The organism is Achromobacter sp. MYb9, from assembly GCF_002975275.1.
Taxonomy (GTDB): domain Bacteria; phylum Pseudomonadota; class Gammaproteobacteria; order Burkholderiales; family Burkholderiaceae_B; genus Achromobacter.
Map to the genome: position 1 here is coordinate 57,023 of NZ_PCOQ01000023.1, position 47,745 is coordinate 104,767.

The 47,745-nt window shown below is 66.0% G+C and carries 48 protein-coding genes, 1 tRNA gene and 1 riboswitch (1 of these 50 running past the window's edge); of the genes, 24 read left to right on the forward strand and 25 right to left on the reverse strand.

What is annotated here, in order from left to right; genetic code table 11:
• Both metW and CQ050_RS24900 read right to left on the reverse strand, forming a co-directional pair.
• On the reverse strand, window positions 1-11 hold the start of the coding sequence (gene metW / locus CQ050_RS24895) for a methionine biosynthesis protein MetW (protein ID WP_105559488.1). It extends 604 nt beyond the left edge of the window; the window shows 11 of its 615 coding nt (coding positions 1-11); it begins with the start codon at window positions 9-11; its stop codon lies off the left edge, out of view.
• A complete protein-coding gene (locus CQ050_RS24900; protein ID WP_199196925.1) occupies window positions 8-1,270 on the reverse strand; it encodes a homoserine O-acetyltransferase in 1,263 nt (420 codons plus the stop codon). The genes metW and CQ050_RS24900 overlap by 4 nt, the downstream gene beginning before the upstream one ends.
• A riboswitch (SAM riboswitch) is annotated at window positions 1,260-1,341 on the reverse strand. (Overlaps the previous gene by 11 nt.)
• A 135-nt stretch (window positions 1,342-1,476) precedes the next feature.
• On the opposite strand from CQ050_RS24900, the gene CQ050_RS24905 reads away from it, so the two are divergent.
• Entirely contained in the window at window positions 1,477-2,484 is a 1,008-nt protein-coding gene (locus tag CQ050_RS24905) for an Ldh family oxidoreductase (RefSeq protein ID WP_105559489.1), read from the forward strand.
• Between the two features lie 28 nt (window positions 2,485-2,512).
• Here CQ050_RS24905 and CQ050_RS24910 read toward each other — a convergent pair whose 3' ends face one another.
• Window positions 2,513-3,412, reverse strand: a complete 900-nt coding sequence (locus CQ050_RS24910; protein ID WP_105559490.1) for an AEC family transporter — start codon at window positions 3,410-3,412, stop codon at window positions 2,513-2,515.
• 277 nt (window positions 3,413-3,689) lie between these two features.
• Between CQ050_RS24910 and CQ050_RS31345 the strand changes: the two genes are divergently transcribed.
• Window positions 3,690-3,908 (forward strand): helix-turn-helix domain-containing protein, encoded by a 219-nt coding sequence (locus CQ050_RS31345; protein ID WP_310034162.1) that lies wholly within the window; start codon window positions 3,690-3,692, stop codon window positions 3,906-3,908.
• Here CQ050_RS31345 and CQ050_RS24920 read toward each other — a convergent pair.
• Window positions 3,898-4,455, reverse strand: coding sequence for a hypothetical protein (locus CQ050_RS24920; protein WP_105559492.1), 558 nt, complete (start codon window positions 4,453-4,455; stop codon window positions 3,898-3,900). The genes CQ050_RS31345 and CQ050_RS24920 overlap by 11 nt on opposite strands.
• A gap of 60 nt (window positions 4,456-4,515) precedes the next feature.
• Between CQ050_RS24920 and CQ050_RS24925 the strand changes: the two genes are divergently transcribed.
• The 3 genes from CQ050_RS24925 (at window position 4,516) to CQ050_RS24935 (ending at window position 7,615) form a co-directional block, all read left to right on the forward strand.
• Window positions 4,516-5,409 carry an alpha/beta hydrolase gene (locus CQ050_RS24925; protein ID WP_199196926.1) on the forward strand — a complete coding sequence of 298 codons (894 nt, stop codon included), beginning with the start codon at window positions 4,516-4,518 and terminating at the stop codon, window positions 5,407-5,409.
• 32 nt (window positions 5,410-5,441) lie between these two features.
• The gene (gene gshA, locus CQ050_RS24930) at window positions 5,442-7,013 is read left to right on the forward strand and encodes a glutamate--cysteine ligase (protein ID WP_105559494.1); all 1,572 of its coding nucleotides are present in this window, start codon (window positions 5,442-5,444) and stop codon (window positions 7,011-7,013) included.
• Window positions 7,014-7,093: 80 nt separating this feature from the next.
• Window positions 7,094-7,615 carry a lipocalin family protein gene (locus tag CQ050_RS24935; protein WP_105559495.1) on the forward strand — a complete coding sequence of 174 codons (522 nt, stop codon included), beginning with the start codon at window positions 7,094-7,096 and terminating at the stop codon, window positions 7,613-7,615.
• A 141-nt stretch (window positions 7,616-7,756) separates the two neighbouring features.
• Here CQ050_RS24935 and CQ050_RS24940 read toward each other — a convergent pair whose 3' ends face one another.
• The 12 genes from CQ050_RS24940 to CQ050_RS24995 form a co-directional block, all read right to left on the reverse strand.
• A complete protein-coding gene (locus CQ050_RS24940; protein ID WP_105559496.1) occupies window positions 7,757-8,701 on the reverse strand; it encodes a succinylglutamate desuccinylase/aspartoacylase family protein in 945 nt (314 codons plus the stop codon).
• 79 nt (window positions 8,702-8,780) lie between these two features.
• On the reverse strand, window positions 8,781-9,773 hold the full coding sequence (locus CQ050_RS24945; protein WP_105559497.1) for a tripartite tricarboxylate transporter substrate binding protein: 993 nt from the start codon (window positions 9,771-9,773) through the stop codon (window positions 8,781-8,783).
• A 145-nt stretch (window positions 9,774-9,918) separates the two neighbouring features.
• Window positions 9,919-10,833, reverse strand: coding sequence for a LysR family transcriptional regulator (locus CQ050_RS24950; protein ID WP_105559498.1), 915 nt, complete (start codon window positions 10,831-10,833; stop codon window positions 9,919-9,921).
• A 36-nt stretch (window positions 10,834-10,869) separates the two neighbouring features.
• On the reverse strand, window positions 10,870-11,754 hold the full coding sequence (locus CQ050_RS24955) for an alpha/beta hydrolase (RefSeq protein WP_105559499.1): 885 nt from the start codon (window positions 11,752-11,754) through the stop codon (window positions 10,870-10,872).
• Window positions 11,747-12,508: a GntR family transcriptional regulator gene (locus CQ050_RS24960; protein WP_105559536.1), complete on the reverse strand. Its 762-nt coding sequence runs from the start codon at window positions 12,506-12,508 to the stop codon at window positions 11,747-11,749. The genes CQ050_RS24955 and CQ050_RS24960 overlap by 8 nt, the downstream gene beginning before the upstream one ends.
• A 64-nt stretch (window positions 12,509-12,572) precedes the next feature.
• Entirely contained in the window at window positions 12,573-13,265 is a 693-nt protein-coding gene (locus CQ050_RS24965) for an ABC transporter ATP-binding protein (RefSeq protein WP_105559500.1), read from the reverse strand.
• The gene (locus tag CQ050_RS24970; RefSeq protein WP_105559501.1) at window positions 13,252-14,022 is read right to left on the reverse strand and encodes an ABC transporter ATP-binding protein; all 771 of its coding nucleotides are present in this window, start codon (window positions 14,020-14,022) and stop codon (window positions 13,252-13,254) included. Before CQ050_RS24970 ends, CQ050_RS24965 begins: the two co-directional genes overlap by 14 nt.
• Window positions 14,012-14,998: a branched-chain amino acid ABC transporter permease gene (locus CQ050_RS24975; RefSeq protein WP_105559502.1), complete on the reverse strand. Its 987-nt coding sequence runs from the start codon at window positions 14,996-14,998 to the stop codon at window positions 14,012-14,014. Before CQ050_RS24975 ends, CQ050_RS24970 begins: the two co-directional genes overlap by 11 nt.
• Window positions 14,995-15,909, reverse strand: coding sequence for a branched-chain amino acid ABC transporter permease (locus CQ050_RS24980; protein ID WP_105559503.1), 915 nt, complete (start codon window positions 15,907-15,909; stop codon window positions 14,995-14,997). Before CQ050_RS24980 ends, CQ050_RS24975 begins: the two co-directional genes overlap by 4 nt.
• On the reverse strand, window positions 15,906-17,099 hold the full coding sequence (locus CQ050_RS24985) for an ABC transporter substrate-binding protein (RefSeq protein ID WP_105559504.1): 1,194 nt from the start codon (window positions 17,097-17,099) through the stop codon (window positions 15,906-15,908). Before CQ050_RS24985 ends, CQ050_RS24980 begins: the two co-directional genes overlap by 4 nt.
• Window positions 17,100-17,157: 58 nt before the next feature.
• Window positions 17,158-18,069, reverse strand: coding sequence for a fumarylacetoacetate hydrolase family protein (locus tag CQ050_RS24990; protein ID WP_105559505.1), 912 nt, complete (start codon window positions 18,067-18,069; stop codon window positions 17,158-17,160).
• 89 nt (window positions 18,070-18,158) lie between these two features.
• A complete protein-coding gene (locus tag CQ050_RS24995; RefSeq protein ID WP_105559506.1) occupies window positions 18,159-19,283 on the reverse strand; it encodes a cupin domain-containing protein in 1,125 nt (374 codons plus the stop codon).
• A 197-nt stretch (window positions 19,284-19,480) separates the two neighbouring features.
• Between CQ050_RS24995 and CQ050_RS25000 the strand changes: the two genes are divergently transcribed.
• From CQ050_RS25000 to CQ050_RS25010, 3 genes are all read left to right on the forward strand, one after another.
• Window positions 19,481-19,726 carry a hypothetical protein gene (locus CQ050_RS25000; protein WP_105559507.1) on the forward strand — a complete coding sequence of 82 codons (246 nt, stop codon included), beginning with the start codon at window positions 19,481-19,483 and terminating at the stop codon, window positions 19,724-19,726.
• Window positions 19,727-19,861: 135 nt separating this feature from the next.
• Window positions 19,862-21,106 (forward strand): hypothetical protein, encoded by a 1,245-nt coding sequence (locus CQ050_RS25005; RefSeq protein WP_105559537.1) that lies wholly within the window; start codon window positions 19,862-19,864, stop codon window positions 21,104-21,106.
• 64 nt (window positions 21,107-21,170) lie between these two features.
• The gene (locus tag CQ050_RS25010) at window positions 21,171-21,536 is read left to right on the forward strand and encodes a DUF1294 domain-containing protein (RefSeq protein WP_105559508.1); all 366 of its coding nucleotides are present in this window, start codon (window positions 21,171-21,173) and stop codon (window positions 21,534-21,536) included.
• 64 nt (window positions 21,537-21,600) lie between these two features.
• Here the strand turns inward: CQ050_RS25010 and CQ050_RS25015 are convergent, their stop codons facing one another.
• Window positions 21,601-22,623: a YafY family protein gene (locus CQ050_RS25015; RefSeq protein ID WP_105559509.1), complete on the reverse strand. Its 1,023-nt coding sequence runs from the start codon at window positions 22,621-22,623 to the stop codon at window positions 21,601-21,603.
• Window positions 22,624-22,734: 111 nt separating this feature from the next.
• On the opposite strand from CQ050_RS25015, the gene CQ050_RS25020 reads away from it, so the two are divergent.
• A complete protein-coding gene (locus tag CQ050_RS25020) occupies window positions 22,735-23,343 on the forward strand; it encodes a glutathione S-transferase family protein (protein ID WP_105559510.1) in 609 nt (202 codons plus the stop codon).
• A 679-nt stretch (window positions 23,344-24,022) separates the two neighbouring features.
• Here the strand turns inward: CQ050_RS25020 and CQ050_RS25030 are convergent.
• The gene (locus tag CQ050_RS25030; RefSeq protein ID WP_105559512.1) at window positions 24,023-24,418 is read right to left on the reverse strand and encodes a type II toxin-antitoxin system VapC family toxin; all 396 of its coding nucleotides are present in this window, start codon (window positions 24,416-24,418) and stop codon (window positions 24,023-24,025) included.
• Window positions 24,415-24,654: a type II toxin-antitoxin system Phd/YefM family antitoxin gene (locus tag CQ050_RS25035; RefSeq protein WP_105559538.1), complete on the reverse strand. Its 240-nt coding sequence runs from the start codon at window positions 24,652-24,654 to the stop codon at window positions 24,415-24,417. The genes CQ050_RS25030 and CQ050_RS25035 overlap by 4 nt, the downstream gene beginning before the upstream one ends.
• Window positions 24,655-25,205: 551 nt before the next feature.
• Here CQ050_RS25035 and CQ050_RS25045 point away from each other — a divergent pair.
• Entirely contained in the window at window positions 25,206-25,634 is a 429-nt protein-coding gene (locus tag CQ050_RS25045) for a tyrosine-type recombinase/integrase (RefSeq protein WP_105559514.1), read from the forward strand.
• A gap of 91 nt (window positions 25,635-25,725) precedes the next feature.
• Here CQ050_RS25045 and CQ050_RS25050 read toward each other — a convergent pair.
• Window positions 25,726-25,800 (reverse strand) — tRNA-Arg (locus tag CQ050_RS25050).
• Between the two features lie 231 nt (window positions 25,801-26,031).
• Between CQ050_RS25050 and CQ050_RS25055 the strand changes: the two genes are divergently transcribed.
• Entirely contained in the window at window positions 26,032-26,937 is a 906-nt protein-coding gene (locus tag CQ050_RS25055) for a cytochrome c5 family protein (RefSeq protein WP_105559515.1), read from the forward strand.
• Window positions 26,938-27,019: 82 nt separating this feature from the next.
• Here CQ050_RS25055 and CQ050_RS25060 read toward each other — a convergent pair whose 3' ends face one another.
• The 4 genes from CQ050_RS25060 to CQ050_RS25075 form a co-directional block, all read right to left on the reverse strand.
• Complete coding sequence (locus CQ050_RS25060) at window positions 27,020-28,573, reverse strand: 3-hydroxyacyl-CoA dehydrogenase (protein WP_332007124.1); 1,554 nt, start codon at window positions 28,571-28,573, stop codon at window positions 27,020-27,022.
• A gap of 65 nt (window positions 28,574-28,638) precedes the next feature.
• A complete protein-coding gene (locus CQ050_RS25065) occupies window positions 28,639-29,868 on the reverse strand; it encodes a CaiB/BaiF CoA-transferase family protein (RefSeq protein WP_105559517.1) in 1,230 nt (409 codons plus the stop codon).
• Window positions 29,869-30,018: 150 nt separating this feature from the next.
• A complete protein-coding gene (locus CQ050_RS25070; protein ID WP_105559518.1) occupies window positions 30,019-31,167 on the reverse strand; it encodes an acyl-CoA dehydrogenase family protein in 1,149 nt (382 codons plus the stop codon).
• A gap of 95 nt (window positions 31,168-31,262) precedes the next feature.
• The gene (locus CQ050_RS25075) at window positions 31,263-31,886 is read right to left on the reverse strand and encodes a TetR/AcrR family transcriptional regulator (RefSeq protein ID WP_105559519.1); all 624 of its coding nucleotides are present in this window, start codon (window positions 31,884-31,886) and stop codon (window positions 31,263-31,265) included.
• 203 nt (window positions 31,887-32,089) lie between these two features.
• On the opposite strand from CQ050_RS25075, the gene CQ050_RS25080 reads away from it, so the two are divergent.
• Window positions 32,090-33,061, forward strand: coding sequence for a nitronate monooxygenase family protein (locus tag CQ050_RS25080; RefSeq protein WP_105559520.1), 972 nt, complete (start codon window positions 32,090-32,092; stop codon window positions 33,059-33,061).
• Complete coding sequence (locus tag CQ050_RS25085; RefSeq protein ID WP_105559521.1) at window positions 33,058-33,795, forward strand: enoyl-CoA hydratase-related protein; 738 nt, start codon at window positions 33,058-33,060, stop codon at window positions 33,793-33,795. Before CQ050_RS25080 ends, CQ050_RS25085 begins: the two co-directional genes overlap by 4 nt.
• Before the next feature lie 75 nt (window positions 33,796-33,870).
• Here the strand turns inward: CQ050_RS25085 and CQ050_RS25090 are convergent, their stop codons facing one another.
• The gene (locus CQ050_RS25090) at window positions 33,871-34,704 is read right to left on the reverse strand and encodes an enoyl-CoA hydratase/isomerase family protein (protein WP_105559522.1); all 834 of its coding nucleotides are present in this window, start codon (window positions 34,702-34,704) and stop codon (window positions 33,871-33,873) included.
• A 117-nt stretch (window positions 34,705-34,821) separates the two neighbouring features.
• Here CQ050_RS25090 and CQ050_RS25095 point away from each other — a divergent pair, with 117 nt between their 5' ends.
• The 11 genes from CQ050_RS25095 to CQ050_RS25145 all read left to right on the forward strand — a co-directional run bounded on the left by CQ050_RS25095 (window position 34,822) and on the right by CQ050_RS25145 (window position 46,881).
• Complete coding sequence (locus CQ050_RS25095) at window positions 34,822-35,682, forward strand: NAD(P)H-hydrate dehydratase (protein ID WP_105559523.1); 861 nt, start codon at window positions 34,822-34,824, stop codon at window positions 35,680-35,682.
• A 150-nt stretch (window positions 35,683-35,832) separates the two neighbouring features.
• A complete protein-coding gene (locus CQ050_RS25100; RefSeq protein ID WP_105559524.1) occupies window positions 35,833-36,066 on the forward strand; it encodes a hypothetical protein in 234 nt (77 codons plus the stop codon).
• A 401-nt stretch (window positions 36,067-36,467) separates the two neighbouring features.
• A complete protein-coding gene (locus tag CQ050_RS25105; RefSeq protein WP_105559525.1) occupies window positions 36,468-38,081 on the forward strand; it encodes an ABC transporter substrate-binding protein in 1,614 nt (537 codons plus the stop codon).
• Between the two features lie 93 nt (window positions 38,082-38,174).
• Window positions 38,175-39,146: a succinylglutamate desuccinylase/aspartoacylase family protein gene (locus tag CQ050_RS25110; RefSeq protein WP_199196927.1), complete on the forward strand. Its 972-nt coding sequence runs from the start codon at window positions 38,175-38,177 to the stop codon at window positions 39,144-39,146.
• A 91-nt stretch (window positions 39,147-39,237) separates the two neighbouring features.
• Window positions 39,238-40,869 (forward strand): ABC transporter substrate-binding protein, encoded by a 1,632-nt coding sequence (locus CQ050_RS25115; protein ID WP_105559527.1) that lies wholly within the window; start codon window positions 39,238-39,240, stop codon window positions 40,867-40,869.
• 45 nt (window positions 40,870-40,914) lie between these two features.
• Complete coding sequence (locus CQ050_RS25120; RefSeq protein WP_006227256.1) at window positions 40,915-41,892, forward strand: ABC transporter permease; 978 nt, start codon at window positions 40,915-40,917, stop codon at window positions 41,890-41,892.
• A 6-nt stretch (window positions 41,893-41,898) separates the two neighbouring features.
• On the forward strand, window positions 41,899-42,819 hold the full coding sequence (locus CQ050_RS25125) for an ABC transporter permease (protein WP_105559528.1): 921 nt from the start codon (window positions 41,899-41,901) through the stop codon (window positions 42,817-42,819).
• Window positions 42,816-43,799 (forward strand): ABC transporter ATP-binding protein, encoded by a 984-nt coding sequence (locus CQ050_RS25130; protein WP_105559529.1) that lies wholly within the window; start codon window positions 42,816-42,818, stop codon window positions 43,797-43,799. The genes CQ050_RS25125 and CQ050_RS25130 overlap by 4 nt, the downstream gene beginning before the upstream one ends.
• The gene (locus CQ050_RS25135; RefSeq protein WP_105559530.1) at window positions 43,796-44,806 is read left to right on the forward strand and encodes an ABC transporter ATP-binding protein; all 1,011 of its coding nucleotides are present in this window, start codon (window positions 43,796-43,798) and stop codon (window positions 44,804-44,806) included. The genes CQ050_RS25130 and CQ050_RS25135 overlap by 4 nt, the downstream gene beginning before the upstream one ends.
• Window positions 44,806-45,711, forward strand: a complete 906-nt coding sequence (locus CQ050_RS25140) for an alpha/beta hydrolase (protein WP_105559531.1) — start codon at window positions 44,806-44,808, stop codon at window positions 45,709-45,711. Before CQ050_RS25135 ends, CQ050_RS25140 begins: the two co-directional genes overlap by 1 nt.
• A gap of 39 nt (window positions 45,712-45,750) precedes the next feature.
• Entirely contained in the window at window positions 45,751-46,881 is a 1,131-nt protein-coding gene (locus CQ050_RS25145; RefSeq protein ID WP_105559539.1) for a M20 family metallopeptidase, read from the forward strand.
• Window positions 46,882-47,745: the final 864 nt, after the last annotated feature.

Here is a 47,745-nt window from a genome sequence, read left to right on the forward strand (position 1 = left end):
ACAGGGGTCATTCGGAGCGTCCTTCGGTCGGAGCGGCGGCGTCGCCAAGCCCAAGCTCGCGCGCGATCCGTTCGTAATAGCCGCGCACCACGGCATGGTAGCGCGCGTCTTCCAGCAGGAAGGCGTCGTGGCCGTGCGGCGCGTCGATTTCGGCGTAGGTGACGGGGCTGGCGTTCTTCAGCAGCGCGCGTACGATCTCGCGCGAGCGTTCAGGCGGAAAGCGCCAATCGGTCGAGAACGACACCAGCAGAAAATCGGCCTTGGCCGGCGCCAGCGCGCGTGCCAGGTCGCCGCCCGTCGTGCGGGCGGGATCGAAGTAATCCAGCGCGCGGGTAATCAGCAGATAGGTGTTGGCGTCGAAGTAGCGCGTGAACTTCTCGCCCTGGTAGCGCAGGTAAGACTCCACCTCGAATTCGACGTCGTAGCCATAGCGGTACGCGCCATCTTCCGCGGGCGCGCGTTGCGCACGGCCAAACTTCTCGGCCATGTCGTCGTCCGACAGGTAAGTGATGTGCCCGATCATGCGGGCCACCGACAGGCCGCGGCGCGGAACGGTGTCCTGCGCGTAGTAGTCGCCGCCGTGGAAATCCGGATCGGTGATGATGGCGCGGCGCGCCACTTCATTGAAGCCGATGTTCTGCGCCGACAGGCGCGGCGTGCTGGCGATCACCACGCAATGGGCCACGCGCTCGGGCAGCGTGATGGCCCAGCTGAGCGCCTGCATGCCGCCCAGCGATCCACCCATCACCGCCGCGAAGCGGTCGATGCCGAAGTGGTCGGCTACGCGAGCCTGCGCGCGCACCCAGTCTTCCACCGTCAGCACCGGGAACGCGGCGCCCCAGGGCTTGCCGGTGGCCGGGTTGATGCTGGCCGGCCCGGTCGAACCGAAGCACGAGCCCAGGTTGTTCACGCCGATCACGAAGAAGAGGTTGGTGTCCACCGGCTTGCCGGGGCCCACCATGTTGTCCCACCAGCCCAGGTCGCTGGGGTTGTCCGCCGCCTGCCCCGCCACGTGGTGCGAGGCATTGAGCGCATGGCAGATCAGGACCGCGTTGGTGCGCTGGGCGTTGAGCGTGCCGTAGGTTTCCACGGCAAGTTCGTAGGCAGCCAGCGACTGGCCGCTGAGCAATGGCAGCGGCTCATCGAAACGGATGAAGGTGGGTGCGACAAGACCGACGGAACCGGGATCAACGGTGTCGGAAGTCGTGACGGTTGCGGGAACGAACCCGCTGGCCGAATCACCGGCCAAATGTTGGGCAGGAGTGGTCATACGGACCTCTTTAGCTGGATTTATTGGAAGGCGCCCGCAAGCGGATCAGGCAAATCGGCGCCGAAATATGGGTCATGCAATGGGTACTGCGAAAAGAATTCTAGCACTGCTTGCGGCCGTGGCAGCAGCCCGCCCGCCGGTGGGACAATAGCCTTTACCGGCGGCGCCCCCTTCCCGACGCGGCGCGCCCCCCTGACGGAAAGGATATGGCTCACATCTATCTGGACGAACTTCAACACCTGGCGGCGGCTGGCCTGGCCGCCGCCGGCGCCAACCCGGCGATGGCGGACAGCACTGCCCGCGCGCTGGTCTTCGCTGAAAGCCAGGGCCTCAGTTCCCACGGGCTGTCTCGCGTGCCGTTCTACGCCGGCCACTTGCGCGCGGGCCGCGCCATCGGGTCGGCGGTGCCGCGCGTCGTGCACGAGCGCGGCGGCGCGGCCCTGATCGACGCGGGCTCGGGCCTGGCTTTCCCCGCCTGCGCCCTGGCGGTGGAGCAGGCCGCGACGCGTGCGCGCGAACACGGCATCGCCTTCATCGGCGTGGCCAACAGCCACCATTTCGGCGAAGCCGGCTATCACCTGGAAGCCTTGGCCGATGCCGGCCTGGTCGCGCTGGCGCTTAGCAATTCGCCAGCCGCCATGCCCGCCTGGGGCGGCAAACGGCCGCTTTTCGGCACCAACCCCATCGCTGCGGTCTTCCCGCGCCGCAACGGCGCGCGGCTGGTGATCGACCTGTCGCTGTCGCAAGTGGCGCGCGGCAAGCTGATGATCGCCGCGCGCGACAACCAGCCCATTCCGCTGGGCTGGGCGCTTGACGCAGCCGGCCAGCCCACCACCGACCCCAAGGCGGGGCTGGCGGGCAGCATGCTGCCTGCGGGCGGCGTTAAAGGCGCGATGCTGGCGCTGATCGTCGAACTGCTGGCCTGCGCCCTGACGGGCGCGCACTTTGGCTTCGAGACGGAATCGTTTTTCGTGGACGCGGGCGGCCCAGCCCGGCTGGGGCAGGCCTTCATGGCCATCGATCCCGGCGCGCTGGCTGGCAACAACGTCTATCTGGAACGCGTCGAAACGCTGGTCGATGCCATGTTGGAAGACGACGGCGTGCGCCTGCCCGGCGACCGCCGCCGCAAACTGCGCGACGAAGCGATCAAGCATGGCGTGGACATCCCGGACGCACTGATGGCGCAACTGCGGACCATGGCGGGCGTGGCCTGACGCCCTCCCGGGCACACCCGCCCGCGCCCTAGGCCCCGGCGCGGGTGAACCACAGCATCAGCGGCGCCAGCAGCAAGAACACCACCGTGGACACCAGCACCGCGCCCGCCGCAGTGTCGCCCAGCGGCGTATAGCGCTTGGCGTACATGTAGCTGACCACCGCGCAGGGCATGGCCATCTGCAGCGTCAACGCCCCCGCCAGAACGGGTTCCAGGTCCAGCGCCCAGACCACCACCAGCCCCGCCGCCAGACCCACCCCGAGCCGGATCGCCGCCACCTTGGCCCCGTCGCGCAGGCCGTTGGACGGGATCAGCGCCAGGGCGTGCCCCAGGCTTAACAGCATCAGCGGCACGGTCACGGCGCCCAGCATGCGCGCCGTCTCGATCAGCCATTCCGGCACGGGAATGTGCAGCACGCGCATCCCCACCGCCACCACCGAGGCCAGGAGAATGGGGCTTTTCCAGCTGCCCTTGGTGTTCACGCCGGGCAGCAGCCGCACGGCGACCGTGTGCATGACGAACGAGTTCACCGCAAAGAACGCCACCGCCACCGACAGGCCGGCATCGCCGAACGCCAATTGCGAAATCGGCAAGCCCAGGTTGCCGGCGTTGGGCAGGAAGGCGGTGGGCAGCAAGGTGCGCACGGGCAGTTTCCATACTTTCAGCAGCAGCCCGCCGACCACCGCGCACAGCAGCAGCGCCAGCAGGGTGGCTGCCGCCACATCGGCCAGCGCGCGGTCGTCCAGGTGGGTCGTGACGAACGTGTGGAACACCAGGGCCGGCGTCGTCACCGACGTCACCAGCGTGGTGATGAACGCGCCGCCGAAGGGAATGTCGCGCTTGCCCCAGAACACCCCGATGCCCACGCAGGACAGCAAGGGCAGCATCAGCACGATGGCTGACAGGTAGAACTGGGTGATGGCCAACATACGACTATTCCGTCAGAGATAAAGAGTTTGATGCGCCGCGGCATCAATGCTTGCCTGCCAGCGGCGTGGGCCGCAGCATGGGGCAACACGTCAACTACAGGGCGTCCAGCCCACAGCCGCCATGACCGCCCTTCGCCGCTTGTCCGCGTACCGCCCCTTGTTGCAGGCGTCCTTGCAGGCGCCGTCCACGCCCTTGTCCGGGCCTTTGTCCGGGTCTTTGTCCACACCGTTGTCCGCGCTCCATCCGCCCATCGCGCCACTGACCTCGCTGTCGGCGTTGCCGGCCGCCAAAGCGCTGTCCGACCGCCAGGCCGCCTGCCTGTACTGGTCCGCCGCAGGCAAGACCAGCTGGGAAACCTCGCGCATCCTGGGCGTAAGCGAAAGCACGGTGAACTTCCATCTGCGCAACGCCTGCGCCAAGCTTGGCGTGCGCGGCCGGCGGGCCGCGGTCGTGGCGGCGCTGCGGCAGGGCTTGCTGGATGCCGTCACGGCTTGACGGGCTTGGCCGGATTGACCACCACCGACCGCAGGAACTCGCGCGCCCGTTCCGCCGGCAGGCTTTCCTGCGTGCCCGCCGCCACGGCTTCGATCAGCATGGTGTCGGTCACCCAGACCTTGGCCTGCAACCATCCCGGCTTGCCCATGGCCTTGCCGTGCACCTCGATGTCCTGCCCGTTGGCCGGCCATTCCGTGGGCGGCGGGGCCTGCATGTTGGCGTACAGCGACACCACCAGCGCCCGGGCCAGCGCCTGCTTGGCCGTCGGGTCCGCCGCGATCTCCGGCGGCAGCGGGGCCGACCCGATCGCGAACACGGCTTCCCCCACGGTGGCGGTCGCCAGGGTAAAACGCAAGGAATGGGTATCCAGTCGCAGATCCCGGGTGTCCGTCATGACCCGGTCCGGAAACGCGGCACGCACATGACCGTCCGCCACGTCGACTTCGCGCCAGTTGTAACGGGGCGAACACGCAGCCAACACCAGCGCCACCCCCACAAAGACGCCGGCTTTCTTGATCATGAAACGAAACAGCGATGAAATCGTCATTACCCGAGGACCTGGACGGTCTATCCATTTCAAGGAATCCAGAAATTGTCGCCGATTTCCATGACCCCCGCGCCCGACGGCACGTTATTGGCCAATTATGTCTGGTCCGCCGCGCCCAACGTGCCGCCGCCGATCACCGGCCCGGGCACGCCCAGCATCTACCTGATGCACGGCCTTAGCGAACATGCCGGGCGCTACGACCGGCTGGCCCGCTGGTTGACCGCCCGCGGCTGGGCCGTGGGCGCGCACGACCATCGTGGCCACGGCCGCTCGGGCGGCGCGGCCGCCACGCTGAGCCACCAGGAAGACCTCGTCACCGACGCCGTCGACCGGCTGCACGCCTGGACCCGCGCCCAGGGCCGGCCGCCGATCCTGCTGGCCCACAGCCTGGGCGCGCTGGTGGCGGTGCGGATCGCGCTACGCCGCATGGCCGAGCTGGACGCCCTGGTACTAAGCTCGCCCCCGTTCGTGGTTAACGTGCCGCTGTGGGTGCGCCGCACCCTTACCTGGATGTCCCTGCACGCGCCCGACCTGCGCGTGCCCCACGGCTTGGCGCCCGCCCGGATCTCGCACGACCGGGCCGTCGTGAAAGCCTACCGTTCCGACCCCCTGGTGCGGCGCCGCATGACGGGCAGACTGGCCCGCTTCGTGGACGAAGGCGGCCAGGAGGCCCTGCGCGAAGCCGGGCTGCTGCCCTGCCGCACGCTGCTGATGGTGGCGGGCGACGACTCCATCGTCGCGGCCGAAGGCAGCCGCCAGTTCGCCCAGCGCGCCCCGGCCGAATTGCTGACGCTGCGCTGGTACGACACCGCCTGGCACGAGATCTTCAATGAAACCGCTCCCATTTCCGATCCGGTTTATGCTGACCTGGACGAGTGGTTGGCCCGCACGGCGCAGGCATTGTCCCTGCGCCCAGTACTGGCTCCCTCGGCACAGGAAGCCGGCACCCCGTAAAATCCGGCGACAGACCCCAACGAGAAGAATCCGTGACTGATACCGCCGCCAATCGCCTCTCCCGCCTAGAGGCCAACCGCTCGCTGCTGACCCAGACGCTGCGAGGCATCGAGAAAGAAGGCCTGCGCGTGGACGAACAGGGCATCCTGTCCCGCACGCCGCACCCGGCCGGCCTGGGTTCAGCGCTGACCAACGAACACGTCACCACCGACTATTCCGAATCGCTGCTTGAACTGATCACCGGCACGCACACGGATGTAGACGCGCTGCTGGCCGAACTTACCCATACCCACCGCCACGTCTACAGCGTGCTGGACCATGAACTGATCTGGAACCAGTCCATGCCCGCCACCCTGCCCGACGAAGCGGACATTCCCATCGCCTGGTACGGCAAGTCCAACACCGGCATGCTCAAGCACGTGTACCGCCGCGGGCTGGCGGAACGCTATGGCAAGACGATGCAATGCATCGCCGGCGTGCACTACAACTTTTCATTGACCGAAGACCTCTGGTCCGTGCTGGATACCCAACCGGGTTCGGTGCAGGATCGCCGTTCGCGCGGCTATATCGGATTAATCCGAAATTTCACGCGTTACTCCTGGCTGCTGATGTACCTGTTTGGCGCCGCGCCCGCGCTGGCCAGCGACTTCCTGCGCGGCCGCGAGCATCCGCTTGAACGCCTGGGCGACCACACGCTGTATCTGCCCTTCGCCACCAGCCTGCGCATGAGCGACCTGGGCTACCAGAACAAGGCGCAGTCGCAGCTGAAGCTTTGCTACAACGACCTGGACACGTTCCTGGGCCGCCTCTACGACGCCGTGACCCAACCCTGGCCGGATTACCAGAAGCTTGGCACGCACCGAAACGGCGAATGGATTCAGCTGAACACCAACGTACTGCAGATCGAAAACGAGTACTACTCCAGCATCCGCCCCAAGCGCGCCACCGGCCGCTGCGAACGCCCCATCACGGCGCTGGCCGAACGTGGCGTGCAATACGTGGAAGTGCGCTGCCTGGACATCGACCCGGATTCGCCCGTGGGCATCGACGCCAGCACCAGCCGTTTCGTCGACGCGTTCCTGCTGTTCTGCACGGCTTCCGACAGCCCCTTCTTCCCCGCCAACGGCTACTGTCAACGCAGCGCCGACAACTTCTCGATGGTGGTCAAGGAAGGCCGCAAGCCCGGCCTGATGCTGGACCGCGAAGGCCAGCCGGCGGGGCTGACGCAGTGGGGCCATGAACTGCTGGATCAGATCGCGCCGTACGCGGCGCTGTTCGATTCCGCATTGGGCGGCAGCGCCTACGCCGAGGCGCTGGACGCGCAGCGCGCCAAGCTTGATCAGCCGGACGCCACGCCGTCGGCGCGTCTGCTGGACTCGCTCAAGCGCAGCGGCCTGTCGTTCCATGACTATTCGCTGCAGCAAAGCCGCCAGCACGCCGAGACGCTGCGCGCGCAAGCCCTGCCGCCGGATCTTGCCGCCGCCTATGAGCAAGCCGCGGCGCAGTCCGCGATCGAGCAGCAGCGCATCGAAGAGTCGGACACGGTGGATTTCGCCACCTATGTCGCGCGCTACCACGAGGCGCTGAAGGCCCCGCGCAAATAGGCGTATCGTTAGGGTTCAGGTTCGCGGCGTCCGCTTGGCCGGCGCTGCGAACCACGTCAGTCAATCAGGAGGTTTTTTCCATGCGCCGCACTGCAACATTCTTACTGGCCTTGGCTGCCAGCATGGCGGGAATCAGCCATGCCGCGCCGCCGGCCATGCAGACCGTGGAATCGGTGGACCTGAAGCGTTACGCCGGCATGTGGTACGAAATCGCGAATTTCCCCATGTTCTTCCAGCGCAACTGCGTGGGAGACACCACCGCCGAATACACCGTGCATGCCGACGGCACCGTGGGCGTGAACAACCGCTGTCGCACCAAGGACGGCGATATCGATTCGGCATCGGGCACCGCAACCGTCGTGGAAGGCAGCAACAACGCCAAGCTTGAAGTGTCGTTCGCCAAGCCGTTCAAAGGCGACTACTGGGTGATCGGCCTGGACCCGGAATACCGCTGGGCCGTCGTCGGCACGCCCGACCGCAAATACCTGTGGATATTGGCGCGTTCGCCGCAACTGCCCAAGGAAGACCTGGACAAGGCGCTGGCCGCCGCAACCGCCCAGGGATACCAGCTGGACGAACTGCGCTACACGCCGCAGAAATAACGCGGGCCCTGCCCGACCAAACCGATGCTTGATGGGTGGCCCGCGCTGAAATGCCGGGTCATTGCAGACGGGCGCTTGCAGCGGCGCTTGCAGTCGGGCCCTCGCAAACGAACGCTTGTGCGACGCCCATCCTGGCGGCAATCAGCCCGCGTAGTCTCGCGCCAGCCGCACTACCGTCACGCCGGGCTTCAACTGCCGCAATGACGGCATGATCAGGGTGCAATGGTCGTAGGGCGTCACGATGGGCTGGCCGTCCGCCCAACCGATCACCGAACCCGCCTGCTCCAGCGTTTCAAGCCCCGTCCAGCCTTGCGCGAATCGCAAGTCCATCGACGGCGCAACCACTGCATTGGTTACTTCCAGCACGCGCTGCGCGGCGGGATCGGGCATCAGCCAGCCTGCGGGCACGTCCGCCGCGTCAATCACGCCGGATTCCACCAGCATGCGCGCCACCATGTCGCGCGCCACATCGCGCGAGGCCAGCTCGCCATGGAACCCGCATTCGATCAGCAAGGCGCAGGCATCTTCGCGCGCGGCATCGCCGAACTGCGCAAAGTCGCGCATGCGCACGCCGTCCTTGTGGCCCGCGTCCACGATCACGTGTTGCGGCGCCTTCAGGCGGCGCGCCAGCGCGATGTTGCGCGGCAGGACGCCGGTCAGCAGCAAGGGCGCGCCCGGCTCGTGCATGGAATGCAGGTCCAGCAACCAGTCCGCGCGTTGCACCCACGGGCGCAGTGCGGCGCCGCGCTGGCGGTCCGGCGTGGTCGGATTGTCCAGGCGCTCGGCGCTCCAGACGCGGTTCATGTCTTCGGCCACGAAGCGCGAGGCGTCGTGGTTGGCGTGGTCGAACCGGTCGAAGGCATCCAGGTTGCAGAAGGCCAGCGTCAAGCTGCCGCGGCGCGGCTTCACGCCGGCGGCCAGCAGATCCTTCAGCGCCCAGGCGCCGCACAGTTCATTGCCATGCACCAGCGCGGACACCATGAGCGCCCGGCCCGGCACGCCTGAATCAAAATGCCAGACGCCCGGCGTATCGGTGTTGCCGGCGCGCTCGGCGCTCAGGTCGGGAACGGGAAGCTTGAATTCCATGATGATGTCCGCTTGTCTGCCTGGTATGGCGATGGGTGAAAGCCTGAAACGGCGGAAGCCGGGTTATTGCGCCTCGAGGTTATTGCGCCTCGATCTTCGCCGCCTTGACCAAGGCGCCGTACTTCTTCGTTTCTTCCGCCTGATAGGCGGCCAGGTCGATGCCCGGTTTGGCGACTTCGCCGCCGGCTTCCTGCATCTTGGCGCGGAAAGCGTCCGACTTCAGCGTTTCATCCAGCACGCCGCGCAGCTTGGCGGCGACGGGCTCGGGCAAGCCGGCCGGGCCGTACAGCGCGAACCACAGGTTGATGTCGACCGACTCGAAACCCGGCGTCGCCGCCAGCGGCGCGATCTCGGGCGCAGCCGGCGACCGCTTGTTTTCGGTCAGGCCCAGCGCCACGATATTGCCGCTGCGCACTTGCGGCAGCCCCGAGGACAGCACCAGCATGCCGTAGTCCAGCTGACCGCTCATCAGGTCCGTGACCAGCGGCGACACGCCGCGGTACGGCACGTGCTCGGCGCGGGTGCCGGTGGCCTGGTTGATCATTTCGCCCGCCAGGTGCAGCGTGGTGCCCACGCCCGACGAACCATAGTTGAAGGTGCCGGGTTCAGCGCCGCGCAGCTTCTTCAGGTAATCGGCCGCGGTCTTCACGCCCGAACTCTTGCTGGCCGCCAACAGCATCGGCTGCGACGCCACCAGCCCCAACGGGGTGAAGTCCTTTGCGCTGTCGTACTTGACCGCGGTGTTGATCATGCGGGCGATCACCATTTCATTGGTGGAGCCCAGGAAAATCGTATAGCCATCGGGCGCGGCGCGCGCCACGCGCTGGGCGCCGATCGTGCCGCCGGCGCCGCCCACGTTTTCCACCACCACGGTCTGGCCCAGGCGCTTGCCCAGTTCTTCGCCCAACAGGCGGGCGGTCAGATCGAGGCTGCCGCCGGCCGGGTAGCCGACGATCAGCGACACACTGCGGGCGGGGTAATCGGCGGCGGACGCGGCAGGCGCGACCGCAAGGGCCGAGGCGGCACAGAGCGCAACAAGCGCTGCACGCAGCGGATGCAGAATGGACGTCATGTTTTCTTCCTTGGGGTGCTGTGAGTGGACGGCGTTGCCGTCTCGTTTGAGGTTTAGCCCCGTATTTTCACGGGGCACGCCCGCGCCGTCCGTGCCAAAACAGCACATCTTCGTGCTTATCCGGCTTGGCGACGGCGCTTGCGCGTCAGGCCTTGCGATTGGCGGTGGCTTCCCAGGCGGCTTCCGCCAGGTCCGTCAGCCGCGCGCGTGGCCGGTACAGGCGCACCTCGAAGGCAATTTCTTCGCTGCGCCCGCCCAGCGCGGCCAGCGCACCCCGGCGGCAATCGGCCGCCACCATGGACCAAGGCAGCCACGCCACGCCCACGCCCTTGGCCACGGCGCCATGCGCGGCGTCCAGGGAATCGCTGCGCACGAACGGCGTCAACGCGTAAGGCGTGGTCTCCAGGCGGTCGCCGACGATGCGCTCCATCGCCAGACCGCCGGTATACGTGATCAACGGCACCGGCGCGCCGCCGTCCTGCAAGGCATAGCGGGCGCGGCCGCGCGCATCCACCTGGCTGACCGGCACCAGCTTGTCAGTCGCCAACGTCATGTAGCGATAGCGCGCCGGGCTGAGCGGCACCGACAGCGCCGGGTGCTCGTAGCAGCACAGCAAGTCCACCTTGCCCTGCTCCAGCCGCACCACCAGGTCCTGCGCCTTGCCGGTGGATAGTTCCACCTGCGTGCCTTCGGTCAGCACCTTGGGCGTGCGGTGCCGCAGCCGGGCGATCCAGTCCGCCACCAGCGTGCGGGCCAGGCTGCGTCCGGTAGCGATGCGCAACACGGCTTCGCCCCCGGCGCCCGAACTGCGGATGCGGTGACGCACCAGCCCCATCTGCTCGACCACCTGAGTGGCCGTCTTCAGCAGCGCCTCGCCTTCCGGCGTCAAGGTGACCGGCAAATGCTGCCGTTCGACCAGCGGCGCGCCTGCCCAGGCCTCCAGCGCCCGAATGCGCCGCCCGAAAGCGGGGTGGGTCACGTGGCGAAGTTCGGCCGCGCGCACGAAACTGCCGGTGCGCGCCAACGCGATCAGGTCTTCAAGGAGTTTCAGGTCGGCCATGAAGAGGAAGCTTACGCGATTGACCCGCCGGCACGCTCAACGCGCGCCCAGCCCCATCATCGCCAATGTGGCCCGGGTCAGTTCGCTGGCCGGGTCCTCAAGTTCGTCGACCAGATCGAAGTGGTTGCAGTGCGGCGTGGGGATGCGCGTGGACGCCAGGCCTGCCCCGTTCCAAGCGGCTTCGAACGCACGGGTCTGGTTCTTGAAACCCTGCGTTTCCAGCCCGCCCACGGCCAGCAGCATCGGGCCGGCGCGTTCCGGCAGGTGGAAGATCGGACTCTGGTGGGCCGCCTGTTCGGGCGTCAGCTGCAACCATGTATTGGGCAGGATGTCGCACAGCGGCCGCAAATCGAACAGCCCGCTCAGCGCCAGCGTGCCCTTGATCACATCGTCCGGCACACCGTACCGGGCGGGCCAGTCGGGCGCGGCCAGCATGCCGGCCAGATGGCCGCCGGCCGAACTGCCGCCGACGTACAGACGGTTCGGGTCCACCCCGTAGGCGGCGACGTTCCGGTACAGCCACGCCACGGCGGAACGCACTTCGCGCACCACTTCGCCCAGCGTCGCTTCGGGCACCAACGTGTACTCAAGCGTCGCGACGGCGGCGCCGGCGGCATTGAACGCCTCGGCCATTACCGGCGCGTCTTCCTTGCGCTGCGCCCGCCAATAACCGCCGTGGATGAACACGAACAGCGGCGCCGGCGCGTGCGAGGCCGCGGGCAGGAACAAATCCAGCCGTTCGTCGTGGCCCATGCCGTAGCGCAGATCCAGCACGCCGGGACGGCGCGTGCGCACGCGCGCCGACGATTCGGCATAGCGCCGCACGCAAGCGTCGAAATCCGGCACGGATTCGCGCGCGTTGTATTGGACTTCGCGTTCGGCGATAGTGGGAAAGAAAAGGTCGATATCCGTGTCATGCATGGCGGGCCTGCGTGTCGGGCTGCGAAATGATGCGTTCGATGAACTGCGCGGTCTTGCGGTAGTGCGCCGCCAGCATGGCGATCGACCCGTCGACGTCGCGCGAGATCGCGGCGTCCAGCAACTGGCGATGCTCGTCGTCGACATTGCGCTCTGGCCCGTAGGCCGTGGCGCCGGCACGCGCCGGCCGGCGGTAACGCTCGGTTTGCGCGTAGAGCTGCGTGGACAGGTCCAGCAGCCAATGCGAGCGGCACGCGCCAATCAGCGCATGGTGGAAATCCAGGTGCCGCGCCTCGAGCAATTCCTCCAGCGCTTCGGAAGGCGGGTGCGCGTCGCCTGCGCGCTGCGCGGCCAGCGTCAAGGCGTGGAAGGCGCCAACCAACCGCGCTTCCCAGGCATCGTCGGCGTTGGCCAGCGAACGCCGCAGCGCATCGCAATCGATCAGGATGCGGGTTTCACAGGCATCCCACATTTCCTCGACCGACAATGGCGCAATGCTGAACCCGCGCGACGTGGTGTTGATGACCATGCGTTCGCTGCGCAAGCGGTTCAGCGCCTCGCGGATGGGAGAAAAGCTGCTGCCGTAGCGTTGCTTGAGCAGTTCCAGCCGCAGGGATTGGCCGGGTGCGAAGACGCCGCTCATGATGTCGCGCCGCAGCAGGCGGTAGACCTGCTCGGACAGCGTGATTTCCTCTACTTCAGCGTTCCCGTCCGATCCTGCGTCGTCCTGGCGGGAAGCTTTGATTCTTGGCTTCAACATGCTCTCCAGATGTCGGCGGTTTGCCCGCCGGCCCGCACGCGGGCGGGTCATTCTACCTGCGTCATATCCCCAGATAGCGCTGCGCCAGTTCCGGCTGCGCGGACAGCTCGGCCGGCTTGCCCGACCACGCCACCCGGCCCTTGTCCACGATGTAGTGGCGGTCAACCAGCGTGGCCATCTCGGGAAGGTTCTTGTCGATGACCAGGATGGTCTGCCCCTCGCCTTTCAAGGCCCGCAGACAGCGCCAGATCTCTTGCCGGATCAGCGGCGCCAGCCCTTCGGTGGCTTCGTCCAGGATCAGCAGCTTGGGGTTGGTCATCAGCGCGCGGCCCACCACCAGCATCTGCTGCTCGCCGCCGGATAAGGTGCGCGACGACTGCGCGCGGCGCTCCTTCAGGCGCGGAAACAACGCATAGACGCGTTCCAGGTCCCAACCGCCCTTGGCCGAACGCGCCGTCGCCACCAGGTTTTCCTGCACCGAGAGCGAGCCGAACACGCGCCGCCCTTCCGGCACCAGGCCCACGCCCAGCCGCGCGATCGTGCTGGGCGCGGCCTTCCCCAGTGTCTGGCCACGGAACTGCACGGCGCCGCCTGTGGCGGGAAGCATGCCCATCAGCGTCTTGATGGTGGTGGTCTTGCCCATGCCGTTGCGGCCGATCAGCGAAATCACCTCGCCTTCGCTGGCCTCGAACGACATGCCGAACAGCACTTTGCTGGAGCCGTAACCGCCGGTCAGCCCGTCAACCGTCAACATTTTCGTCTCCCAGATAGGCCGCGCGCACATCCGGATGACGCCGCACCTCGTCGGGCGTGCCGCTGAACACCACGCGGCCATAGACCAGCACGCTGATGCGGTCGGCCAGGGCGAAGACGGCATCCATGTCGTGTTCCACCAGCAAGATGCCGTAGTCGCCTTTCATGCCTTGCAGCAACCGCGTCATGCGCGCCGATTCCTCGGGCCCCATGCCGGCCATGGGCTCGTCCAGCAGCAACAGCCGCGGCGACCGCGCCAGCGCCACGGCCAGCTCCAGCTGCCGTTTTTCGCCGTGCGCCAGGTCCGCCGACCGCACATGGCGGCGGTCTTGCAGACCCACATGCGTCAACCACTGCATGGCATCGGCCTTCAGCGCCGCGTCATGCCGCGGGTTGGTCCAGGCCTGGAAGGCCCGGCCGCCCTTGAGCATGCGCGACAGGATCACGTTTTCCAGCGCGGTGTATTCGTGGCAAAGCTCGGTGATCTGAAACGAGCGGCCCAGGCCCAGGCGCGCGCGCTCGAAGGCGCGCAGCGCCGTCACATCCTGGCCGTTCAGGTGGATGCTGCCCGAGTCTGGCCGGATCTCGCCGCAGATCTGCGCGATCAGCGTGGACTTGCCGGCGCCGTTGGGGCCGATGATGGCGTGGATCTCGCCCGCCTGCACGTCCAGGTCCACGCCGTTGGTGGCCACCACCGCGTCAAAAGCTTTCCGCAGCTGCGTCAGGCGCAGCAGGCTTGTGCTTGCATCAGTCGGCATGACGGGACTCCAGCAGTTTTCCAAACAGGCCCTTCTGGCCCCACAACACCACCAGCACCAGGATCGGCCCCATGTACAGCAACCAGTGTTCGGTCAGGGACGACAGCAGCTGCTCCAGGCCCAGGAACACCGCCGCCCCCGCGATCGGCCCCAGCAGCGTGCCCACGCCGCCCAAGATCACGATGGCCATCAATTCGCCCGACTTGGTCCACGCGGCCATGTCCGGCGTCACCAGCCCGGCATAGTTGGCCCACAGCACGCCGGCCAGCCCCGTGCCCACCGCGGACAGCACAAAGGCGCTCAACCGGTACGGGGTAGGCGCCACGCCCAGGTTCACCGCGCGCCGTTCGCTTTGGCGCAGCGCCTGCAGCACCATGCCGAAACGCGAATTGGTGACCCGGATGCAGAACAGCGTCCACGCCGTCAGCACCGCCAGGCACACGTAATAGAACACCGTCGGGCTTTCCAGATTGATGCCCGGCAGCACGTTGCGCTGGGGAATCATCAGCCCGTCATCGCCGCCGTAGAACTGCAACGACACCAGCACGAAATACACCATCTGGCCGAACGCCAGCGTGATCATGATGAACTGCACGCCCCGGGTGCGCAGCGCCAGGTAGCCGAAGATCCAGCCCGCCAGCGCGCATACGGCAAGCGCGATCGGCCACACCACCAGCGCCGCGTTGCTGCCCGCCCAGCCAAAAATCGGCCCGGCTTCGGCGGTATGGAAGGCGATGATGCCCACCGCATAGCCGCCCAGCCCGAAGAACATGGCGTGGCCGAAGCTGACCATGGCGCCGTACCCGATCACCAGGTCCAGGCTGACCGCGGCCAGCCCGTAGATCAGGAAGCGCGTCACCACGCCGATCAGGAACGGCGAGCCCGACGCCAGCGCCGCGGCCGGCAGCAGAATCAGGACGGTCAGGCCGCCCAGGCCCCAGCGGGCGCGATTCGAAAGAGTCTTTGCCATCATCATCCTCGCGCCGGAAACAAGCCGCCCGGCTTGGCGATCAGCACGATCGCCATCAGTACATAGATACTGGCCGACGCCAGGCCCGCGGCCAGCGGGTCCGCCGTGGCGGGCGAGAACACCGTGGACAACAACTGCGGCAGGAAGGCCCGCCCCAGGCTATCCACCATGCCCACCAGCAAGGCGCCCGCCAGGGCGCCGCGCACCGACCCGACGCCGCCGATCACGATGACCACGAAGGTGGTGATCAGGATGCGTTCGCCCATGCCGATCTCGACCGCCAGCAACGGCGCGGCCATCACGCCCGCCAGGCCGCACAGCAAGGCGCCCAGGCCGAATACCAGCGTGTACAACTTGCGGATATCCACGCCCAGCGCGTCCACCATTTCACGGTCGTCGGCGCCGGCACGGATCAGCATGCCGATGCGCGTGCGGTTGACCAGCCACCACAGGCCCACGGCCACCAGCGCACCGATCGCGATGAACGACAAACGAATCACCGGATATTGGAACCCCGGCGCCAGCGTCACCGCGCCTTCGAGAAACGACGGGATACTCACCAGCGGCGGCCGCCGGCCGAAGATCAGGCTGACCGCTTCGTTCGAAAACAGCAGCAGGCCAAAGGTGGCCAAAACCTGGTAGAGGTGGTCGCGCTTATACAGCTTGCGGATCACCAGCACTTCAACCGACACGCCATACAGGCCGGCGCCCAGCAACGCGGCCAGCACGCCCGCCAGGAAGGAACCGGTGGTGCCGATGGCGTAGGCCGCGCAATACGCGCCCACCATGTAGAAGGACCCGTGGGTCAGGTTCACGACGCCCATGATCCCGAAGATCAGCGTCAGCCCGGCCGCCAGCATGAAGAGCATGGCGCCGAACTGCAGGCCGTTCAGCAGCTGTTCGAACAGAAGCGTCATGATGGCATCTTGCAGAATTGGGCGTAGGCGTCCTTATCGTCGGCCACCAGCTTGCGCACCAGATGCGGCGACAACGTGCCGTCGCTGTCTTTCCCGATGCGCATCAGGTAGAGATCCTGGATAGGATGCTGGTTGGTGTTCATGCTGAACGTGCCGCGCAGGGACGTGAACGCCGGCTTGCGCAGCGCCGCCCGGAACTCCGCCGCCTTCGACAGGTCTCCGCCGGTGGCCTTCAGGCCCGCGCCGATCAGGTTGGCGGTGTCGTATGCCTGCATCGCGTAGTCCGTCGGCACGCGGCCGTAGGCTTCCTTGAACGCCTTCACGAATGCCTTGGACTGCGGATTATCGAAGTCCTGCGACCAGATGCCGGTGGTGTACGACCCGGCCGACGCGTCGCCCGTCGCCTGGATCATGCGTGCATCCATCGAAAAGCTGGGCATCAGCATCGGGATGCTCTTGTTCAAGCCCGCCGCCGCGTACTGCTTGACGAAGTTGATGCCGGTGCCGCCCGGATGGAACTGGTAGATGGCTTCGGGCGCCAGCGAACGCACCCGCGCCAGCTCCACCGAAAAGTCGGACTGGTCCAGCTTGGTGTAGATCTCGGCCACCACTTCGCCCTTGTAGGTGCGCTTGAAGCCTTCGATCGCGTCGCGGCCGGCCTGGTAGTTGGGCGCCAGCAGCACCACGCGCTTGTAGCCCAGTTCGTTGGCCGCCACGCCGCCGGCCGTATGGAAGGCGTCATTCTGATAGGACGCCACGAAGTAGTTGGGATCGCACTTTTCGCCAGCGAAATTCGAAGGCCCGGGGTTCAGGCTCACGTAGAACGCGCCCGACTTCACCACGCTGGGCACGACGGCAGCCAGCACGTTCGAGAAGTTCACGCCAGTAAAGAGCTTCACGCCCGATTGCAGCAAGCGGTCGGCCGCCTGCTTGGCGTTGGCGGGCTTCAGGCCGTCGTCTTCAATGACCAATTGCACCGACACGCCGCCCAGCTTGCCGCCGCCTTGCTTGATCGCCAGGTTGAAGGCGTCGCGCTCGTCTTCGCCGATGTAGCCGGCCGGCGTGGACAACGTGGCGATGAAGCCAATCTTGACGGGGTCCGCGGCCTGCGCGGCCCCCATCGCGGCGATGGCGCCCAATGCGGCGGACAACGCAGCGGCCACGCCGCCCACTTTTTGTTTCTTGATCATGTTTTTCCCCTTGAAGACGGCGTTGCCCGCCTGGCGGCCGGCCCGATCGCCTGTTGCGCTAGACCGCCACCACCGGATGACGCAGCGTGCCGATGCCTTCCACGCACGCCACCACCACATCGCCCGGCCACAGCCATTCCTGCGGCTTGCGGCCCGCGCCGACGCCCTCTGGCGTACCGGTGGCGATGATGTCGCCCGGCTCCAGCGTGATGCCGGCGCTGATGTCCGAAATCAGGAACGGCACCTTGAACAGCATGTGCCGCGTGTTGGAACCCTGCTTCTTTTCGCCATTGACCGTCAGCCACAGGTCCAGCACTTGCGGATCCGGAATTTCGTCGGCGGTGACGATGCAGGGGCCGAACGGCGCGTAGGTGTCCTGGCCTTTCGAATAGATCCACTGGCCGGCGCGGCGGCAGTCGCGCGCGCTCATGTCCAGCATGACGCTGTAGCCGAACACGTACGACAGCGCGTCGGCCTCCGCCACGCGCGAGGCGCGCCGGCCCATGATCACAGCCAGCTCGACTTCCCAGTCCAGCTGCTGCGTGATCTTGGCGTTGTGCTCGATGGCATCGCCCGGGCCGATGACGGTGGTGGGCGGCTTGGAGAAGATCACCGGCTGCTTGGGCAAGTCGGCCGAAGTGTCCAGCGTGCGGCTGGATTCCGCCACGTGCTCCACATAGTTCAGGCCGATGCCGAAGATGTTCTTGCGCGGCCGCGGAATCGGCGCCAGCAGCTTCACGTTTTCCTGCGGCAGCGCCGTGCCCACGGGCCAATTGCCGCGGTACGACTCCATCAGCCGGCTGGCCTGCGCGACGGCCACGGGGCCCAGGTCGATGAATGCCAGCATGTCATCGGGCAGGTCCACGCCCCCGGCGCGGCCCAGCAGGGCCAGGTCGATCACATAGCCTTCGGCCAGCGCGCCAAGCCGTGCGGCGGCGGTGGGATGAGCGCGAAAAGTCACCAATCGCATAGGAACTCCATAGATTCAAGACGAGTTGAGCCAGGCGCGCGGAACGACGCCCGCGCGGCGGATGAAAATTCGAAAGGGGTCGGGCGACGCTAGATCAGCACTTGATGGCCGTCGTTTTCCTTGACCGCTTCTTCGCGGTAGAGCGCCAGCGACCGCATCACCGGCAGGTCGTTGAAGCAGAACAGGCAGGCGTCGTCGTTGGACGACAGGTTGGCGTGTTCGTGGATAGCCCAGGACGGGACGCAGAAAATGTCGCGTTCCGTCCAGTCATAGCGTTTGCCGTCAATGATGGAAAAACCGCTGCCCTTGGCGACCTGATAGATGAAGCTGCCGGTGTGGCGGTGCGCCTGGGTGTGCTCGCCGGGACGCAGCAATTGCATGCTGGCGCCGATGGTGGGCATGACCGAGCCGCCGGTCGCCGGGTTCACGTATTCCAGCAGGATGCCGTCGTACGGGCTGCCGGCAGTCGTGCGCGCATAGCGGCGCAGCGCCTCGTAGGTGGGTTCCCATTCGTACTTGAACAGCGGCGAATAGGGCTTCGTCCAACCCGACACCTGCGGCCGCAACGCCGCATGGCCCCAGGCCGCGCTGGTGTCATCCACGGGGTAGGTCACCGCCTGGTTCAGGTCGGGATGCACGGCGTAGAAACCGGCCTCAAGGGCGTTGACCAGCGGGATGTCCAGGCCGTCCTGCCAGATACAGGTGGTGCCGTCTTCAGACACGCCGTGCTCGTGCCAGGTGCCGTTGGGCGTCAACACGAAATCGTTCGCGCCCAGCGTCATCTTGTGGCCGTCGACCACGGTGTAGGCGCCCTGGCCTTCCATGATGAACCGCAGCGCGGAATGCGAATGCTTGTGCGCCGAAGCCAGCTCTCCGGGCTGCATCACCTGCAGGCCCGAATACAGCCAGCCCACGGCGGCCGCCACGTCGCGCCGGCCGGGATTGTTCAGATAGATGACGCGCCGGCCCGCTTCTTCGGGCGACACCAGTTCGGCGGAACGCAGCACATGGCCGCGCAGCTCTTGATAGCGCCACACCACGGGCACCGACGCCGACCGCGGCGCCCAGGGTTCGATCTTGTTCGCCACCGTCCACAGCGCGCCCGTCTCCAGGCCCGCCAGCGCTTGGTAGTAGGCAATGCGCTCCGGCGAGTCGGCCACATTGGCGCGCCCGGCGGTGTCTTCGCGATAGGCGTCGTACCGGTTCGATGTCATCCCTTGGCCTCTATTTATAAAAATCATAAGATTTTCGAAAATAATAGAGGTGGCGTGTAAATCCGGCAATCTCCACGCGCTAGGGGTTTTCCCGTCAGCGGAATTTTATTCCCGCAGCGTCAAAAAATACTGTACAAAAACACAGTCACCCGTGATACATTTCGCTCGCCCGTAAAACCGTCGTCCAGGAGAATCCTGTGTCCGAAGCCGCTCATCTTGTTCAGTACATCGTCGTTCCCTATCGCGCCGCCGCCAACGGTGTCTCGCCAGGTGAAATCCGTCCGGCCAGCAGCGAATTCGGCGCGATCCGAATCGCCAATTCCATGGCTGCCAAGTTCGCGGGGGTCGCCGCCTATGAAGTGTGGATCGATAAAGAAACCGGCGACATGGAATCGCCCCGCATCCTGACGCAGATCGGCACGGTGCCGTCGCTGGATGATTGATGCCTGACCGCCCGTTCAGCAATGAACGGGCGCGTCACCGTATCGCTGCGGCCGCGGATTCGCGGGGGGCTCCGGTATATTCACGCGGTGTTCCCTTCATGCGATTTCGCGAACCTGCCCCGGACGGTGATCTTGATGCCCCCTCTGCTTGTCCGCTTGGCCCGCCTTACCCGTTTGCTTCCTGCCGCGCTGGCGCTGGCAGCGCTGGCCACCCCCTCCGCCCACGCTGCGCAGCGCATCGTCTATAGCGGCACCCTGGACGGCGCCGGCGAAGTCGTGATGGAACTGGACGCCCAGGCGTCTGACAACGGCGTGCTGACCGGGCGCTACTTCTATCCGAAGGCCGGCGTCGACATTCCCCTGCAAGGCACCGAACAGGCATTGGCCGAGCCGCCGCCGAACTGGAAGACGACGAGCAACCGGGCTTCCGCGAACACGCCACCCGATACGCCCCCCACTGCCGCCACCTGGCAGGGCACGCGCGACGCCCAGAGCTATCGCGGCACCTGGACTGACGCGCGCAGCGGCAAGCGACGCGGCTTCGAACTTCGACGTGTCGCGCAATACGACACACGAGCCACCGCGCCAGGCGCGATTCGCAACGGCGTTCAAACCTACCCGGACGTCAACGCCGAAACCGCGCCCTACGACACCCTGAAAATGGCTGGACACGCCGAGCCCTTCGGCGAAGAGATCGGCAACGGCGCAGTCGCCTATCGGATGTGGCGCGACCCGCGCACCCTGTTTCCTTATCCGCGGCTGAGCCGGCATCCCGACGAGCAAGTCGTCCGGCGCGTCAATCATCTGCTGGAACAGCGCCACTGGCGTAAAAGCCTGGAGGCGCTGCAATGCTTGGCCCAGGCCTACACCAGCGACGTCCCGAACAGCGGCACGCTGGGCAATTACGATGAAGAAGCCATCTCCGTCAGCTGGCTCTCGCGCGCCCTCATGACGGTGACCGAGCGAGGAAGCCTGGATTGCGGCGGCGCCCATCCCTTCAATCATTTCGAACCCTATACCTACGACTTGCTGCGCGGAGACATCCTGGACTGGAACCGCGTCTTCGACGCCTATGTCTCGCGTCCTGACGGGCGCGTCCAGGCAAGCCCGACGCTGCTGTCAATCGTGGCCGCCACGCAGCGCACGCTGGCCGCCGCCGAAGCCGAGGGCCGTACGGAAGACACGTCCAAGGACGGTTGCGCCCTGCTCTGGCCGGATTACCTGGCCCTGGGTGCCGAGGCGCCCGGCGCGCTAAGCCTGTCGGTATCCGGCGTGGGCCACGCATCGGGCATCTGCCTGGGCACGCTTGCGCGACTGCCGTTTGCGGACCTGGCGCCCCACGTGAAGCCCAGCGGTCAGGCCTACCTGGCGACGGAATAGCGCGGTGACTGCCTCGGTCCAACGAACCCCAGCGCGCCGCACGAGGCGGAAAGTTCGCATCCCATTGCTGCTGCTGGCGGCGTTCGTCTTTGCGTATGGATCGGCAGCCCTGCTGTGGCGGGTGCCGCTCGCCGTGGGGCTGGGCTACCTTGCACTCAGCGCGCTGACATTCACGGTCTACGCCGTCGATAAAGCGGCCGCACGCGCCAATCGGCAAAGAACGCCCGAAAAAACGTTGCATGTCCTGGCGCTGGTGGGGGGCTGGCCCGGTGCGTTGATCGCGCAGGAATGGCTACGGCACAAGTCGGTAAAACCGGCTTTCCGTATGGTGTTCTGGATCACCGTAGCGGCCAACATCGCCGCTTTTCTTTTCCTGGCTTCGCCCTACGGCAGATCGCTGCTGGCGCAATACGTGCCTGCGTGGGCCTGACGGCATAGGGCGGGGGAACAGAGATCGATTCGAAGGCCGAATCGCACAGCCGGCGTGAAGCGGTTCAGGTGGCGGATCCTTGCGGTGGTTCCGGGCGCTCAGCCTGCTGCGGCGGCGTAGCGGTGTCGCGCCGTTGCAGCATGCGGGCGACCCGTTCGCCCGCGGCCTGAAAGCGCTGCGCCAGGGACGCCGGCGCCAGCACATCGAATTCCACTTCCAGCGCCAGCAGCCAATACGTCAGCGCCTCCAGCGACTGGCCGGAGCTGCGCAGCAGGCAGCGGCCATCGTCCAACGCCTCGACCTGCCCGGCCGACGCGGGAATGCGCGCGGCCATTACCCCATGCGGCGCATGCAGCACGATGCGGGCTTCTTCGGCGTTGGGCGCCTGGCCCACCGCGCGCATCACATAAGCGCGCAGGTCGCCGCCTTCTGGCGGTGGACGCGGCGCGAAGTGTGCGCCCAGCGCCACCGCGCCCGCGATTCGGTCAAGCCGGAACGTGCGCCAGTCGTCGCGCGCCGGATCCCAGGCCACCAGATACCAGCGGTACCCCGTGTGCGCCAGCCCCTGCGGCTCGACCTGGCGCGTGCTGGGCTGGCCGCGGCTGTCCGCGTAGTCGAAGTTGACGCGCAACTGGTCGCGGCAGGCGGCAGCCAGCGCGGCCAACCGCCCCGCATCGATCACCGGGCCGCCGCGCGGGAGCGGCACGATGGCCGACCGCAGCGCGTCCAGCTTGTGGCGCAAGCGCGTGGGCATCACCTGCTCCAGTTTGACCAGCGCGCGCAGCGCCGCTTCTTCCACGCCGCCGACCGTGCCCGTGGCGGCCGTGCGCAGCGTGATGGCCACCGTCAGCGCCTCGTCGTCGTCCAGCAGCAGAGGCGGCAGGGCGTTGCCCGCGCGAAAGGCATAGCCGCCCGCCACACCGCTGCTGGCCTGGATGGGGTAGCCCAGTTCGCGCAGCCGGTCGATGTCGCGGCGCAGCGTGCGCGGATGCACCGCCAGCGTCTGCGCCAGGTCGGCGCCGGCCCAATGGCGGCGGGTCTGCAGTAGGGAAAGCAGGCGCAGGAGGCGATTGCTGGAGCTGAGCATCGGTCAACGATAGCCCGTATCAAGGGCGGAAACTGTCCGCAATGGATTCTACAGTTCGTCCGTCGTCAGCGGCCATGGGGCCGCGGCACTCCCCCAATCCGGAGCTTGTCCATGTCTATCGTTTTCTATTGGCACCCCCAGTCCAGCGCTTCGCCCATCGCCTGCGCCCTGGCCGAACTGCAGGTCCCGCACGAACGCGTCAAGGTGGATATCCGGACCGGCGAGCAACGCCGCCCGGAATTTCTTGCCTTGAACCCCAACGGCAAGGTGCCGACGCTGACCGTGGACGGTGCGCCGCTGTTTGAAGCCCTGGCCATCCACTTGTGGCTGGGTGAGCGTTGGGGCGTCGAGCAGGGCTTGTGGCCCGCAGCCGGCACTTCGCAGCGACTGGCCGCCATGTCGTGGTGCACGTGGGCCTATGTGACGTATGGCTCGGTGATCTCGCGCCTGTATGCCGTCGCCCATGGCGACGAGCAAAGCCGCGATGCCCGCCAGGCCGAGCGGGCCATCGCCGACCTGGATTCGCTGTTGGGGCTGCTGGATGCGCATCTGACGCGCCAGCCGTGGATAGTGGGCGACAAGTACTCGCTGGCTGATCTGGTGGTGGCGTCGGTGGTCGGCTACACCGCCTTTTTGGGTGCGCCGGTGGCCGCCCATCCGAATGTGCAGACCTGGCTGAGCACGGTCAAGGCCCGGCCGGCGATGCAAGGCGAGGTCTGAAGCAACGACGGGCCTGTCACGCAAGATATGCATCAACGAGCCACAGTGCGCAGGGGCTGACATGCGATCGCGCGCTTATCAACTCCGAGAGCTTTAGCCGCACCACGCAGCGCGACGTCTACTACGTGGCGATTTCCCACGCGCGCTTCCATACGGAAATCTATACCGAAAATGCTGGTGGACAAGGGCAGCCGGTAGAACTTGAGCCAGTCCTTCAGAGAGACGTTCACGCAAAAGTCATGTCACAGAGCAACAATAAAAACCGATGTTCCTCGCCAGAGGATCCTCGTCAGATCCTTTAGGAGCAAAGGCAATGGAAGAAATGAAGACTGTCCCCGCTACACAATATGTAGCGTTGCTGAACGAATGGCTCCTCGACGCAGATGCGTCGGGAGACGCGTCATTGGTGAGGGCCGAGATCCTCGGCGAAGGACTACAAGGGCGTACCCACCTTCACATTCCCCAAGCCGCGCTACCCGCTGCGACAGCCGCAGTGTTCCAGCTTCGGCAGCAGGGCATCTTTTGTTTCCCCGTCCTAGCCCCGCTAGATGCCCATTTTCTTGTCTGAATTCCAGCAAAAAAGGCCGCCCGTTGTGAACTGACCCCCCCGAAGGTTGGATCTACGTCCAACTTCTGGGGGTCAGTTCATTGGGCGGCCTTTTGCATTGGCGGGGTAGCTTCACCAGATAGTCTGAACGTGCGGATAGTCCCGGATCTTCAAGTCGGCAGTGACCAGGGGCGCAGACAGGTGGCGCGCCGTAGCCACTATGAATCGGTCGGCCGGGTCTTTATGAAACTCGCCAGGAAGCTCAACCGACTGGACCGAAATCCGCACATCCACCGGCACGAAGCGCACAGCCGGAACCTGGACAACGGTATCCAGCCAAGCCGTCGCGTCCATGGTCAAAGCAAGGCGGCCAGCTTTGACCAGCATTGCCACTTCCCACGCAGTGATAGCCGAGATCAAGATCTCGCCGTCCTGGCCCTCTGCCTCGATTGCCTCCCGTGCAGCACGACTGAGCTGAGAGTCGCCCGAAACCCACCAGACCAATGCATGGGTGTCCAGCACGATCATTGAGCGGCCTCCCACGAGTCCTCGCCAATCGGCGACAGCGGATCATCAAACCGCACGACGGACCCGCGCAGCACCGCCAGCGGATCCCGATCCATCGCCCGGTAGGGGCGAATTTCCAACGCGGGCTTGCCGTGATCGGTCACGACGATGGGTTCCCCCGTTGCTTCCACTTGCCGAAAAAACTCCAACGCCTTCGCCTTGAATTCGGTCTTTGATACGCGTTGGTGACTATGCATGATGCGCCCCCAGGTGGTCATTTCGTATAGTCATTTTATCAGAAAAGACCATTTTATATAGTCATTTTTAGAATTATCCGAACGCCCGTCCGCTCTTGTTCTCATCGAGGCCACCGCCGAGTGCCCCGGCGGGCATGCTCCTTGTTACTCCATTTCTCCAATTGGGTGTTCCACGGCCATTGCGACCAGAAGGGACTGGGTGCGCATGATTTCAGGTATCCAGCCCTCCCCTTCCACCACTTGCTCATGTCCAAGCCGATTACTTCGCCCATCAGCCACAAAGCGGCAACGACGCTCAGCGAGTACGAGAACCTCTTGAACTCGCGGTGGCGCCCTTTGTATGGAAATCGCCCAATCGCGGAGATCTCCCATGAAGAGCTCGCGTTGGACGTAGCTGACTTTCCACGCATGGCGGCCAAGACGTTCAACAACGTCATGACGCCAGCTCGGCAAGTTTGGGCTTTGGCGTTCAAGATGAGAAAAGTTCCGGAGAACATCACGCTGAGATTGAAAGCCGTAAAGGCCAAGATCCAGAGCCAGATCCGCTGCTCATGTCAGAAGTGCTCCAAGTCGTCCAACACATCGACGAACACTTCAATGCGATCTGGCGCAACTATTTCGAAGTCGCGTTTTTTACCGGTGTGAGGCCGTCAGAGCAGATCGCTCTTCAGTGGCCTCGCGTGGATCTTTCCAGGGAGCAAATCCGGATCGACCGGGCACTCGTGAGGCGCCACAACAAAGCCACCAAGACGTACAAGTCGCGCGACGTGGACCTACAGGGACCGGCGCTGGAAGCTATCAGACGCCAGAGGCAACTCACGTTTGAACCTGGGGGCCATGTCTTCCTGAATCCTGAAACAGGAAAGCCTTTCGTCGATACGGCGGATGCGGTCCGAAAGGTGTTGCGCCCTACACTTGCCGCGCTGGGAATCCGGGAGGCAGCGCTATATGCGGAGCATTTGCCCCCACCAGAGGCCTAAAAGGACTCTGACGAACTCGCGTAGATTTGCGCGATTTGGGCCTAAAGCGGGCCCAAAAACGGGCCCAAAAAAACGTAAGTCCTTGATTCTGTGGCGCGCCCGACAGGAATCGAACCTGTATCAAGAGCTTCGGAAACTCTCATTCTATCCATTGAACTACGGGCGCAGCGCAAGGAGGCGACATTGTACCTAGTTTTCGCTAGCGTGCATGAAGTGGATCAAATCAGCTGTCAATCTCATCGAAAACCCCGTCACAGTCATTGGACGAGCGTCCCTGACACCGTTATATAATCCAGCGTTTGCTTGCAGGCGGATGCGTCACGGGTTCGCCAATTTGTGCAGTTACTGATTTTCTGTTGCCGCCGCCAGGCGCCCCACCCGTTAGCAGGATTTGGTCATGAGCAACGAGCAGGAACACATAGAAGAGCACTCCTCCCCCATCAAGACCCCCAAGCAACTGGTCGTCACGATCGTTCTATCTTTCGTGATTCCAATCGCCATCATCATCCTCCTGGTGAATATGGTGGTCACCGGCACCAAGGTCGGCGCCGGTTCCGATACGCTCACCGAAGAAGCCGTCACCAAACGGATCGCGCCGGTTGCGGGGTTCGCGCTGGTCGACGCCAACGCCCCCAAGGTCTTCAAGACGGGCGAGCAGGTTTTTGCCGCGGTCTGTACAGCCTGTCACACCGCCGGTATCGCCGGCGCGCCCAAGATGGGCGACAACGCAGCCTGGGCGCCGTTCATCAAGTCCGGCTACGACACCATGCTGAACGTGGCCCTGCACGGCAAGGGCGGCATGCCCGCCAAGGGCGGCAACCCCACGCTGTCCGACTATGAGGTCGCGCGCGCCGTGGTCTACATGGCGAACAAGTCCGGCGCCTCGCTGCCCGAACCGGCCGCTCCCGCCGAGGACGGCGCGAAGAAGGAAGCAGCTGCGGCCCCCGCCGCCGCTCCCGCGCCTGCGGCAGCAGCTCCTGCCGCAGCCGCCCCTGCGGCGGCCGCACAGGCTCCGGCTCCGGCTGCCGCGCCCGCCGCGCCGCAGACCACCGCCGCAGTCAATCCGGCCGGTGAAAAGCTCTACAAGAGCGTCTGTTTCGCCTGCCACGCCACCGGCGTGGCGAACGCGCCCAAGTTCGGCGACAAGGCCGCCTGGGACCCGTACATCAAGACCGGCATGGACGCCATGGTGAAGGTCGCCATGCAAGGCAAGCCGCCGATGCCCCCCAAGGGCGGCGCGGCCAACGCCTCGGAAGACGACATCCGCGCGGCCGTGCAATACATGGTCGACGCGGCCAAGTAAATCCGGCTGGCCCAGCAAAAAGCCCCTTGATCGCTCAAGGGGCTTTTTTTTCCGCCATGCTTTAACGGCATGTCGTCGGGTGTTATTCCGCCGACGATTTCAACAGCGACAGACCCAACTGCACGCGGCGCTGCAGCCACAGGCTGGGGCGATAGCGGGGGTCGCCCGTCACGCGCTGCATGCTCTTCAGGATTTCCAGGATGCGGTCAGCGCCCAGCTTGTCGCCCAGCGCCAGCGGACCCACCGGATAGCCCAGGCCCAGCGTCACGGCCTGGTCGATGTCTTCCGGCGTGGCGATCTGCTGCTGCGCGATATCGCTGGCGATATTGACGATCATGGCCACGATGCGCTGGGCGATGAAGCCCGGCGAATCCTGGATCACGGTCACCGGCACGCCATCGGCGGCCAGCAGCGCATGCGCGGCGTCGCGCCATTTGCCCTCGGTCGCTGGCGACACCATGACGGTGCGGCGCTTGGCGCCGTCGAATGCATACAGCGTATCCAGGCCGACCGTGCGGCCCGCGCTCAGACCCTGCGCGGACACCGACGTCGAGACGTCGTCGCCAAACGGGGTGACGACGATCAACGCATCGGCGTCGGGCGTGGCGCCCGTGACGAGCGTCGCGCCCAGCTTTTCGATCAGCGCCGATGCGCGCGCGTAGCCTTCCGCGTGCTTGGGGCTGACCCACACTTTCAGGCCTTCCGGCAACGCCGGCACGGGCGGCTCGGCCGGCACCTGCTTCTGGCCGTCGGCGTAGACGTAGAAGCCTTCGCCGGCCTTGCGTCCGATCAGGCCGCCAGCCAGGCGCACGGTGGTGATCGGCGACGGGCGAAAGCGCGGCTCGTCGAAGAATTGGCGGTAGATGGACTCCATCACCGGATGCGACACGTCCAGCGCGGTCAGGTCCAGCAGTTCGAACGGGCCCATGCGAAAGCCCGCCTGCTCACGCATGACGGCGTCCACTTGCGCGAAGGTGGCGACGGCCTCCTGCGCCACGCGCAGGCCTTCGGTGTTCATGCCGCGGCCAGCGTGGTTCACGATGAAACCGGGCATGTCCTTGGCGCGCACGGGCGTGTGGCCCATGCGGCGGGCCAGCGCGGCCAGCGCGTCGCCGGCTTCGGGCGCGCTGCGCAGGCCGTCGATCACTTCCACCACCTTCATCAACGCCACCGGGTTGAAGAAGTGATAACCCACGACACGCTGCGGACGCTTGCAGGCGGCAGCAATGGCGGTGATGGACAGCGACGACGTGTTCGACGCCAGGATGCAGTCTTCCGACACCACGCCTTCCAGGGCGGCGAACAGGTCGCGCTTGACGTCCAGGCGTTCGACGATGGCTTCCACCACCAGTTGGCACGCCGACATGTCGGTCAGCGCCGTGGCGGACTCCACGCGCTCAAGCGCGGCCTGCGCGTCGGCGGCGGTGAGCTTGCCCTTCTGGGCCAGCTTGTCCCACGTCTGGCGCAGCGATTCGCGCGCGGCGGCAACCGCGTCGGCGCTGGTGTCGTACAAGCGCACGCGCAAACCGGCTTGCGCCGCGATCTGCGCAATGCCGCGCCCCATGGCCCCGGCGCCCACGACGCCGATGGTTTGAATCTCCGTCATCAACTTTCTCCTGCCTTTATTGGAATGGATCGTGTGCGCCGCGGCGTGGCGGGGCGCAGGGAAAACAAAGCGGCGCCATGCCGCTTTGTCTTCGCTCAGGCCTGGCTCTGGGCCAGCGCCTGGATGTCTTCGGCCGAGAGCCCCAGCTTTTCAGCCAGGACCTGCGCGGTGTGTTCGCCCAGCATGGGCGGCGGACGGCGGTACTCGACCGGGCTGTCCGAGAATTTCAGCGGGCTGGACGCCATCGGCACGCGGGCGGCAGCCGGGTGCGGCAGTTCAAGCTTCATGCCGCGCGCCAGCACGTGCGGATCTTCATAGACCTGGTCCAGCGTATTGATGGGGCCGGCGGGCACGCCCACGCTTTCCAGCGAGGCCAGCCAGTGATCGCGCGCGCCGGTGGCCATGCGTTCGGCCAACAGCGGCACCAGCTCCGCGCGGTTCTTCACGCGCTGCGGATTGGTCGAGAAACGCGGGTCCGCCGACAGTTCCGGCAAGCCGATCGCGCCGCAGTAGTTGCGGAACTGGCTGTCGTTGCCGACCGCCACGATCAGGTGGCCGTCCGCCGCCGCGAACACTTGGTAGGGCACCAGGTTCTGGTGGGCATTGCCCGCGCGCTTGGGCGCCACGCCCGACGTCATGAAGTTCAGGTTCTGGTTGGCCAGCATCGAAACCTGGCAATCCAGCAGCGCCATGTCGATGTGCTGACCCAGGCCGCTGTTGGCGCGTTCCAGCAGCGCGGCCAGGATGCCCACCGTGGAATACATGCCCGTCATCAGGTCCGCCACCGCCACGCCGGCCTTTTGCGGGCCGCCGCCGGGCAGGTCGTCGCGCTCGCCCGTGATGCTCATCAGCCCTCCCATGCCCTGAATCATGAAATCGTAGCCGGGGCGGCTGGCGTAGGGGCCGGTCTGGCCGAAGCCGGTGATCGAGCAATAGATCAGGCGCGGGTTGATGGCCTTCAGGCTTTCGTAGTCCAGGCCGTACTTCTTCAGTCCACCGACCTTGAAGTTCTCGACAAGGATGTCGCTTTGCAAGGCCAGTTCGCGCACCAGCTCGGCGCCGCGCGGCGACGCGATATCCAACGCCACCGACAGCTTGTTGCGATTGGCGGACAGGTAATAGGCGGCTTCGGTGGTGTCGTTGCCTGCTTCGTCCTTCAGGTACGGAGGCCCCCAGGCGCGCGTGTCGTCGCCAGCGCCGGGACGTTCGATCTTGATCACCTCGGCGCCAAGGTCGGCCAGGTTCTGGGTGCACCAGGGGCCCGCCAACACGCGGGTCAGGTCCAGCACGCGTATGCCGGTAAGGGGAGCGGGACGTTGCGACATCGGTGTTCTTTTCGCTAGATGGGAAATGAAAACGTCCGGCTGGCGGCCAGCGCAAGCCAGACTGGAGTCTGTCATGCCAGCGGTCCGAGCCGCTGGCGCGTCATATGCGATATTAGCCCGGGTTGCGCGAGCAACCCGCCATTCTTCCGATCAGGAATGGGCCTTGATCGTTTCGCGGGCGATCACCAGTTGCTGGATCTGCGACGTGCCTTCGAAGATGCGGAACAGGCGCACGTCGCGATAGAAGCGTTCCACCGCGTATTCCGACATATATCCCGCGCCGCCATGGATCTGCACGGCGCGGTCGGCGACGCGGCCCACCATTTCCGTCGAGAACAGCTTGGCGCAGGCGGCTTGCATGGTGGTGTTTTCGCCGCGGTCACGCATGCGGGCGGCGTCCAGCACCATGCAGCGGGCGGCGTAGAGTTCGGCCTGGCTGTCGGCGATCATCGCTTGAATCAGCTGGAATTCGGCGATCGGCTGGCCGAACTGCTTGCGCTCCATCGCGTATTTGACGGCGTCGGCCAGCAGGCGGTCGGCAATACCCACGCACAACGCCGAGATATGCAGGCGCCCCTTGTCGAGCACGCGCATCGACGTGCGGAAACCGTTGCCTTCTTCGCCGCCCAGCAGCGCGCTGGCCGGCACGCGGCAGTTATCGAACACCACGTCGCTGGTCAGGGCGCCGGCCTGGCCCATTTTCTTGTCGGGCTTGCCGATACTCAGACCCGGCGTGCCGGCTTCGACCAGGAAGCAGGAGATCGAATTGGCGCGACGCTCGGGCGCGGTGCGCGCCATGACCGAGAACAGGCCGGCGATCGGCGCGTTGGTGATGTAGCGCTTGGTGCCGTTCAACACGTAGCTGTCGCCATCGCGTTCGGCGGACAGGCGCAGCGCCATCGCGTCGGAGCCCGCGTCGGGTTCGGTCAGCGCGAACGAGCCGATCAGTTCACCGCTGGCCAGCTTGGGCAGGTAGCGGGTGCGCTGGTCGTCGGTACCGGCCAGCACGATGGCCTGCGAGCCGATGCCGATGTTGGTGCCGGCCAGCGAACGGAAAGCGGGCGAGGTCTGGCCCAATTCAAACACCACGCGCACTTCTTCTTCCATCGTCAGCCCCAGGCCGCCGAACTCCGGCGCGATCGACAGGCCGAACAGGCCCAGTTCGCGCATTTCGTTGACGATGTCGGGCGGAACCTGTCCGCTGGTGGCCAGTTCGTCTTCGGCGGGAATCAGGCGTTCATGCACGAAGCGACGCACGGCGTCCAACAGCAGGTTCAGGGTTTCGGTGTCCAGGGCCATGATGGAAGTCTCAAAAAGAAAGGGATGCGACGGATGAGGCAGGAAAATCTGATACGGCGATTGGGTATGGGCAATGCGGATCCCGGCGGCGGCGCTCAGGCGCGCATGCCGCCAACAAGCAGGTCGAAGTAGCCGGCGGCGATGGTTTCCGCGCTGTCGCCCTGCCCCGGCTTGTACCAGCGCACCATCCAGTTCAGCATGGACAGCACGGCGCGGCCGGTGGCGGCCACGTCCAGCGCGCGGAACGTGCCATCGGCCACGCCCTGCGCAATCAGTTCGCGCAGGCGTTTCTCGTAGCCGTCGCGCAGCCTGGCGGCGTCTTCGCGTTCAGGCAAGGCCATGCCGGAATAGCCGATCAGCATCGTCACGAATTTGGCGTGGTGCTGTTCGAAGTACCGGGCGTGACCGACCATGAACGCGCGCAGCCGGGCGGCGGCGCCCTCGGCGCGGTCGACATCCTGGCCCACGGTCTGCGTCAGCCCGCTCAATACGACCAGGATGATGGCGTCGTAGATGTCCTGCTTGGTGGGGTAGTAGTGGTAAATGGCCGCCTTGGACACGCCGATGGCGGCGGCAAGGTCCGACACGGAGCTGCCGTCGTAACCGCTTTGCGCGAAAAGCTTGGCGGCTTCATCCAGAATGCGTTCGCGCGGGGCCGCCAGCGTGGGCGGTCGGCCGGCGCGGGCGCGTTTCAGGGCCGGAGGAGCAGAGGTCGCCATGGCAGCCTTTGAAAGGGCCGCGCCGCAGGCCGGCAAGGGCCCGGGTGGGCCTGCATTGACAGCGGTTCGGCGCATGCCGTTAAATAAAGATTAATTAATTACCGGACGGTCGGTAGGTAATTATAGGCACATCCGCCTCGGGGACTCAAGCCTGCCTGCAGGCGGCCCCTTCTGGACTGACCTGAACACAACGCGACGACGCTATGCCCCACTCTCTCGTGACAGATTTGTATGGCCAGATGTCCCTGCCGGTCATCAGCGCCCCTATGTTCATCGTCTCCAACCCGACGCTGGTGCTTGCCCAGTGCACCAGTGGCATCGTGGGGTCGTTCCCCGCCCTGAACGCGCGCCCGCAAAGCCTGCTGACCGACTGGCTGGACGAAGTGCAGGCCGGGCTGGCCTCGTACCGTGAAGCGAACCCCGGCGCCGTGGTGGCGCCGTTCGCCGTGAACCAGATCATCCACCAGTCCAACGACCGCCTAGAACAGGACCTGGCCGTTTGCGCCAGCCACCGCGTGCCGCTGATCATCACCAGCCTGCGCGCCCCCGGCGACCTCGTCAAAGGCGTGCACGACTGGGGCGGCAAGGTGTTCCACGACGTCACCACGATTCGCCATGCCGAAAAGGCGCTTGAGGCCGGCGTGGACGGGCTGATCCTGGTCTGCGCGGGCGCCGGCGGCCATGCGGGCACGCTGAGCCCGTTCGCGCTGGTGTCCGAAGTGCGCCGTTTCTACGACGGCCCGCTGATCCTGTCGGGCGCCATCACCTCCGGCGCGCACGTGCTGGCCGCGCTCGCCATGGGCGCGGACTTCGCCTATATGGGTACTCGCTTCATCGCCAGCGAAGAAGCCAACGCCAGCGAAGGCTACAAATCCGCCATCGTCGATGCCAGCGCTTCCGACATCCTGTACACCCCGTTCTTCACCGGCATCCCCGGCAATTACCTGAAGGCCAGCATCGCGGCCTCCGGGCTGGACCCGGCCAACCTGCCGCAGCCGGACAGCGGCGCCTCCAACTTCGGGTCGTCGCGGGTCAAGCCGTGGAAAGACATCTGGGGCGCGGGCCAGGGCGTGGGCGGCATCGGCAGCGTCGAACCCACCCGCAAGATCGTCGACACGCTGCGTCGCGAGTACGAAGACGCCAAAGCGCAACTGGCCGGCAGGACCTACGCATGAGCGCGGGCCTGAAAATCGCCCGCGAGGGCGCCGTCCTGACGCTCACCATCGACCGCCAGGACCGCCGCAACGCGCTGGACACGGCCACATACGCCGCCTTGTCTGAACAAATCGCGCTGGCGTCGGGCGACCCGTCGGTATCGGCAGTGATCCTGACCGGCGCGGGCGAACACTTCACCGCCGGCAACGACCTGCGCGACTTCCAGGCGGAACGCGGCGCGGGCGACAGCGCCGGCCTGACGTTCCTGCGGGCACTGACCACGGCCGACGTGCCGGTGATCGCCGCGGTCGAGGGCTACGCTATCGGCATCGGCGTCACGCTGCTACAGCATTGCGACTTCGTCCACATCGGCGAAGGCGCCACCTTGCGCATGCCGTTCGTGGCGCTGGGCCTGTGTCCGGAAGGCGCATCCAGCCTGTTGATGCCCCGACTGGCCGGACGCCGCGCCGCCGAATGGCTGCTGCAGGGCAAGGCGTTTTCCGCCCGCGACGCGCACGAAGCCGGTCTGGCGACATCGGTCACGGCCAAGGGCCAGGCGCTGGCGGCGGCCCAGGCCACCGCCGCCGATCTGGCGCGTCAGCCGCCGGCCGCGCTGCGCCTGACCAAGGCCATGATGAAACGCGCCGACCGCCAGGTCATCCAGGAAACGCTGGACTACGAAGCCCAGCAATTCCGCGCCCGCCTGCAAACCGAAGAGGCGCAGGCGGCATTCGCGAAGTTCTTCAAGAAATAGCGGCGCGACGAGCGGTTGCGCGTGGCCGGCCCCGGCGTGCTGCACGTCGAGGCCCGCCGGGCGCAACCCCTCGGCTCAAAATGGCGAATCGGCCCGGAAGTTGGGTGCGCGGCGTTCGCGCAGGGATTTGACCCCCTCCTTCACGTCAGGCCCGCCAAAACCCATGAATTCCAACGCCAGCGACGCGTCGAAGGTCGGTCCCGCCATGCGCAGCCAGTTGTTCAGCGAATACTTCGTCCAGCGGATGGCGGTCTGCGAACCGGCGGCCAGCTTGTTGGCGACCTCGAAGGCGCGGGGGATGAGCTCGGCCTCGTCCACGCACAGCGACACCAGCCCGATCCGCTCGGCTTCCTCGCCGGTGACGGTTTCGCACAGCATCAGGTAGTACTTGGCCTTGGCCATGCCGCACAGCAGCGGCCAGACAATGGCCGCGTGGTCGCCCGCCGTCACCCCCAGGCGGGTGTGGCCATCGATGATCCGCGCGTCGCGCGCGGCAATCGAGATGTCGGCCAGCAACCCCGCCACCAGCCCCGCGCCCACGGCCGCGCCATGCATGGCGGACACGATGGGCTTGTTGCAATTGATGATGTTGTAGACCAGGTCGCGGGCCTCGCGCCAGACACGGGTGCGCACGTCGAAGTCGTCGGCCATCTGCTGCACCAGATCCAGGTCGCCGCCACCCGAAAAGCCCTTGCCCTCTCCGCGGATGACCACCACGCGGGTATCGGGGTCGGTATCGATGTCGCGCCAGATGTCGGCCAGCTCGCGGTGCATGCGGTCGTCGGCCGTGGACAATTTGCCCGGCTGGCCGCCTTTGGCGCCCATGATCAATTCCAGCACGCCGCCGGGATGCCGGCGCAGCTTCAGGGACTCGTAGGCCGAATAGTGTTGCAGCGTGATATCAGTCATTGTCTTCTCCGCGTTGTCTTTATTACCAATGGAGCAAGCCTGGGGCCGGCGCGTTTTTGGGCACTATAGTGGATACGCCGGCGTCCACCCGCCGCCACCCAGAAGGAGCTTCAGCCAATGAACACCCCCGCCCCGTCCGCCGGCGCCCCCATCGACCGCGCCAGCCTGCCGGCCCTGTTTGCCCCCCGGGGCGTCGACACGCACAAGGGCAGTTTCGGCACCGTCGGCGTGGTGGGCGGCGGCCCCGGCATGGCGGGCGCGGCGCTGCTTGCGGCCCGCGCCGCCCTGAAAACCGGCGCCGGCAAGGTGCTGGTCGGCTTCGCCCAAGAGGCCTCGCCGCTTGCCTGCGACCCGTTGCAACCTGAATTGATGCTGCGCGACGCCCGGTCGCTGCTGGAGGGCGAGTGGGGCATCACCGCCTGGGTCGCCGGCTGCGGGATCGGCACGACCGCCCTGGCGGCCAACACGCTATCGGAATTGTTCGTGCTGCGCCGCGGCGCGCCGCTGGTGCTGGACGCCGACGGCCTGAACCTGCTGGCCCAGGGCGACGTCAAACCCAATTGGGGGCCCGGCCCCGTTGTGCTGACCCCGCATCCCGCCGAAGCCGGCCGCCTCTTGGGGCTAAGCGCTGCCCAGGTACAAGCCGACCGCCGGGACGCGGCGTGGCAACTGGCGCAACGCTTCGGGGCCTGGGTGGTGCTGAAAGGCGCCGCCACCGTCGTCTGTTCGCCCGACGGCAGCCGCCGGACCAACACCAGCGGCAACCCCGGCCTGGCCACCGCTGGAACCGGGGACGTATTGGCAGGGATGCTGGGGTCGCTGATCGCCCAGGCACTGCCGTTCGAGCAAGCGGTGGCGGGAGCCGTCTGGCTGCACGGCGCCGCGGCCGATGCGCTGGCGGGGCACGGCATTGGCCCGATCGGCCTTACCGCGGGTGAGCTGGCGGATGCCGCGCGGGCCCTGCGCAATGGCCGCTGAGGGGCATTCCGGGGCGTCAAACCGGGCTAAGTCCCCGTGAAATAAACATTTTTACAACATACTAGGGTTTTCCCCTAAAAGGTCATTGCTTTTAATTTAGGGTTATCCCTATAATGGTTTACCCCAAGACGAAACGGACTGGAGAAGACCATGAGCGAACTGACCTTGAATAGCACTGCCCGCCTGACCGACGCGCTGGAGCGCGACCTGCTCCGCGGCGCTCTCGAGAACCAACCGAATTCCCACCCGCTGACCAACCTGAAGAAGGCTGGCCAAACCGTGATCGCCGCTGTTGCCAGCGTCTTTGCCTTCATCGACGAAGTGAACGACTCGATGAACAAGGCCCGCGCCGCCAGCTCGCGCTTCTCCGGCTCTCAGTGGTAAGTCCCGCTGCGCGGGCCTGAATCGCGACCGATCTCCCGCGATTCAGGCTTGCGCGCTGCCGTCGCACGGCCTGACCGGCTGGTCCGGTTTTCCCGTGTGGCGGGCTTTCGGCGCCCGCCCCTCACCGGCGCCATCGCGCCGCGCCGGCTCCCATTGATGCTGTTGGGAGCCCCCGCGACGCCCTCCCGGCCCTTTTGCCGCACCTTCCTCTCGGCGTTTTCCCTAGCGCCCGATTCGCCGTTCTGCATTGACAGCGCGCGAACCCCCTACCGATAATCGGCCCCTTGCCGTCGTGCCTGGCGCCAAAACTCCGCGTGCCCTGCCGACCCCTGCTGTCCGCCCGGCGCGCCCGATGGCGCTTCAGGCACGATCCGGTTCGTTATCCATCCGGAGTTGTCATCATGAAGTTGCGCACCACCCTGGCCCTTGTGGCCGCCGCCATCCCTTTGGCTGCCGCCCAAGCCCAGACGCTGAAGATCGGCCTGTCGGCCGAACCCACTTCGGCGGATCCCCACTATCACAAGATGACGCAGAACGACGCGTTCTCCGCGCACGTCTACAGTTCGCTGGTGGGTCGCAGCGCCGACATGAAACTGACGCCCCAGCTGGCCAAGTCGTGGAAGAACCTGGATGACCTGACCTGGGAATTCAAGCTGCGCGACGACGTCAAGTTCTCGAACGGCAAGCCGTTCACGTCTGAAGACGTGCTGTTCACGATCTGCCGCACGCTGAACAACGAAACCAACGTGTCGCAGTCCTACATGGACATGACCAAGCGCATCACCGACGTCCAGACGCCGGATGCGCACACCGTGATCATCAAGACCGGCGAGCCCTTCCCGCTGATGCCCGCCGAACTGGCCCGCTCGTTGCCCATCGTCTGGAACGGCATCGTCGAGCACGGCAAGCTGACGTTCGACCCGAAGAAGGGTTGCGGCGTGACCGGCGCCTGGCCCACCGTTGCCGACTTCAACAACGGCAAGGATTCCATCGGCACCGGCCCCTACACCCTGAAGTCCTACGTGAAGGGCACCGGCATCGAGCTGGTCCGCAACGAGAACTATTGGGGCGAGAAGCCGTACTGGAAGGAAGTGAAGTTCGTGCCGGTGCCCTCCGCCGGCCCGCGCCTGACCGGCCTCTTGTCCGGTGACTTCGACATGATCGAAAACCCGGCCGCCCGCGACCTGCCGCGCCTGAAGGACAACCCGAAGTTCGGCTTCGTGGCCACGCCGTCCACCCGCCTGGTGTTCTTCCAGCCGGACGTGGCCCGCAACCCGAGCCCGTTCGTCAAGAGCGCCGACGGCAAGAACCCGCTGCAGGACCTGCGTGTGCGCAAGGCCATTTCGATGGCCATCGACCGCAAGACCATCACCGCCCGCATCATGGACGGCATGGCCACCCCGGCCTACCAGTTCATGCCCGACGGCATGTTCGGCGCGCTGCCCAAGGCCCCGGAAATCAAGTACGACCCGGAAGGCGCCAAGAAGCTGCTGGCCGAAGCCGGCTACCCGAACGGCTTTGAACTGACGCTGTCGTCCACCAACGACCGCTACGTCAATGACGGCCAGATTGCCCAGGCCGTGGCGCAGTATCTGGCCCGCGTCGGCATCAAGACCAACGTGGACGCCATGACGGCATCCATCTATTTCCCCAAGCGCGCCAAGCGCGAGTTCAGCTTCTCGATGGGCGGCTGGCCGGCGGAAACGGGCGAAGCTTCGGCGTTGTTCCAGCTGTGGGTTGCGTCCCTGGATTCGCCCAACAGCCTGGGCACCAGCAACTACGGCGGCTTCTCCAACGCCGATTTCGACAAGGTCTACAAGCAGGCCATCGTGACGGTGGACGCGCCCAAGCGCGAGAAGCTGTTGCAGGAATCCACCCAGATCGCCCTGGACAACGTGCCGCTGATCCCGCTGCACTTTGAAAGCAGCATCTGGGCCTTCCGCAAGGGCATTACCTACGAAGGCCGCCGCGACCAGTACACGCTGGCCACCTCGGTCACGCCTGAAAAGAAGTGATCCACCGCGTCTGAACCAGAAAACGGCTGCCCTGTGCAGCCGTTTTTTTTGGTCGGATACCCTATACAATTCCCCCGCTTCATCGGAGTTGCCATGCCCACGCCCACCCCCGCGGCCCGTCCGCGCCCTTTTCTTTTAGCCTGTCCGGATTTGTCGGCCGAACGCCTGGGCAATACGGATACGCCGGGCGTCTGGCATTTCGATTCCGGCGTGCCAGGCAAGCGCGTCATGTTGAGCGCGCTGATCCACGGCAACGAGCTGTGCGGCGCCTGGGCCCTGAAAGAAGCACTGACGGCCGGGCTGCGGCCTCGCCGGGGTTCGCTGACGCTGGCCTTCTGTAACCTGGACGCGTTCGACCGCTTCGATTCCGCCAATTACGCCCCCGCGCGCTTTGTCGACGAAGACATGAACCGCGTCTGGAGCGACGACAAGCTGACCGTGCCGATCAGCCAGGAACGCCGCCGCGCCGCGCAGATCCGTCCATGGGTCGAACAGTCCGACTGGTTGCTGGACTTTCATTCCATGAGCAATTCCGACGTGCCGCTACAGTTGACCGGCATGGAACAGCGCAATATCGACCTGGCGCTTGCGCTGGGCAACCCCGCCACCATCATCGCCGACGCCGGCCACGCCGCTGGCGTGCGGATGCGCGACTACGGCCGCTTCGGCGAAGCCGGCGACAATGGCACGCGGTCCCTGCTGATCGAATGCGGCTTCCATGGCGCGCCCGAAGCGCGCGGCGTGGCGGTGGACCAGATGGCGCGTTTCCTGCTGGAAGCGGGCACGGTCGACGCCCCGGACCTGCCCGCCGGCTGGGTCGCCCCCAGCGCCCCGTCGCAGCGCGCGCTGCGCGTGACGCATGCGGTCGCCGCCAAGAGCGCCGATTTTCGATTCGCGGAGCCCTGGAAGGGCCTGGAAACGCTGGCCGCCGCCGGCACCGTGATCGGCTGGTCCGAAGGCGAAGCCGTCGCCACGCCCTACGACAACTGCGTGCTGATCATGCCGTCCACCGCGAATCTGCGGCCCGGCGTGACGGTCGTCCGCCTGGCCCAGCCTATCGCCTGATCCGCCGTCCCGATTCAACACGAGAGCAGCGCCCGCCAAAGAGGCGCCTTTCAGCACTACCGGCACTACCCATAACAACTAGGGAAAAAACATGTCAGCCCAGGTATTCATCCGCAGCGCATTGCTGGCCTGCACGCTTGCCGCCTGTACGGTGGCCGTCCAGGCCCAGACCCCGCCTTCCACCCTGAAGATCGGCCTGTCGTCCGAGCCCACGTCGATGGACCCGCACTACCATCAGGCCACGCCGAACGACGCGATGACCTCGCACATGTTCGAGACGCTGGTGGGGCAGGACGCCAAGATGAACCTGATCCCACGGTTGGCCACGGCCTGGAAGCCGGTGGACGACACCACCTGGGAATTCAAGCTGCGCGACGGCGTGAAGTTCTCGAACGGCCAGCCCTTCACGGCGCAGGACGTGATCTTCACGTTCTGCCGCGTGATGCATAACGAGCAGGGCATCGGCGGCTCGTACCCGGCCGTTGTCCAGAAGTTCGCGAGCATCGAAGCGCGCGCCGGCAACACGCTGATCATCAAGACGCACAAGCCCTACCCGTTGCTGCCCAACGACCTGACCCGCACCGCCATGCTGTGGAGCGGCATCGTCGAACACGGTCCCATCACCTTCGACCTGAAAAACAAGTGCGGCGTGACCGGCCCCTGGCCGACGGTGGCCGACTTCAACGGCGGCCGCGACGTGATCGGGACCGGCCCCTACACGCTGAAATCCTACGTGAAAGGGACCGCCATCGAACTGGTCCGCAACGACGGCTACTGGGGCGACAAACCGGCCTGGCCAGCCGTCAAGCTGGTGCCGGTGCCCGCTGCCGGGCCGCGCCTGACGGGTCTACTGGCGGGCGACTTCGATCTGATCGAGAATCCCGCCGCGCGCGACGTGAAGCGCATTTCGGAGACGCCCGGCTACGGGTACGTGATCACGCCGTCCGTGCGCGTGGTGTATTTCCAGTTCGACGTGGCGCGCAGCCCCAGCCCGACGGTCAAGGCCGCCGACGGCAAGAACCCCTTGCAGGACGTGCGCGTGCGCCGCGCCATATCGATGGCGATCGACCGCAAGACCATCGCCGCCCGCATCATGGACGGCGCCGCCACGCCGGCCAACCAGTTCCTGCCCGACGGCATGTTCGGCACCTTGCCCCACCCGCCCGAACTGAAGTACGACCCGGAAGGCGCGAAGAAGCTGCTGGCTGAAGCCGGCTACCCCAACGGCTTCGAACTGGCCGTCTCGTCCACCAATGACCGCTACATCAACGACGCGCAGATCTCGCAAGCCGTCGCGCAGTTCCTGTCGCGCGTGGGCATCAAGGCGACGGTGGACGCCATGACGCGTTCGGTATATTTCCCCAAGCGCGCCAAGCGCGAATTCAGCTTCGCGATGGGCGGCTGGTCCTCCGAGACCGGCGAAGCCTCGTCTTTCCTACAATACTGGGTTACCCGGTTCGATAAGGCGCAGGGCCTGGGCACCAGCAACTACGGCGGTTACGACAACCCCGAGTTCGACGGCGTGTTCAAGCGCGCGCTGGTCACGGTGGACCCGGCCGAGCGGGAAAAGCTGCTGCAACAGTCCCTGACCCTTGCACTGGCCGACCTGCCCAGCATTCCCCTGCATTTCGAAAGCAGCATTTGGGCGTTCAAGAAGGGACTGGCCTACGAAGGCCGGGCCGATCAGTACACCCTGGCCATGTCGGCCAAGCCCGCCAAGTAAGCACGCGGCGCCCGCAAACCCTGAGCCCACCAAGGAAATCATCACGTGGCCTTGTTCATCCTGCGCAGACTGATCCAGAGTCTGTTCGTACTGCTGGCCGTATCGGTCGTGGTCTTTTTCGCGGTGTATGCCGTGGGCGACCCGATCGAACTGCTGGTCAGCCCTGAAGCCAGCCAGGCCGCCCGCGAGGCGATGATCGCCCGCCTGGGCCTGGACCTGCCCGTGTGGCAGCAGTACACCGGGTTCCTGTGGCGCGCGCTGCACGGCGATCTGGGCACGTCCTTCGTGCACGGCATCCCCGCCGTCGAACTGATCGTGCAACGCATCCCCGCCACGTTCGAGCTCGTCTTCGTCGCCATCATGCTGACCTGTGTCGTCGGCATCCCGCTGGGGCTGGTCGCCGGCCTGTACCGCGACGACTACCTGGGCCGCGGCATCATGGCGTCGTCCGTGCTGGGCTTTTCGCTGCCGAACTTCTGGCAGGGCATGATGCTGATCCTGCTGTTCGCCGTGTGGCTGGGCTGGCTGCCGGCCACCGGGCGGGGCGACACCGTTACCGTGCTGGGCGTGCGCCTGTCCATCCTGACCGCCGATGGCTGGTCGCACCTGATCATGCCGGCCATCAACCTGGCGCTGGCCAACATCGCGCTGGTACTGCGCCTGACCGCCTCCGGCGTGGTCGAGGCCCGCAGCCAGGACTACGTGAAGTTCGCCCGCGCCAAGGGCGTCAAGCCCGGGCGCATCGTGCGCCGCCACATCCTGCGCAACATCCTGATCCCGGTCGTGACCGTGATCGGCATGGAATTCGGCAGCCTGATCGCCTACTCCACCATCACCGAAACCGTGTTCGCGTGGCCCGGCATGGGCAAGCTGCTGATCGACAGCGTCTACCAACTGGACCGCCCCGTGGTGGTCGCGTATGTGATGCTGGTCACCCTGATCTTCGTGGTCATCAACCTGGTTGTGGACATCCTGTACGCCGCGCTCGACCCGCGCGTGCAGCTCGTGACCCCCGCTCAATAATCCGCCATGGCTAACTCTCCCAATCCCGGCCGCACCCGCACCGTCCAGCCCCTGGCTGAGACGCCCCAGCGCGCCTCCATCCTGAAGAAACTGCGCGCGCGCCCCACAGTGCGCGGCTCCGCGATCGCGCTGGCCATCCTGGTGGTCCTGGTGATCTTCGCCCCCTACTTCGCGCCGCAGAACCCATACGACCTGGCCAACCTGTCGCTGATGGACGGCCGCCTGGCGCCGCGCCAGGCCCTGATGGACGGCAGCATCGCCTGGCTCGGCACCGATGACCAGGGCCGCGACATGCTCAGCGCCATCCTGTATGGCCTGCGCATCAGCCTGATGGTGGGCCTGTCCGCCGTCGTCCTGGCTACCGCCGTCGGCGGCGCGGTCGGCCTGATCGCCGCCTATGTCGGCGGCCTGGTCGACACCGTGCTGATGCGCATCGTCGACTTCATCCTGGGTTTCCCGACCATCCTGGTGGCGCTGGTGCTGCTGGTGGTGCTGGGCCGCGGGGTCGACAAGGTGATCCTGGCGCTGGTGCTGGTGCAATGGGGGCACTACGCCCGCATCATGCGCAGCCGCGCGCTGCAGGAACGCCGCAAGGAATACGTGGAAGCCGCGGCCAACCTGGGCTATCCGGCCTGGCGCATCATGATCTACCACCTGCTGCCCAACTGCCTGGGCCCCGTCATGGTGTTCGCCACCATCCAGATCGCCACCGCGATCGCACTGGAAGCGACGCTGTCCTTCCTGGGGGTTGGCGTGCCGATCACCGAGCCGTCGCTGGGCCTGCTGATTTCCAACGGCTTCCAATACCTGTTGTCCGGCGATTACTGGATCAGCCTGTTCCCCGGCATTGCGCTGCTGGTGCTGATTCTTTCCATCAATATCGTGGGCGACCGCCTGCGTGAAAGCCTGGACCCCCGACGAGCATGAGCGACATTCTTCTTGATGTGCGCGGACTGCGCACCGCATTCCATACCGAGGCCGGCGCGTACCTGGCCGTCGACGGCGTCGACCTGACCGTGCGCCGCGGCGAAATCGTGGGCCTGGTCGGCGAATCGGGTTCCGGAAAATCCGTCACGGGCTTCTCGCTGCTGGGCCTGATCGACCCGCCCGGGGAAGTGGTGGACGGTGAAGTGAAGTTCAAGGGCACCGACCTGCGCAAACTCACGGAAGAGCAGATGCGCCAGTTGCGCGGCAACCGCATCGCCATGATCTTCCAGGATCCGCTGATGACGCTCAACCCGGTGCTGCGCATCGGCGAGCAGATGATGGAAGCCATCCTGACGCACGAAAACGTGTCGCGCGCGCAAGCCGAAGAACGCTGCCGCGAGGCACTGGCGATGGTGGGCATCCCGTCGCCGGAAAAGCGCCTGAAGAGCTATCCGCACGAGTTCTCAGGCGGCATGCGCCAACGCGTGGCGATCGCGATCGCCATGCTGAACAAGCCCGACCTGATCATCTGCGACGAGCCCACCACCGCGCTGGACGTCACCATCCAGGGCCAGATCCTCTACCGCATGCAGGAGATCTGCCGCGAGCACAACACTGCGCTGATCTGGATCACCCACGACCTGGGCGTGGTGGCCGAACTGGCCGACCGCGTGGCCGTGATGTATGCCGGCCGCATCGTCGAAAGCGGCCCGGTCGAGCAGGTGCTGGAATCGCCGCGCCACCCCTATACCAAGGGTTTGCTGGATTCGATGCCGGGCGCGACGCAGCCCGGCGCGCGTCTGCACCAGATCAACGGCATGGCGCCCAGCCTGGCCGGCCGCCCCTCGGGCTGTGCGTTCCGTCCGCGCTGCACCAAGGTTATCCCGCGGTGCACCGAACAAGCCCCCTCCGTCACCACAGAAGGTCCGCGCAGCTATCGCTGTTACGTGCCGATAGCCCGCGAGGCACAAGAAGCATGAGCCAAGCCGATACCCCCGTCATCGAGCTCAAGAACATCCACAAGCGCTTCGAGCAACGTCCCGACCTGGCCCAACGCATCCTGGCCCTGACCGGCCGGCCCATCGACCGCCGCACGGTGCATGCCGTCAATGGCGTGGACCTGTCCATCAAGCGCGGCGAAGTCGTCGGGCTGGTGGGCGAGTCCGGCTGCGGCAAGTCCACCCTGGGCCGCGTCGTTGCAGGCCTGCACCGCCAGACCGAAGGCGAACTGCGGTACCAGGGCCAGGACGCCGTGCGCCTGCGCGGCGCTGAAAAATTGGCCTACACGCTGGGCGTGCAGATGATTTTCCAGGACCCGCAGGCCTCGCTGAATCCGCGCCAGCGCCTGCGCCAGATTCTGGGCGAATCACTCAAGGTCCACAAGCTGGCGCCGCCCGCCGACATCCCCGGCCGCATCGACCAGGCCCTGAAGGAAGTGGGCCTGGACGCCGAATACCGCGACCGCTTCCCGCACCAGATATCGGGTGGCCAGCGCCAGCGCATCGGCATCGCCCGCGCACTGATGGTGGCGCCCAAGTTCCTGGTCTGCGACGAGCCGGTCGCCGCGCTGGACGTGTCGATCCAGGCGCAGGTGATCAACCTGTTCATGGACTTGCGTGAACAGCATGGTTTCACCTATCTCTTCATCAGCCACGACCTGGGCGTGGTCAAGCACATCTCGGACCGCGTCGCGATCATGTACCTGGGCAAGATCGTGGAAATCTCCACGTCGGCCGAGATCTTCGCGCGCGCCAACCATCCCTACACCCAGGCCCTGATGGCCGAAGTGCCGGACGTGGCCCGCCGCGGCCGCAAGTTCACGCCGATCAAGGGCGAGATCCCGTCGCCGCTGAACCCGCCTCCGGGCTGCACCTTCAACCCCCGTTGCCCCCACGCCATGCCGCGTTGCCGCGAGCAGGCGCCGGTCCTGAAAGAAATCTCGGCGGGCCATTGGTCGGCCTGCCACCTGAATGAAGCGAGCGCTTGATGAAACCCTCCGACATGTCCAACGCGGACCGCATCGCCATCGAAATGGGCCATGCAGGCCGCAATGCCATCCTCTACGTGGATGAAGACCGCAATTCCGACCGACCGTTCAAGCTGCAGACGTACCGCCCGTATGGCTACACGCCCGACCGCCCGGTCGTCATCGTGCAGCACGGCGTGCTGCGCAACGGCGACGAATACCGCGACTTCTGGGTCGAGGCGGCCGACAAGCACAAGCTGCTGATCGTGGCCCTGACCTTCTCTAACGAGATCTGGCCCGGCGTCGAAAGCTACAACAACGGCCGCGTGTTCTCGGCCGGCGGCAATCCGCGCCACATCGACGGCTGGACCTACGCGCTGGTCGGCAACGTGATCAAGGACATGATCGCCGGTGAAATCACCGATGGCCAGAACGTCTACCTGTTCGGTCATTCGGCTGGCGGCCAATTCGTGCACCGCCTGATGAGCAGCCAGTCGCACGCGCCGTTCAAGGCCGTCGCGGCCGGCAACCCGGGCTGGTACACGTTGCCGACCTTCGACCATCCGTTCCCCGAAGGCATGGATGGCGTCGGCCTGACCGAAGAGCACCTGGTGAAGCTGCTGGCCTACCCGATGACCATTCTGGCGGGCGACCAGGACATCGCGACCGACGACCCCAACCTGCCGTCCGAACCCGCTGCCATGCGCCAGGGCCCGCACCGTTTCGCGCGCGCGCAGAACTACTACGCGTTCGGCAAGCAGGAAGCCGAACGCCGCGGCGTGCCGTTCGGCTGGACGCTGCAAGTGGTGCCCGGCATCGGCCACGATGGCCGCGCCATGTCGGCCGTGTGCGCCAGCCTGTGGTTCGACGGCAAGATGCCCGACGACGCCGAACTGGCCCGCCTGGCCGGCCAGCAGGTCGCCTGACCCCTTTCCCAATTTCCGTTGCTGATTACCGATACCGCCATGTCCAACACTCAGAGCACTGAACAGATCGTCGCCGGCATCCAGGGCTGGCTGCAATGCGAATCGCCGTCCAACTTTCCGGAAGGCATCGCCGCGATGGCGCGCATCATCGCCGACTACGCGGCCGCCGCCGGCCTGACGGTGGAACTGTCGTCGCTGGGCCCCACCACCGGCCCGCTGCTGTACGCCACCAACCGCGCCCCCGGCGACACCCGCCCCGGCATCCTGATCCTGGCTCACATGGACACGGTGCATCCGGTCGGCACGCTGCTGGAGAACCCGGTCCGCATCGAGGGCGACCGCCTCTACGGCCCCGGCAGCTACGACATGAAGGCAGGCATCTACCTGGCGCTGACGGCGTTGGCCGGCGTGGCGCGCCCCGGCGCGACGCAACTGCCCGTCGACTTCCTGGTGGTGCCCGACGAGGAAACCGGCAGCCATGCCTCGCGCGCGCACATCGAACGCTTCGCCGCCAACGCCAAGTACGCGCTGGTCTGCGAACCGGCCCGCCCCAACGGCGGCAAGTGCGTGACGGCGCGCAAGGGCACGGGCATGCTGAACCTGAACGTCAAAGGCCGCCCCGCGCACGCCGGCATGCAGCATGAAAAGGGCCGCAGCGCGATCCGCGAAATGGCGCATCAGGTGCTGGCGCTGGAAGCGATGACCGACTACGACCGCGGCATCACGGTCAGCGTCGGCACCATCGCCGGCGGCACCGTCACCAACACCGTGCCGGCCCTGTGCCGTTGCGTGGTGGATTTCCGCGTGCCCGACATGGGCGCCGCGGAAGACGTGCTGCGCCGGATGCGCGAGCTGTGCGCAGTGGGCCCGGACGTGGAACTGGACATCAACGTGGAACTGAACCGTCCGCCAATGGTGAAGACGGACGCGGCGGCAGCACTGCTGGCATTGGTGCAGGGGTATGCCGACCGGGCGGGCTTCCTGCTGGAAGACGCGCCGATGACGGGCGGCGGCAGCGACGCAAACTTCACGTCGGCAATGGGCATCCCCACGTTGGACGGCCTTGGCGCGGACGGCGACGGCGCTCACACGTTGAATGAATATATCCTGGTGTCGACGCTCGAACAGCGGTTGAAGTTCTGGGAATTGTTGCTTCGGGAATTGGCTTGAAGCGGTAGTTTTTTTGGCGGTTTTTTGGGGTTCTTAAGGCGCCCGTCACGGCGGTCCCCCGGCGAGTGCGGGTCAACGATTGCGGTCCGGAGCCTTCGCTCCGGCCTGCCCCCTTGTCATCTTCGTCACTGCCTGCGGCAGCTCCTTCAGATTCCCTGGGGCTTATCGACTCCCCGCACTCGCCGGGGGACCGCCGTGCCGGGCTCATTCAGTCGCAATCTCTCGACCGCTGGGGAGAACGGTTTGCTTGCGTTCTCGTCAACAAAGGGGTGGGGTGGATGGTCTTGCGGGGCCCGCTCCCGGCCGGCCGCGCGGGCGGCCTTTGGGAGCTTACGCATCGTCTTGCGTCGTTGCTTTTGACGCTTCGCGCATTCGCAGCAAGCATCGAAAAACCCTTGCAACGCTGGCCTCTCAACAGACGCCCACAGCCTCACCGCCCTCCCTTTTAGACGGGTGGCGCGCGTCCGAGTCTATCCAAGCAAGCAGCTATCTGCCGCGCGCCACCCGTCGCTCCACCTCCCCCACCTGACTGCGGGGGCCAATAGAAAACCACTCCCTACCAGCGCGCAAGCGACTATCGCACCGACGTAATGACGGCGCGTATGCAGAAAGCGTCCGCCCGCGCGGACGCTTGAGGCGGGCCCCGCAAACCTCGTCATTAAGTCGCGCTCTAGCAGCGCGCAAACCAAGACGGCGCAGCTCGTCGCCGGGGTCGGGTGGGTGGCGCGCAACCTTGATGCGCCCGAGGGAATCTGAAGGCAGCGGCCGCAGGCCGCAACGAAGATGACGAAGGGGGGGGCCGCCGAGGCACGTCCGGAGCGAAGGCTCCGGACCGCAATCGTGGGCGCGCGCCACCCACCCGAC

Excerpts from the sequence above, each read along its gene's own strand:
- CQ050_RS25105 (WP_105559525.1), top strand. The coding sequence starts at position 36,468 with ATGAAGTTGCGCACCACCCTGGCCCTTGTGGCCGCCGCCATCCCTTTG.
- CQ050_RS25140 (WP_105559531.1), top strand. The coding sequence starts at position 44,806 with ATGAAACCCTCCGACATGTCCAACGCGGACCGCATCGCCATCGAAATG.
- CQ050_RS24970 (WP_105559501.1), bottom strand. The coding sequence starts at position 14,022 with ATGCCGACTGATGCAAGCACAAGCCTGCTGCGCCTGACGCAGCTGCGG.
- CQ050_RS25035 (WP_105559538.1), bottom strand. The coding sequence starts at position 24,654 with ATGCATAGTCACCAACGCGTATCAAAGACCGAATTCAAGGCGAAGGCG.
- CQ050_RS25030 (WP_105559512.1), bottom strand. The coding sequence starts at position 24,418 with ATGATCGTGCTGGACACCCATGCATTGGTCTGGTGGGTTTCGGGCGAC.
- CQ050_RS25075 (WP_105559519.1), bottom strand. The coding sequence starts at position 31,886 with ATGGCGACCTCTGCTCCTCCGGCCCTGAAACGCGCCCGCGCCGGCCGA.
- CQ050_RS25100 (WP_105559524.1), top strand. The coding sequence starts at position 35,833 with ATGAGCGAACTGACCTTGAATAGCACTGCCCGCCTGACCGACGCGCTG.
- CQ050_RS24940 (WP_105559496.1), bottom strand. The coding sequence starts at position 8,701 with ATGGAATTCAAGCTTCCCGTTCCCGACCTGAGCGCCGAGCGCGCCGGC.
- CQ050_RS24965 (WP_105559500.1), bottom strand. The coding sequence starts at position 13,265 with ATGTTGACGGTTGACGGGCTGACCGGCGGTTACGGCTCCAGCAAAGTG.
- CQ050_RS25080 (WP_105559520.1), top strand. The coding sequence starts at position 32,090 with ATGCCCCACTCTCTCGTGACAGATTTGTATGGCCAGATGTCCCTGCCG.
- CQ050_RS24935 (WP_105559495.1), top strand. The coding sequence starts at position 7,094 with ATGCGCCGCACTGCAACATTCTTACTGGCCTTGGCTGCCAGCATGGCG.
- CQ050_RS25135 (WP_105559530.1), top strand. The coding sequence starts at position 43,796 with ATGAGCCAAGCCGATACCCCCGTCATCGAGCTCAAGAACATCCACAAG.
- CQ050_RS25055 (WP_105559515.1), top strand. The coding sequence starts at position 26,032 with ATGAGCAACGAGCAGGAACACATAGAAGAGCACTCCTCCCCCATCAAG.
- CQ050_RS25020 (WP_105559510.1), top strand. The coding sequence starts at position 22,735 with ATGTCTATCGTTTTCTATTGGCACCCCCAGTCCAGCGCTTCGCCCATC.
- CQ050_RS25115 (WP_105559527.1), top strand. The coding sequence starts at position 39,238 with ATGTCAGCCCAGGTATTCATCCGCAGCGCATTGCTGGCCTGCACGCTT.
- CQ050_RS25015 (WP_105559509.1), bottom strand. The coding sequence starts at position 22,623 with ATGCTCAGCTCCAGCAATCGCCTCCTGCGCCTGCTTTCCCTACTGCAG.
- CQ050_RS25095 (WP_105559523.1), top strand. The coding sequence starts at position 34,822 with ATGAACACCCCCGCCCCGTCCGCCGGCGCCCCCATCGACCGCGCCAGC.
- CQ050_RS25085 (WP_105559521.1), top strand. The coding sequence starts at position 33,058 with ATGAGCGCGGGCCTGAAAATCGCCCGCGAGGGCGCCGTCCTGACGCTC.
- CQ050_RS25110 (WP_199196927.1), top strand. The coding sequence starts at position 38,175 with ATGCCCACGCCCACCCCCGCGGCCCGTCCGCGCCCTTTTCTTTTAGCC.
- CQ050_RS24920 (WP_105559492.1), bottom strand. The coding sequence starts at position 4,455 with ATGACGATTTCATCGCTGTTTCGTTTCATGATCAAGAAAGCCGGCGTC.
- CQ050_RS24975 (WP_105559502.1), bottom strand. The coding sequence starts at position 14,998 with ATGATGATGGCAAAGACTCTTTCGAATCGCGCCCGCTGGGGCCTGGGC.
- CQ050_RS24945 (WP_105559497.1), bottom strand. The coding sequence starts at position 9,773 with ATGACGTCCATTCTGCATCCGCTGCGTGCAGCGCTTGTTGCGCTCTGT.
- CQ050_RS24995 (WP_105559506.1), bottom strand. The coding sequence starts at position 19,283 with ATGACATCGAACCGGTACGACGCCTATCGCGAAGACACCGCCGGGCGC.
- CQ050_RS25070 (WP_105559518.1), bottom strand. The coding sequence starts at position 31,167 with ATGGCCCTGGACACCGAAACCCTGAACCTGCTGTTGGACGCCGTGCGT.
- CQ050_RS25045 (WP_105559514.1), top strand. The coding sequence starts at position 25,206 with ATGTCAGAAGTGCTCCAAGTCGTCCAACACATCGACGAACACTTCAAT.
- CQ050_RS24905 (WP_105559489.1), top strand. The coding sequence starts at position 1,477 with ATGGCTCACATCTATCTGGACGAACTTCAACACCTGGCGGCGGCTGGC.
- CQ050_RS25090 (WP_105559522.1), bottom strand. The coding sequence starts at position 34,704 with ATGACTGATATCACGCTGCAACACTATTCGGCCTACGAGTCCCTGAAG.
- CQ050_RS24955 (WP_105559499.1), bottom strand. The coding sequence starts at position 11,754 with ATGCATGACACGGATATCGACCTTTTCTTTCCCACTATCGCCGAACGC.
- CQ050_RS24985 (WP_105559504.1), bottom strand. The coding sequence starts at position 17,099 with ATGATCAAGAAACAAAAAGTGGGCGGCGTGGCCGCTGCGTTGTCCGCC.
- CQ050_RS24990 (WP_105559505.1), bottom strand. The coding sequence starts at position 18,069 with ATGCGATTGGTGACTTTTCGCGCTCATCCCACCGCCGCCGCACGGCTT.
- CQ050_RS25145 (WP_105559539.1), top strand. The coding sequence starts at position 45,751 with ATGTCCAACACTCAGAGCACTGAACAGATCGTCGCCGGCATCCAGGGC.
- CQ050_RS25065 (WP_105559517.1), bottom strand. The coding sequence starts at position 29,868 with ATGTCGCAACGTCCCGCTCCCCTTACCGGCATACGCGTGCTGGACCTG.
- CQ050_RS24910 (WP_105559490.1), bottom strand. The coding sequence starts at position 3,412 with ATGTTGGCCATCACCCAGTTCTACCTGTCAGCCATCGTGCTGATGCTG.
- CQ050_RS25005 (WP_105559537.1), top strand. The coding sequence starts at position 19,862 with ATGCCCCCTCTGCTTGTCCGCTTGGCCCGCCTTACCCGTTTGCTTCCT.
- CQ050_RS25125 (WP_105559528.1), top strand. The coding sequence starts at position 41,899 with ATGGCTAACTCTCCCAATCCCGGCCGCACCCGCACCGTCCAGCCCCTG.
- CQ050_RS25130 (WP_105559529.1), top strand. The coding sequence starts at position 42,816 with ATGAGCGACATTCTTCTTGATGTGCGCGGACTGCGCACCGCATTCCAT.
- CQ050_RS24925 (WP_199196926.1), top strand. The coding sequence starts at position 4,516 with ATGACCCCCGCGCCCGACGGCACGTTATTGGCCAATTATGTCTGGTCC.
- CQ050_RS24950 (WP_105559498.1), bottom strand. The coding sequence starts at position 10,833 with ATGGCCGACCTGAAACTCCTTGAAGACCTGATCGCGTTGGCGCGCACC.
- CQ050_RS24900 (WP_199196925.1), bottom strand. The coding sequence starts at position 1,270 with ATGACCACTCCTGCCCAACATTTGGCCGGTGATTCGGCCAGCGGGTTC.
- CQ050_RS24980 (WP_105559503.1), bottom strand. The coding sequence starts at position 15,909 with ATGACGCTTCTGTTCGAACAGCTGCTGAACGGCCTGCAGTTCGGCGCC.